The 55,719-nt window shown below is 68.6% G+C and carries 54 protein-coding genes and 1 riboswitch (2 of these 55 only partly in view); of the genes, 18 read left to right on the top strand and 36 right to left on the bottom strand.

Annotation, left to right across the window (positions count from 1 at the left end):
* Positions 1-415, top strand: partial view of a hypothetical protein gene (locus IMW82_RS12945; protein ID WP_211004742.1) — the 3' portion only. Its footprint begins 353 nt before the window's first position; only the last 415 of its 768 coding nucleotides appear in the window; its start codon lies beyond the left edge, outside the window; the stop codon is at positions 413-415.
* 9 nt (positions 416-424) lie between these two features.
* Here the strand turns inward: IMW82_RS12945 and mutM are convergent, their stop codons facing one another.
* From mutM to IMW82_RS12920, 5 genes are read right to left on the bottom strand one after another with little or no spacing between them, the layout of a single operon-like run.
* The gene (gene mutM / locus IMW82_RS12940) at positions 425-1,252 is read right to left on the bottom strand and encodes a bifunctional DNA-formamidopyrimidine glycosylase/DNA-(apurinic or apyrimidinic site) lyase (RefSeq protein ID WP_211004741.1); all 828 of its coding nucleotides are present in this window, start codon (positions 1,250-1,252) and stop codon (positions 425-427) included.
* Between the two features lie 16 nt (positions 1,253-1,268).
* Entirely contained in the window at positions 1,269-1,760 is a 492-nt protein-coding gene (locus IMW82_RS12935) for a hypothetical protein (protein WP_211004740.1), read from the bottom strand.
* Between the two features lie 3 nt (positions 1,761-1,763).
* Positions 1,764-3,119 carry a DUF4350 domain-containing protein gene (locus IMW82_RS12930; RefSeq protein ID WP_211004739.1) on the bottom strand — a complete coding sequence of 452 codons (1,356 nt, stop codon included), beginning with the start codon at positions 3,117-3,119 and terminating at the stop codon, positions 1,764-1,766.
* Positions 3,119-3,889, bottom strand: a complete 771-nt coding sequence (locus IMW82_RS12925) for an ABC transporter permease (RefSeq protein WP_211004738.1) — start codon at positions 3,887-3,889, stop codon at positions 3,119-3,121. Before IMW82_RS12925 ends, IMW82_RS12930 begins: the two co-directional genes overlap by 1 nt.
* Complete coding sequence (locus IMW82_RS12920; protein ID WP_211004737.1) at positions 3,886-4,650, bottom strand: ABC transporter ATP-binding protein; 765 nt, start codon at positions 4,648-4,650, stop codon at positions 3,886-3,888. Before IMW82_RS12920 ends, IMW82_RS12925 begins: the two co-directional genes overlap by 4 nt.
* A gap of 173 nt (positions 4,651-4,823) precedes the next feature.
* Between IMW82_RS12920 and IMW82_RS12915 the strand changes: the two genes are divergently transcribed.
* On the top strand, positions 4,824-6,017 hold the full coding sequence (locus IMW82_RS12915; RefSeq protein WP_211004736.1) for a fatty acid desaturase: 1,194 nt from the start codon (positions 4,824-4,826) through the stop codon (positions 6,015-6,017).
* Positions 6,018-6,291: 274 nt separating this feature from the next.
* Here IMW82_RS12915 and rpmG read toward each other — a convergent pair whose 3' ends face one another.
* Together rpmG and rpmB are read right to left on the bottom strand one after the other, a co-directional pair.
* Positions 6,292-6,459: a 50S ribosomal protein L33 gene (rpmG, locus tag IMW82_RS12910; protein WP_007513765.1), complete on the bottom strand. Its 168-nt coding sequence runs from the start codon at positions 6,457-6,459 to the stop codon at positions 6,292-6,294.
* Positions 6,460-6,469: 10 nt separating this feature from the next.
* The gene (gene rpmB, locus IMW82_RS12905; protein ID WP_007513766.1) at positions 6,470-6,706 is read right to left on the bottom strand and encodes a 50S ribosomal protein L28; all 237 of its coding nucleotides are present in this window, start codon (positions 6,704-6,706) and stop codon (positions 6,470-6,472) included.
* A 294-nt stretch (positions 6,707-7,000) separates the two neighbouring features.
* Between rpmB and secB the strand changes: the two genes are divergently transcribed.
* The 3 genes from secB (at position 7,001) to IMW82_RS12890 (ending at position 11,668) form a co-directional block, all read left to right on the top strand.
* Positions 7,001-7,504, top strand: coding sequence for a protein-export chaperone SecB (secB, locus tag IMW82_RS12900; RefSeq protein ID WP_108470532.1), 504 nt, complete (start codon positions 7,001-7,003; stop codon positions 7,502-7,504).
* A 9-nt stretch (positions 7,505-7,513) separates the two neighbouring features.
* The gene (locus tag IMW82_RS12895) at positions 7,514-8,539 is read left to right on the top strand and encodes an NAD(P)H-dependent glycerol-3-phosphate dehydrogenase (protein WP_211004735.1); all 1,026 of its coding nucleotides are present in this window, start codon (positions 7,514-7,516) and stop codon (positions 8,537-8,539) included.
* A gap of 111 nt (positions 8,540-8,650) precedes the next feature.
* Positions 8,651-11,668, top strand: a complete 3,018-nt coding sequence (locus IMW82_RS12890) for a DEAD/DEAH box helicase (protein WP_211004767.1) — start codon at positions 8,651-8,653, stop codon at positions 11,666-11,668.
* Between the two features lie 9 nt (positions 11,669-11,677).
* Here the strand turns inward: IMW82_RS12890 and IMW82_RS12885 are convergent, their stop codons facing one another.
* The 3 genes from IMW82_RS12885 to glk form a co-directional block, all read right to left on the bottom strand.
* Positions 11,678-11,995: a hypothetical protein gene (locus tag IMW82_RS12885; RefSeq protein WP_211004734.1), complete on the bottom strand. Its 318-nt coding sequence runs from the start codon at positions 11,993-11,995 to the stop codon at positions 11,678-11,680.
* 105 nt (positions 11,996-12,100) lie between these two features.
* Positions 12,101-12,784 (bottom strand): HAD family hydrolase, encoded by a 684-nt coding sequence (locus IMW82_RS12880; protein WP_211004733.1) that lies wholly within the window; start codon positions 12,782-12,784, stop codon positions 12,101-12,103.
* A 15-nt stretch (positions 12,785-12,799) separates the two neighbouring features.
* Complete coding sequence (gene glk, locus IMW82_RS12875) at positions 12,800-13,816, bottom strand: glucokinase (RefSeq protein WP_108470536.1); 1,017 nt, start codon at positions 13,814-13,816, stop codon at positions 12,800-12,802.
* A 116-nt stretch (positions 13,817-13,932) separates the two neighbouring features.
* Between glk and hemB the strand changes: the two genes are divergently transcribed.
* The 3 genes from hemB (at position 13,933) to pyrC (ending at position 16,678) form a co-directional block, all read left to right on the top strand.
* A complete protein-coding gene (hemB, locus tag IMW82_RS12870) occupies positions 13,933-14,925 on the top strand; it encodes a porphobilinogen synthase (RefSeq protein ID WP_211004732.1) in 993 nt (330 codons plus the stop codon).
* Between the two features lie 136 nt (positions 14,926-15,061).
* Positions 15,062-15,472, top strand: a complete 411-nt coding sequence (locus IMW82_RS12865; RefSeq protein ID WP_211004731.1) for a hypothetical protein — start codon at positions 15,062-15,064, stop codon at positions 15,470-15,472.
* A 153-nt stretch (positions 15,473-15,625) separates the two neighbouring features.
* On the top strand, positions 15,626-16,678 hold the full coding sequence (gene pyrC / locus IMW82_RS12860) for a dihydroorotase (protein WP_211004730.1): 1,053 nt from the start codon (positions 15,626-15,628) through the stop codon (positions 16,676-16,678).
* Positions 16,679-16,787: 109 nt separating this feature from the next.
* Here pyrC and IMW82_RS12855 read toward each other — a convergent pair whose 3' ends face one another.
* From IMW82_RS12855 to IMW82_RS12830, 6 genes are all read right to left on the bottom strand, one after another.
* Positions 16,788-18,155, bottom strand: coding sequence for a glutamate--cysteine ligase (locus tag IMW82_RS12855; protein WP_211004729.1), 1,368 nt, complete (start codon positions 18,153-18,155; stop codon positions 16,788-16,790).
* A 133-nt stretch (positions 18,156-18,288) separates the two neighbouring features.
* Positions 18,289-19,071 carry a hypothetical protein gene (locus IMW82_RS12850; protein ID WP_211004728.1) on the bottom strand — a complete coding sequence of 261 codons (783 nt, stop codon included), beginning with the start codon at positions 19,069-19,071 and terminating at the stop codon, positions 18,289-18,291.
* Between the two features lie 177 nt (positions 19,072-19,248).
* On the bottom strand, positions 19,249-20,307 hold the full coding sequence (locus tag IMW82_RS12845) for an acyltransferase (protein WP_211004727.1): 1,059 nt from the start codon (positions 20,305-20,307) through the stop codon (positions 19,249-19,251).
* A 91-nt stretch (positions 20,308-20,398) separates the two neighbouring features.
* Positions 20,399-22,078: a transcription termination factor Rho gene (gene rho / locus IMW82_RS12840; RefSeq protein WP_345777133.1), complete on the bottom strand. Its 1,680-nt coding sequence runs from the start codon at positions 22,076-22,078 to the stop codon at positions 20,399-20,401.
* 301 nt (positions 22,079-22,379) lie between these two features.
* Complete coding sequence (gene trxA / locus IMW82_RS12835) at positions 22,380-22,706, bottom strand: thioredoxin TrxA (RefSeq protein WP_108470542.1); 327 nt, start codon at positions 22,704-22,706, stop codon at positions 22,380-22,382.
* Between the two features lie 105 nt (positions 22,707-22,811).
* Complete coding sequence (locus tag IMW82_RS12830) at positions 22,812-23,000, bottom strand: hypothetical protein (protein WP_159082154.1); 189 nt, start codon at positions 22,998-23,000, stop codon at positions 22,812-22,814.
* Between the two features lie 96 nt (positions 23,001-23,096).
* Between IMW82_RS12830 and rhlB the strand changes: the two genes are divergently transcribed.
* From rhlB to ung, 5 genes are all read left to right on the top strand, one after another.
* Positions 23,097-24,839 (top strand): ATP-dependent RNA helicase RhlB, encoded by a 1,743-nt coding sequence (gene rhlB, locus IMW82_RS12825; RefSeq protein ID WP_211004725.1) that lies wholly within the window; start codon positions 23,097-23,099, stop codon positions 24,837-24,839.
* A 111-nt stretch (positions 24,840-24,950) separates the two neighbouring features.
* Positions 24,951-25,628, top strand: a complete 678-nt coding sequence (ftsE, locus tag IMW82_RS12820; RefSeq protein WP_211004724.1) for a cell division ATP-binding protein FtsE — start codon at positions 24,951-24,953, stop codon at positions 25,626-25,628.
* On the top strand, positions 25,625-26,605 hold the full coding sequence (ftsX, locus tag IMW82_RS12815) for a permease-like cell division protein FtsX (RefSeq protein ID WP_211004723.1): 981 nt from the start codon (positions 25,625-25,627) through the stop codon (positions 26,603-26,605). The genes ftsE and ftsX overlap by 4 nt, the downstream gene beginning before the upstream one ends.
* 140 nt (positions 26,606-26,745) lie before the next feature.
* Positions 26,746-27,588, top strand: a complete 843-nt coding sequence (locus IMW82_RS12810) for a response regulator (protein ID WP_108470547.1) — start codon at positions 26,746-26,748, stop codon at positions 27,586-27,588.
* Positions 27,585-28,295, top strand: a complete 711-nt coding sequence (gene ung, locus IMW82_RS12805) for a uracil-DNA glycosylase (protein ID WP_211004722.1) — start codon at positions 27,585-27,587, stop codon at positions 28,293-28,295. The genes IMW82_RS12810 and ung overlap by 4 nt, the downstream gene beginning before the upstream one ends.
* On the opposite strand, the gene thiD is transcribed toward ung, so the two are convergent.
* The 7 genes from thiD to thiC are packed head-to-tail and all read right to left on the bottom strand — an operon-like array spanning position 28,241 to position 34,445.
* Entirely contained in the window at positions 28,241-29,056 is an 816-nt protein-coding gene (gene thiD / locus IMW82_RS12800) for a bifunctional hydroxymethylpyrimidine kinase/phosphomethylpyrimidine kinase (RefSeq protein ID WP_211004721.1), read from the bottom strand. The genes ung and thiD overlap by 55 nt on opposite strands.
* Before the next feature lie 14 nt (positions 29,057-29,070).
* Positions 29,071-30,057 (bottom strand): HesA/MoeB/ThiF family protein, encoded by a 987-nt coding sequence (locus tag IMW82_RS12795; RefSeq protein ID WP_211004720.1) that lies wholly within the window; start codon positions 30,055-30,057, stop codon positions 29,071-29,073.
* Entirely contained in the window at positions 30,054-30,662 is a 609-nt protein-coding gene (locus IMW82_RS12790) for a thiamine phosphate synthase (protein ID WP_211004719.1), read from the bottom strand. Before IMW82_RS12790 ends, IMW82_RS12795 begins: the two co-directional genes overlap by 4 nt.
* A complete protein-coding gene (locus tag IMW82_RS12785) occupies positions 30,659-31,429 on the bottom strand; it encodes a thiazole synthase (protein WP_211004718.1) in 771 nt (256 codons plus the stop codon). The genes IMW82_RS12790 and IMW82_RS12785 overlap by 4 nt, the downstream gene beginning before the upstream one ends.
* A gap of 3 nt (positions 31,430-31,432) precedes the next feature.
* Positions 31,433-31,630, bottom strand: a complete 198-nt coding sequence (gene thiS / locus IMW82_RS12780) for a sulfur carrier protein ThiS (RefSeq protein WP_211004717.1) — start codon at positions 31,628-31,630, stop codon at positions 31,433-31,435.
* A complete protein-coding gene (locus IMW82_RS12775; protein ID WP_211004716.1) occupies positions 31,615-32,601 on the bottom strand; it encodes an FAD-dependent oxidoreductase in 987 nt (328 codons plus the stop codon). Before IMW82_RS12775 ends, thiS begins: the two co-directional genes overlap by 16 nt.
* A gap of 5 nt (positions 32,602-32,606) precedes the next feature.
* Positions 32,607-34,445, bottom strand: coding sequence for a phosphomethylpyrimidine synthase ThiC (thiC, locus tag IMW82_RS12770; RefSeq protein ID WP_211004715.1), 1,839 nt, complete (start codon positions 34,443-34,445; stop codon positions 32,607-32,609).
* 69 nt (positions 34,446-34,514) lie between these two features.
* Positions 34,515-34,615: riboswitch (TPP riboswitch) on the bottom strand.
* Between the two features lie 290 nt (positions 34,616-34,905).
* On the opposite strand from thiC, the gene rpoH reads away from it, so the two are divergent.
* Complete coding sequence (gene rpoH, locus IMW82_RS12765) at positions 34,906-35,772, top strand: RNA polymerase sigma factor RpoH (protein WP_108470555.1); 867 nt, start codon at positions 34,906-34,908, stop codon at positions 35,770-35,772.
* An 82-nt stretch (positions 35,773-35,854) separates the two neighbouring features.
* Here the strand turns inward: rpoH and IMW82_RS12760 are convergent, their stop codons facing one another.
* Both IMW82_RS12760 and IMW82_RS12755 read right to left on the bottom strand, forming a co-directional pair.
* The gene (locus IMW82_RS12760) at positions 35,855-37,258 is read right to left on the bottom strand and encodes a S41 family peptidase (protein WP_211004714.1); all 1,404 of its coding nucleotides are present in this window, start codon (positions 37,256-37,258) and stop codon (positions 35,855-35,857) included.
* A 129-nt stretch (positions 37,259-37,387) separates the two neighbouring features.
* Positions 37,388-38,608 carry a peptidoglycan DD-metalloendopeptidase family protein gene (locus IMW82_RS12755; protein WP_234411251.1) on the bottom strand — a complete coding sequence of 407 codons (1,221 nt, stop codon included), beginning with the start codon at positions 38,606-38,608 and terminating at the stop codon, positions 37,388-37,390.
* A 272-nt stretch (positions 38,609-38,880) separates the two neighbouring features.
* On the opposite strand from IMW82_RS12755, the gene IMW82_RS12750 reads away from it, so the two are divergent.
* Both IMW82_RS12750 and ligB read left to right on the top strand, forming a co-directional pair.
* Positions 38,881-39,657 carry an NRDE family protein gene (locus IMW82_RS12750; protein WP_211004713.1) on the top strand — a complete coding sequence of 259 codons (777 nt, stop codon included), beginning with the start codon at positions 38,881-38,883 and terminating at the stop codon, positions 39,655-39,657.
* Positions 39,658-39,750: 93 nt separating this feature from the next.
* Positions 39,751-41,442, top strand: a complete 1,692-nt coding sequence (gene ligB, locus IMW82_RS12745) for an NAD-dependent DNA ligase LigB (RefSeq protein WP_211004712.1) — start codon at positions 39,751-39,753, stop codon at positions 41,440-41,442.
* Between the two features lie 120 nt (positions 41,443-41,562).
* Here ligB and IMW82_RS12740 read toward each other — a convergent pair whose 3' ends face one another.
* The 6 genes from IMW82_RS12740 to dinG form a co-directional block, all read right to left on the bottom strand.
* Positions 41,563-41,964, bottom strand: a complete 402-nt coding sequence (locus IMW82_RS12740; RefSeq protein ID WP_108470559.1) for a YchJ family metal-binding protein — start codon at positions 41,962-41,964, stop codon at positions 41,563-41,565.
* Between the two features lie 55 nt (positions 41,965-42,019).
* On the bottom strand, positions 42,020-42,616 hold the full coding sequence (locus IMW82_RS12735; protein ID WP_211004711.1) for a DUF938 domain-containing protein: 597 nt from the start codon (positions 42,614-42,616) through the stop codon (positions 42,020-42,022).
* 13 nt (positions 42,617-42,629) lie between these two features.
* On the bottom strand, positions 42,630-42,827 hold the full coding sequence (locus IMW82_RS12730; RefSeq protein WP_211004710.1) for a hypothetical protein: 198 nt from the start codon (positions 42,825-42,827) through the stop codon (positions 42,630-42,632).
* A gap of 94 nt (positions 42,828-42,921) precedes the next feature.
* Entirely contained in the window at positions 42,922-43,500 is a 579-nt protein-coding gene (locus tag IMW82_RS12725; protein ID WP_108470562.1) for an NnrU family protein, read from the bottom strand.
* 70 nt (positions 43,501-43,570) lie between these two features.
* Positions 43,571-44,125 carry a HutD family protein gene (locus IMW82_RS12720; protein WP_108470563.1) on the bottom strand — a complete coding sequence of 185 codons (555 nt, stop codon included), beginning with the start codon at positions 44,123-44,125 and terminating at the stop codon, positions 43,571-43,573.
* Positions 44,122-46,239, bottom strand: coding sequence for an ATP-dependent DNA helicase DinG (gene dinG / locus IMW82_RS12715; protein ID WP_211004709.1), 2,118 nt, complete (start codon positions 46,237-46,239; stop codon positions 44,122-44,124). Before dinG ends, IMW82_RS12720 begins: the two co-directional genes overlap by 4 nt.
* Before the next feature lie 206 nt (positions 46,240-46,445).
* Between dinG and IMW82_RS12710 the strand changes: the two genes are divergently transcribed.
* Positions 46,446-49,418, top strand: coding sequence for an EAL domain-containing protein (locus tag IMW82_RS12710; protein ID WP_211004708.1), 2,973 nt, complete (start codon positions 46,446-46,448; stop codon positions 49,416-49,418).
* A 33-nt stretch (positions 49,419-49,451) separates the two neighbouring features.
* Here the strand turns inward: IMW82_RS12710 and IMW82_RS12705 are convergent, their stop codons facing one another.
* From IMW82_RS12705 to IMW82_RS12685, 5 genes are all read right to left on the bottom strand, one after another.
* The gene (locus tag IMW82_RS12705; protein ID WP_211004707.1) at positions 49,452-50,105 is read right to left on the bottom strand and encodes a DsbA family oxidoreductase; all 654 of its coding nucleotides are present in this window, start codon (positions 50,103-50,105) and stop codon (positions 49,452-49,454) included.
* 75 nt (positions 50,106-50,180) lie between these two features.
* Positions 50,181-51,845, bottom strand: coding sequence for an NAD(P)/FAD-dependent oxidoreductase (locus IMW82_RS12700; protein ID WP_211004706.1), 1,665 nt, complete (start codon positions 51,843-51,845; stop codon positions 50,181-50,183).
* Between the two features lie 168 nt (positions 51,846-52,013).
* A complete protein-coding gene (locus IMW82_RS12695) occupies positions 52,014-52,235 on the bottom strand; it encodes a hypothetical protein (protein ID WP_108470568.1) in 222 nt (73 codons plus the stop codon).
* A gap of 153 nt (positions 52,236-52,388) precedes the next feature.
* Positions 52,389-52,895, bottom strand: coding sequence for a DUF1993 domain-containing protein (locus IMW82_RS12690; protein ID WP_211004705.1), 507 nt, complete (start codon positions 52,893-52,895; stop codon positions 52,389-52,391).
* On the bottom strand, positions 52,892-54,178 hold the full coding sequence (locus tag IMW82_RS12685) for a TCR/Tet family MFS transporter (protein WP_211004704.1): 1,287 nt from the start codon (positions 54,176-54,178) through the stop codon (positions 52,892-52,894). The genes IMW82_RS12690 and IMW82_RS12685 overlap by 4 nt, the downstream gene beginning before the upstream one ends.
* 176 nt (positions 54,179-54,354) lie before the next feature.
* On the opposite strand from IMW82_RS12685, the gene IMW82_RS12680 reads away from it, so the two are divergent.
* A protein-coding gene (locus IMW82_RS12680) for a Zn-dependent hydrolase (protein ID WP_211004703.1) crosses the window boundary here: on the top strand, positions 54,355-55,719 show its 5' portion. Its footprint extends 345 nt past the window's final position; 1,365 of the gene's 1,710 nt are visible here — the first part of the coding sequence; it begins with the start codon at positions 54,355-54,357; its stop codon lies beyond the right edge, outside the window.

Below are 55,719 nucleotides of genomic sequence, written 5' to 3'. Positions count from 1 at the left end.
GGCCGGCATGCTCGACGTGGGCGGCAGCGCGATCCTCGACCCGCAGATCCTCACCCTGTTCGACGCCGAGCACTGGCGTCACCACTATCTGGTCAAGGACGGCGCGCCGCCGCGCAACCACGTGCTGATCCTGCGCAGCGACGAGGGCGGCGACCGCTCCTGGGTGCACACCCGCGGCATGCGCAAGTTCGGCCGCCCCGACCTCAGCCTGCGCCACGTACCCGAGCGCGATCTCGACCGCGCCGGCGTGCTGTGCGAGAAACTGGTGGAACTGCTCTCGCTGGGCGCGCACTTCAGCGCCGGCCAGCAACTCGACGTCGAGGGCATCCCCGGTGGCCTGGTGGCGCAGCCGGGCGGCAGCCTCGACGACCCCGAGTTCAACAACACCCACATCGAGTTCCGCTGGGCGGAGTGAGTCGCCGGTTCAGTGCTGGCAGTGCGGGCACCAGAACGTGGAGCGCTGTCCCAGTGTGACTTGCCGGATCTGCGTGCTGCAGACGTGGCACGGCTCGCCGGTGCGGCCGTAGACCATCAGCTCGCGGAAGAAGTAGCCTGGGGCGCCGTCGGGGTTGAGGAAGTCGCGCAGGGTGGTACCGCCGCGTTCGATGGCCCAGGCCAGCAAGTGCTTCACCTCGGCGGCCAGCCGTGCGTAGCGCGCCCGCGAGATGCTGCCGGCTGGCTTGCGTGGGTCGATGCCGGCGCGAAACAGCGCCTCGCTGGCGTAGATGTTGCCCACGCCGACGACGATCGCGTTGTCCATCAGGAACAGTTTCACCGCCGCCGTGCGGCCGCGCGAGCGCTGCCACAGCAGGTCGCCGTCGAAGGCGTCGGTGAGCGGCTCGGGGCCGAGCCCGGCAAGCAGTTCGTGGATAGTGCCGGGCGGCTGCCACAGCAGGCAGCCGAAGCGGCGCGGATCGGTGAAGCGCAGGATGCGTGGTGCCTGCGCGCTCGTGCGCTCCAGTGCGATGTCGACGTGGTCGTGCTTGCCCACCGGCGCGTCCGGCGGCAGCATACGCAGCACACCGGTCATGCCCAGGTGCAGCAGTGCGCTGCCGGCCTCGGTGTGCAGCAGCAGGTATTTCGCGCGGCGCTCCACCGCGTCGATGCGCTGGCCGGGCAGCAGCTCGCTGATCTCCGGCGGGATCGGCCAGCGCAGGTCGGGCCGGCGCAGGATCACGCCGGTGACGCGGCGGCCGACCACGTACGGCGCGATGCCGCGGCGGGTGGTTTCGACTTCGGGCAGTTCGGGCAAGGCGTGACCCCGCGGCTCAGTGCAGCTCGGTGGTCGCCGTCGCCGGCGAGCGCGGCACGTAGCGCGACGATACCAGCGCGATGCGCTGGCCCACGCGCACGTAATGCTGCGGGCCGGTGACCGAGGCCTCGCCGAATTCCAGCGGCTGGCCGTCCAGCGTGAGCACGGCGCGCGGCGGCGCCAGCCCGATCTTCGCCGGTTCGAAATCGCTGGCCGGGCGCCAGCTCAGTACGGGCGCGGCGGCGGTGTTGGCGAGATCGCTGAGCCGGGCGTCGATGGCGCGCGTCGGCGTGCCGTCGGTACGCCACCAGTGGCCGTCGCGTTTTTCGTAATGCAGCGTCGGCGCGCCGGGCAAGCTCAGCGCGATGCGGCCGATGCCGGCCGGGTCGAGCGCGGTGAGGTTGCCGGTCTCGCCGCGCGCATCACGCTGCCATTGCCAGGCGGCCAGCACCAGCAGGGCCGCTACGGCGAGCAACAGGAGCAGGCGCTGGCGGATAGCGCGTTTCATCGCTCAGCGCCGACGCCGACGCCAAGCGATCAGGCCGCCGACCAGCAGCAACAACAACGGCAGCACGACCAGGAAACCGATGCTCAGTACATTCAACTCGGCCTGCGAGATTTCCAGCAGCCGGTCCGGTGCACCACGCGGCGGCAGCTGGACCAGCTTGTCATCGCCCAGCAGCCAGTCGAATACGCGCTCGCCCAGCGCACGGTTGCCGCCGTTGCCGAGGAAGGTGTTGGACAGGAAGTCGCCGTCGCCGATCACCACCGCACGCTGCTCGCTCTTGTCCGGGCTGGGCGACAGCCGGCTCAGCGCGAAGCCGAAGTCCAGCGGGCCCTTCAGCTCGCCGGCATCGGCGTCGTAGTGGATGTCCGAGGGTTTGCTGTTGTCGATCGGCTGGAACTCGGTCCAGCTCTGCGCGCCGGAGCGCAGGAACGGCTTGACCGCCCAGTCACCCTGGCTCAGCTGGGCCAGCGCGGAAGCCTGCGGGAACAGCGTGGTCAGCGTGAAGCCGCGCGTGATGGCCTGCGGCGGGTAGCTGCCCAGCGCGATCAGGCGTGGGTCGCCCAGGCCCAGCGCGGCGCCGGAACCGTCGACCAGCACGCCCGGCAGCACGCGCACGCCGAGCGCGGCGGCCAGCGGCGCGAGGCCGAGGTCGTCGTTGGACGGCTCGCTCAGCCACAACAGGTTGCCGCCGTTCTGCACGTAGGCGACCAGCGCCTGCACCGCGGCCGGCGGCAGCGCCAGGCTCGGGCTGGCCAGCACCACCAGGTCGGTGTGCTCGGGCACCGCCGTCACTTGCGCGAAATTCAGCGGCACCGCGCGCATGCCGCGCGCTTCCAGCTGGGTGATGAAGGTGCCGAGGTCGGCGTTGGCCTGGCCGTCGGCGCGCCGTTCGCCGTCGCCGGTGACGAAGGCCACGATGCGGTCGCTGCCGCGCAGCAGCCGTTCCAGCGCATTGGTGAGGCTGCGTTCGGACAGCTCGTCCAGCCGCTGCTCGCGATCCTTGTAGTGCAGGATCAACGCGCCGTCGACGGTGATGCCCAGCTCGCGCATCTTCGCCGGGTCCAGCTGCGGATCGACGAAGCGCAGCGTCAGATCCGGCTTCACCGCCTGGTAGCGCTGCAGGAAGCCGGCCACGGTCTGGCGCAGATTGCCCTGCGGGTTGGCGTAGCTGACGATCTCCACCGGGCCATCGAGACGGGCCAGCACCGCGCGGCTTTCCGCCGACAGGCTGGTGCGGCCGTTGGCGGTCCAGTCGGCCTGGTGCGCGTAGCGCGTGCCGAGGTATCCGATCGCCGCAGCCGCCAGGACCAGCAGCAGCGCGAACAACCAGCCGTCCAGACGTCTGAACAGCGCGCCCATCAGTTGCGCTCCTTGTCGGTCGCCAGCCGGCGCGTGGCCAGCGCCAGCGCCAGCGCGACCAGCAGCGCGAACCAGACGAGGTCGGCGCTGGAGACCAGTCCGCGCAGCAGCGGCTGCAGGTGCGTGCTCATCGCCAGCCAGTTGATCGCACCGCCGTTGACACCGGCCATCTGCGCGCCCAGGTTCACGCTCCACAGCGCCAGCGCGATCACCAGCGCGGCGGCGGCGGCCAGCGCCGGATGCGAGGCGAAACTCGAACAGGCCACGCCGACCGCGGCCAGCGCCGCCAGCATCAGCGCCAGGCCCAGCGTAGCGGCGGCCAGCTTGCCCCAGTCGAAGTGGGTGGCGTGCATCAGCGTCAGCGGCATCGCCAGGGTCAGCACCAGCCACAGCAGCAGCCAGCCCAGCACGGCCAGGTACTTGCCCAGCACGATGCGCCAGGCCGGCACGCCCGCGGCGAACAGCAGCGGCAGGGTGCCGTTGCGGCGCTCGCCGGCGAGCGTCGACATGGTGAGCAGCGGCACCACCAGGAACGCCAGCTGGGCCAGCTGGCCCAGCAGCGGCACACCGACCAGGTCGATGAAGCCGGGACCGTCCGGCAGCGCGGCGCGCTGGATCTGCCCGGCCAGGAAACTGCCCAGCAGCAGGGTGAAGTTCCATGCCAGCCAGGCCAGGGTCAGCGCCGCCAGCACCCAGGCCAGCGGCCGCACCAGCAGCCGGCGCCATTCCAGCCGCGTCACGGCGACGGTGTTCACGAGAGCGCCGCTCATGCGGCGCGCGCCGGTGCGGTGTTGCCGTTCATCGCGATGCCGAAGAAGGTTTTCTCCAGCGCTGCGTGGTCGTCGGCGCGCACCGGACCATCGTGTCGCAGCGTGCCTTCGTGCAGGATCGCCACGCGGTCGCACACCGCGGTGACCTCGGCCAGCAGGTGGGTGGACAGGATCACCGCGGTGCCGGCTGCGGCCTGCTCGCGGATCAATGCGCGCAGCGCGGCGACCTGGACCGGATCGAGCGCGTTGGCCGGCTCGTCCAGCACCAGCAGGGCGGGACGATGCAGCAGCGCGCAGGCCAGGCCGAGGCGCTGGCGCTGGCCCTGCGACAGCACGCCGGCCAGGCGCCGGGCTAGTGGTTGCAGTTCCAGACGCTCGATGATCGCGCTGCGCGCCTGGCGCAGCGTGGCGCCGTTCAATCCGCGCAGGCGGCCGTGTGCGTCCAGATGCTCCTCGACGCTGAGCTCGGCCCACACCGGCGCGCGTTCCGGCAGCCAGCCGATCTGCGTGCGGGCCTGTTCCGGGTGTTCCAGGAAATCCTCGCCGTTCAGCTCGATGCCGCCGCTGTCGGGGCGCAGCGCGCCGGCGATCATCGACAAGGTGGTCGATTTGCCGGCGCCGTTCACGCCCAGCAGGCCCATCACCTGGCCGCCTTGCAGCTCCAGGTTGAGATCCTGCACGGCGGCGCGGCCGGCGCGGCGGCGGCTGAGCCGGTGCAGGCGCAGGACGGTACGGGATGAATCGGCAGGGGGCGAAGTCATTGCGTGATTGTCACGGCGCCCCCATCGTTAAACAACAGGCGCACGCCACGGACGTGGATAACGTCACCTTAGCGTCCGGCTCTTGACCGGCTGCTATGATTCGTGGTTCGCCGTGCTGGCGGGTATGGAAACCCCCGATCTACACTGCCTCCATCCCTCACCCGGTGCTTTCCATGCTCGACGCTGTACTCAATTTCCTGAATGACGGTCTCACCGGCGCAAGCTGGGGCCAGATGCTGGTCTACATGCTGATCGTGACCCAGCTCACCATCTTCACGGTGACGCTGTACCTGCACCGCAGCCAGACCCATCGCGGCGTGGATTTCCACCCGGTGCTGGCGCATTTCTTCCGTTTCTGGGGCTGGCTGACCACCGGCATGGTCACGCGCGAGTGGGTGGCGGTGCATCGCAAGCACCACGCCAAGGTCGAGACCGAGGAAGACCCGCACAGCCCGATGATCTACGGCATCAAGAAGGTGTTCTGGGACGGTGTCTCGCTGTACCGCGATGCCTGCGAGTCGAAGCAGGACATGGAGCAGTACGGTCGCGGCACGCCGGACGACTGGGTCGAGCACAACGTCTACGGCGCGCACCCGTACTGGGGCCCGACCCTGATGCTGCTGATCAGCATCGCGCTGTTCGGCGTGATCGGTGCCGCGCTGTGGGCGGTGCAGATGGTGTGGATTCCGTTCTGGGCCGCCGGCTTCGTCAACGGCATCGGCCACTGGGCCGGCTACCGCAATTTCGAGAGCGCCGACACTGCGCGCAACCTGATCCCGTGGGGTTTCTGGATCGGCGGTGAGGAACTGCACAACAACCACCACGCGTTCCCCAGCTCGGCCAAGTTCGCGCTGCGCAAGTGGGAGTTCGACATCGGCTGGGCGGCGATCTGTGGCCTGCGGGCGGTCGGCCTGGCCAAGGTGCTGCGCGTGGCGCCATCGCTGGATGTGCGCCCGAACGTGCGCCTGCCCGATGCGGAAACGCTGAAAGCCGTGCTGACCCATCGCTTCCAGGCGATGACCGACTATTACCGCGCGGTGATCGTGCCGACCCTTGGCGAGGAGGCGCAGCACGCCGGCGAGAGCATCAAGTCGATGCCGCGTCGCCTGCGTCGTGCGCTGGCCGACGGCGGCCGCTGGCTGGACAACGAAGGCCGCGAGCGCATGCAGGCGGTGCTGGCCAGGCGTCCGACCCTGAAGACCGTGTGCGATTTCCGCACCCGCCTGGTGGCACTGATGGAGCAGCGCGGCGCCGAGCAGGCGCTGAAGGGCCTGCAGCAGTGGATCCACGAGGCCGAGGAGAGCGGTATTCGCTCGTTGCAGGAATTCGCGCAGCGGCTCAAGGGCTACAGCGTCGCGACCGCCTGAACGTCGCAATACAAGGCTTGCACCCACAGAACCCGCCCGATGGCGGGTTTTGTTTTTGAGGGGCGCGGATGGGGCGGATGACCGGTCGGCTGACGTGGAGGAGTGGTCCCCACCCCGACCGACGGGCAAAAGAAAACCCGCCACATGGGCGGGTTTTCCTTTGAGGTGTCGCGTCGCTGCAGCAGATGCAGGTGCAAGAGCCGAAGCGATCCCTGCCTTCGCAGGGATGACGTTCTGACAGAGCCGCCGCGCGGAGCGCGGACGGGTCAGGACGTCACTTGATCTTGCCTTCCTTGTAGATCACGTGCTTGCGCACGACCGGATCGTACTTCTTGAACTCGAACTTTTCCGGCGTGTTCTTCTTGTTCTTCTGCGTGGTGTAGAAGTGGCCGGTGCCGGCCGAGGAGATCATGCGGATCTTGTCTTGCGATTTGTTAGCCATGGCTCAATCCTCAGACCTTTTCGCCGCGGGCGCGCATCTCGGCAATCACGGCCTCGATGCCATTCTTGTCGATCGTGCGCAGGGCGTTGTTGGAAACGCGCAGCTTGATCCAGCGGTTCTCGCTGGGCACCCAGAAACGACGCTCATGCAGGTTCGGCAACCAGCGGCGACGGGTACGGTTGTTGGCGTGCGAGACGTTGTTGCCGCTCTGCACACCCTTACCGGTGACTTGACATACACGGGCCATGACGACCTCCGTAATTCTTGATTGACACCCGTTGGCCAGGGTGAGATCGGCCCAGCGGCGCCATGCGCCACGCGATGCTGGAGTTGTCGCAACGCATGATCGTGAGGTCCGTACCGCGTGGCGGACCGCCCGGAAGCACCGGGTCGACAGAGGCGAGCCGCGTATTCTCGCAGAAAAACAAGGCTGTGCGCAATCTTGCGGCGTTTCGCCAGCGCCAGCCGGCGTGCGCACCGCGGGGATGTATGGAACAATCGGTCTCTTTTATACACACGACCCAGACCCGAGGAACTCCCGATGGCACAAGAGATCACCAACGACCAGGCCAACGGCCAGGCCAGTCAGCCGCAGCTGGTGATGCAGAAGATCTACGTGAAGGACGTGTCCTTCGAGGCGCCGAACGCGCCGCAGATCTTCCAGGAGATCGGCGAGAACGAGCAGCCACAAGTGCAGCTGAACCTGGGCCAGAAGGCCACCGACCTGGGCAACGACCTGTACGAAGTGGTGCTCAGCCTCACCCTGACCTGCACCATCGGCCAGCGTACCGCCTACCTGGCTGAAGTGGAGCAGGCCGGCCTGTTCGGCATCGCCGGCTTCAACGAGGTGGACCATGCCGGGATCATCGGCAGCTACTGCCCGAACCTGCTGTTCCCGTATGCGCGCCAGGTGATCTCCTCGCTGGTGCTGGAAGGCGGCTTCCCGCCGTTCCTGCTGCAGCCGATCAACTTCGACGCGCTGTTCGCCGAACAGCAGCGCCGCGCGATGGGCGGCGACGCCGCCCCGGCCATGCTCAACAGCTGAGCCGTGTCCATGCCTGAAAACCCGAAGCTGACCGTCCTCGGCGCCGGCTCCTGGGGGACGGCGCTTGCCGCACTTGCCGCGCGCAACGGCGTGTCGAGCACGCTGTGGGGGCGCGACCGCGAGGCGCTGGCGGCGATGGCGGCCAGCCGCCGCAACCAGCGCTATCTGCCGGATGTCGAGTTGCCGGCGCAGCTGAACTATGAAGCCGACCTGGCCGCCGCCGTGCGCGGCGCCGGCATCGTGCTGATCGTGGTGCCCAGCCACGCATTTGCCACGATGCTGGCCGAGCTGGCGCCGCTGCTCGATCCGGGCACCGCGATCGCCTGGGCGACCAAGGGCTTCGAGCCGGGCACCGGCCGCTTCCTGCACGAGCTGGTGGCCGAGCGGCTGCCCGGTCATCCCGCGGCGGTGGTCACCGGGCCGTCGTTCGCCAAGGAAGTGGCCGCCGGCCTGCCCAGCGCGGTCACCGTGCATTCGGACGACGCGGCGTTCGCGCAGCAACTGGCCGCCCTGCTGCATGCGCCGAACCTGCGCGCGTATTCCGGCGGCGACGTGCTCGGCGCTGAGCTCGGTGGCGCGATGAAGAACGTGCTGGCGGTGGCCACCGGCATTGCCGACGGCATGCAGCTGGGCCTGAACGCCCGTGCCGGGCTGATCACGCGCGGCATGAACGAGATGCTGCGCCTGGGCGTGGCGCTGGGCGCGCGACCGGAGACGCTGATCGGCCTGTCCGGCCTCGGCGACCTGGTACTGACCTGCACCGGTGACCTCTCGCGCAACCGCCGGCTCGGCCTGGCGCTGGGCCAGGGCGTGGCGATCGACGAGGCGGTGCGCCGGATCGGCCAGGTGGTGGAAAGCATCCTCACTGCCGACGAGGTGGCGCGGCTGGCCGACAAGCACGGCCTGGACCTGCCGATCAGCGCCGGCGTGCGCGCCGTGCTGCACGGCGAAGTCACTCCGGCCGACGGACTCAAGGCGCTGATGGCGCGCGAGCAGAAGCCGGAATATCCACAAGGCCTGTTCGGCGCCGCCTGAGCCATTCGCTGCGCGCCCGGGCGCTTTGGCCCGGGTGCGTTTGCGACCATCGCATCGTGCCCCTGCGCTGCTAAGCTCAATGTTTTGGTCGTCGCCACGGATCGCATGCGCATGCAGCAACCGGACGAAAAACAGCACGTCGCCAGCGCGCCTTCCGGTGAGGACGAAGCCCTGCCGCAGGCATGGCGGCGGCTGCTGGCCGCACCGAAGCCGGCGGTGGCCGACGAGCACGGCGTGCTCGGTTTCTTCCTGGAAGTGATGCCCGAAGAAGGCGCTGCATTCGCCCGGCTGGACGTCGCGCCGGTGCTGCTGGCGGCGGCCGAGCATGGTCGCTACGTGCGGCCGGTGCCGCTGGACAGCCGGCACCTGGCGCAGTCGCCGCTGCAACCGCACGAGCAGCGCCTGGCCGCGACCATGCTGGGTTTGCCGCAGAGCGTGCGCAAGGGCCGCAGCTATGCGCGCCTCGGCGGCCACGTCGGCGATACCCTGCTGGCCGAGATCCTGGATACCGCGCCGTGTTTCCTCGGCGGCCTGGCCGGGCTGCGGCTGTCGCGCGGCAAATCGCACCAGCTCAACTGGCACTGGCAGCTGGAAGCGGACGGCAGCCAGCGCCTGCTGCCGGTGCTGCCGCACAGCCAGCGCCTGCTGCGCATCGACGGGCTGTGGTACCTCGACGCCGAGCGCGCCACCGTGGGCCGCTTCGACGCCGCCGTCGAGGAAACCCGCTGGCTGGAGCTGCCGCCGCTGAAGCACGAGCACGGTCGCCGCCTGCGCAACCGCCTGGCCGGCAGCCGGCTGGCCACGCGGGTACCGCTGCCGCTGGTGTTCGGTGAGGTGCGCCGCTCGGCGCTGGCGCCGAAACCGGTGCTGACCCTGCATGCATTGACCCGGCACGCGCGGCTGGCCGCCGGCACGCCGCCGCTCGGTTATGCGCGGCTGGCCTTCGACTACGCCGGCGAGCGGCTGCCCGCCCGCGGCGGCGAGCCGCTGGTGCGGCGCGTGCGCAACGGCCAGCTGGTCGAGATCACCCGTCGCCGCGCCGAGGAACTCAGCGCGATGGAGCAGCTCGAGCGCGCCGGACTCACCCCCGGCGTGGATACCGAAGGCCTGCCGTGGGACGTGGCCGAGACCTTGCCCGACGACGCCTGGCTGTTTCCCGGCACCGGCTACGCCGGCGCGCTGGAGGTCAACACGCCGGCGCGCTGGCTGGCGCTGCGGCCGAAACTCGAGGCGGAGAATTTCCAGGTCGAATACGCGCCGAGCTTCCCGTTCGAAGTGCTGGAAGGCCCGGTGCACTGGTACGGCCAGGCGGTGGAAGACACCGACGATCACGCGTTCGACCTGGAGATCGGCATCGAACTGGACGGCCAGCGGCACAACCTGCTGCCCGCGGTGGCGCAGGCGCTGGCCGAGCATCAACTGAACCTCAGCCCGGCGCCGAACGAACCCGAAGACGCGGTGTGGTACGCGCCGGTCGATGCGCGCCGGCGCGTGCCGGTGCGCCTGAAGGAATTGCGCGGGCTGCTGGCGCCGCTGGCCGAATACCTGGAGAAGCCGCGCAAGAAGCTGCACCTGCCGCGGGTGCAGGCCGGTCGGCTGGAGGAGCTGGCCGCGGCGATGCCTGGCGACGGCACGCTGGAGGCCGCCGAGCCGTTGCTCGGTTTCACCGCGCGTCTGCGCGACGCCGCCGCACGCGCCAGCGACGCGGTGCCCGACGGGCTCACCGTCGAGCTGCGGCCGTACCAGCGCGAAGGCCTGCGCTGGCTGAACGCACTGGCCGAAGCCGGCGTCGGTGGCGTGCTCGCCGACGACATGGGCCTGGGCAAGACGCTGCAGCTGATCACCCACCTGATGTCCCTGAAACAGGGCGGCGTGCTGACCCAGCCGGCGCTGATCGTGGTGCCGACCAGCCTGATCCCGAACTGGCAGTCGGAGATCGCGCGCTTCGCGCCGATGCTGCACGTACTGACCCTGCACGGGCCGCAGCGTGCCGAGGAATTCGCCCAGCTGGGCGCGCAGGACATCGTGTTGACCAGCTACGCGCTGCTGCCGCGCGACGTGGTCGCGCTGCGCAAGCAGCCGTTCGCGCTGATCGTGCTGGACGAGGCGCAGCAGGTGAAGAACCCGCGCACGCAGGCACGCCGCGCGCTGCTCAGCCTGCGCACGCCGCGCTACGTCTGCCTCACCGGCACACCGCTGGAAAACCACCTGGGCGAGTTGTGGTCGCAGGTGGATCTGGCGGTGCCGGGCCTGCTCGGCGACGAGGGTGCGTTCCGCCGCTTCTACCGCATCCCGATCGAGAAGCAGCATGACGAGGAGTGCCAGCAGCGGCTGAACCTGCGCATCGCGCCGTTCATCCTGCGCCGGAGCAAGGCGCAGGTGGCGAAGGAACTGCCGCCGAAGACCGAGATCACCCGCCGCGTGGTGCTGGAAGGCCGCCAGCGCGATCTCTACGAAGGCCTGCGCCTGTCGCTGGCCGAAGAGCTGCGCGAAGTGATCGCCCAACGCGGCATCGCGCACTCCGGCATCGTGGTGCTCGACGCATTGCTGAAATTGCGGCAGGTCTGCTGCGATCCACGGCTGGTCAAATTGGAGGCGGCGCGCGGCGTGCACGAATCGGCCAAGTTCGAGCTGCTGATGGACATGCTGCCGGCGCTGCTCGACGAAGGCCGCAAGGTGCTGTTGTTCTCGCAGTTCACCGGCATGCTGAAGCTGATCGCCGCCGAGCTGGACCGCCGACGCATCCGCTACGTCACCCTCACCGGCGACACCCGCGACCGCGCCGAGCCGGTGCAGCGCTTCCAGAACGGCGAGGTGCCGCTGTTCCTGCTCTCGCTCAAGGCCGGCGGCGTGGGCCTCAACCTCACCGCCGCCGACACCGTGATCCATTACGACCCGTGGTGGAACCCCGCCGCCGAGGCGCAGGCCAGCGACCGCGCCCACCGCATCGGCCAGGACAAGCCGGTGTTCGTGTTCCGCCTGATCACCTCCGGCACGGTGGAAGAGCGCATCGAGCAGCTGAAGGAACGCAAGGCCGAACTGGCCGCCGCGGTGCTCGAAGGCGGCGGCAGCCGCGAGAAACTCAGCTTCGACGAAGGCGACCTGGACGCGCTGCTGGCGCCGGGCTGAGCCTTCGCGTCACGACGGCCGCAGCCGCGTGCGCAGCAGCGCGTCCACCGACTGCTGCCACTCCGGCGAGCCGGGTTTCGACTGCGGTGCTTCCTGATCCAGCTTGTCCTGCACCGCCCGGTTCCATGCGTCCGAGCCATGTTCCGGGCCATGGCCGTCGTCGCCGATGTGCAGGGAACGATCGACCCACGCATACCATTCGGGCGAGCCCAGTGCCACGTTCGTCGGCGTGGACTGGCTGGTGCTGCCGGATGGCGGCGGTGCCGGCGAAGGCGAGCACGCGGCGAGCAGCAGGGCAAGCGGCAGGCTGGCGACGAGGCGGTACATGGGAGGCTCCGTGGGCGACTGCCACGGAGCCTAGCGCGGGCCCATGCGCGGGTGATTAATTTTTCATGATGCGCGGCGCGCGGTTCAGCGTAGGTGGTCAGCCACTCAGTCGCGCGCGGCCACTTCGTCGATGTGCCACAACAGGTCGGCCGGGTCGCCGTACACGCGGAACGCGCCGGATTGCTGCAGTTCGGCGTGGCCGTAGCCGCCGGAGAGCAGACCCACGCCGAGCGCGCGGGCGCGCTGCGCGGCGAGCATGTCCCACACGCTGTCGCCGATCACCAGCGATTGCTGGATGTCCACGCCGAGGCGTTCGGCGGCAGCCAGGAACAGGTCCGGGTCGGGCTTGGCGTGGCGTACCTGGTCGCGCGTCACCACCGGTACCTGCGTCGGGTCGACGCCGAGCGCCGCCAGGTTGGGCGCCGCCGTTTCCATCCGGCCGCTGGTGGCGATCGCCCACGGGATCTGCTGTTCGGTGAGATAGGCCAGCAGCTCGCGTGCGCCAGGCAGCGGCCGTACGGAACCTTGCGCATGCTGCCGGTTGAACGCCTCGGCGTGCCATTGGCGCAGGCGGTCGAGGCGGTCCGCGGTGATCGCCAGCCCGGTTTCGCGCAACAGGATGTTGGCGAACAGTCCACCGCTCATGCCGATCTTGCGGTGGATGCGCCACACCGGCAGCTCCACGCCCTCCCGGTCCAGCGCTTCCTTCCACGCCAGCACGTGCTGGTAGACGCTGTCGATCAGGGTGCCGTCGAGGTCGAACAGGAAGGCGGTGTCGCGGCGGGGCATGGCGGTTCTCCCGGTTCAGTCGCGCGGCAGCAACGAGCGCCCCGACTCCAGCACTGCCAGTGCCGCCGCGCCGAGCAGGCCCGGTTCGGGGTTCATGATCGCCTGGGTCGGTACCTTCTCCATGATGTCGCGGAAGCGGCCCTTGGTCTCGAAGCGCTCGCGGAAGCGGCCGCGTTCCAGCCACGGCAGCAGGATCGGGATCAGCCCGCCGGTGAGGTAGACGCCGTTCCAGGCGCCGAGCGTGAGCACCAGGTCGCCGGCGACGCTGCCGAAGATGCCGGCGAAGGTTTCCACCGTGCGCGTGCACAGCGAGCAGCTGCCGTCCTTCGCGCGGGCGGTGATGTCCTCCGGCTTGAGCGCGTCGGGCGTCGCGCCGACCATGTGGCAGATCGCGTCGTACAGGTTCACCAAACCCTGGCCGCAGATCAGCCGCTCGTTGGAGACGCGGCCGAACTTGTGGTTGAGGTAGTCGAGGATGGCGATGTCCTCCGGCGTATGCGCGGCGAAGCCGGCGTGACCACCTTCGGTCTGCAACACGCTGCAATGGCCGCCGCGCACCAGCAGGCCGCCGACGCCCAGGCCGGTGCCGGGGCCGACGATGGCGAAGGTCTGCTCATTCGCGGCGCCCACCACCGGGCGCGGCACCGTGCCTACGTCGACCAGGTCGTCGCCCTGCAACAAGGTCACCGCCATGCTCTGCGCCGCGAAGTCGTTGACCAGGTGCACGTATTCCAGACCCAACGCGCTGGCGGTTTGTTGCGCCGAGATCGCCCACGGATTGTTGGTGACCTTGACCGTCTCGCCGTCGACGATGCGTCCGGCCGCGGCCACGATCGCGCGGCTCACCTTGAGGCCGGTGTCGGCGAGGTAGTGCTTCGCCGTCTCGACCAGCGAATCGTGGTCGGCCACGCGGTAGCGCCGGATGCTGTCGGTCAGCAGCGGCTGGTCGCGCGATGGATCGGCCACCCCGAAACGGACGTTGGTGCCGCCGAGATCGACGAGCAGGGTGGGGATGTTGCTGGACTGGCTCATGGAACTTCCTGACGGCGTGAAGCGCCAAGCCTGCCGGCGTCACGGCGGTTAGTCCAGTGTTTTGCTGGCCGCACGGCGTAAAATCCCCCCGGATACCGCCCCACGAGACCCTTGCCATGAGCTTTCCCGCCACCCGCATGCGGCGCATGCGCCGCGATGCCTTCTCCCGCGCGCTGATGCGCGAGCACACCTTGCTGGTCAGCGACCTGATCATGGTGGCGTTCGTGATCGAAGGCGAAGGCCAGCGCGAAGCGGTGCCATCGATGCCGGGGGTGGATCGCCTTTCCATCGACGAGCTGCTGGAGCTGGCCGGCGAATGCGTGCGCCTGGGCATCCCCGCGCTGGCGCTGTTTCCCTCGCCCGCCGCCGAGGCGAAGTCACTCGATGCCGCCGAAGCGTGGAACCCGGACAACCTGATGCACCGCGCCACCCGCGCGCTGAAGGCGAAGTATCCCGAGCTGGGCCTGATCGGCGACGTGGCGCTCGATCCGTACACCACCCACGGTCAGGACGGCCTGATCGACGCCGACGGCTACGTGATGAACGAGCCCACCGTCGCGGCGCTGATCAGGATGTCGCTGGCACAGGCCGACGCCGGCATGGATTTCGTGGCGCCGTCGGACATGATGGATGGCCGCATCGGCTCCATCCGCGAGGCGCTGGAAGAGGGCGGCCACATCCATACCCGCATCCTCGCCTATTCGGCGAAATACGCCTCCGCGTTCTACGGTCCGTTCCGCGACGCGGTCGGTTCGTCGGCGAACCTCGGCAAGGGCAACAAGCACACCTACCAGATGGACGTGGGCAACAGCGACGAGGCCCTGCGCGAGATCGAACTGGACCTGCTCGAAGGCGCCGACGCGGTGATGGTGAAGCCGGGCATGCCGTACCTCGACGTGCTGCGGCGGGTGAAAGACACCTTCGGAGCGCCCACCTTCGTGTACCAGGTGTCGGGCGAATACGCGATGCTGAAGGCCGCGTCGATGAATGGCTGGCTGGACGAGAAGGCGGTGGTGCTGGAGTCGCTCACTGCGTTCAAGCGCGCCGGCGCCGACGCGATTCTCACCTACTACGCCGTCGACGCGGCGCGCTGGCTGCGCGGAGAGTAGTCGAGGCGGGGAAGCAGCAGGGCAAATCGACTCCCTGGGGCCTTTTGGACGGGTGGAAATGAAAATGGTAGGCCCTCGTGGTACGGCATGCCGGGCTACCATCAGTTCGTAAGGTTTGCGGTGTTGGGGATGTCTGATGCTATTGGCCCATCTGATATTGCTGGCTCAGATAACTCACCGTGGTGTGGGTCGCGGGGGATGTGGTCTTCAGGAAAACAGGGCCATCGTCGAAAAGACCCGGGCGATGATTTTGCATGACGCACCGCTGGACTCGCTGGTTGGCGAATTTCCTACTCCGGGCGGCACCCCCGAGTGTGCAAGGGTCGTATTTTCAATTGGTGGTGATGGCCATCCGGTTGACGTGCGCGTGGTCGAGTCGTCCGGAAACGTTGCGGTCAATATGGCGGTCGTCAGGTCCGTCAAAAAGTATGTAATGAAAAAGGAATTGCCCCGTTGGTTCAGAACCTACATGCTGGTCTTCCGCGTTGATGACAACAAGATGCCACCAAACTATGTTGATGGCATGAGGCCAAACCAGCTTCCATGACGAGTCATCTAGCTAAGCTAGCTAAAGAGGAATGCCTGCCCTCCGCAGGAGGGTGAAGCGCTGCTTTTCACAATGACCGATCGGGATGCGCAAGTCCGAGGCGCTCGCGCGATACCATTGTCATCTCCGATCGCAAACCCGAGCCCGGAACGCATGACCCCCACCCGCCTCGAAATCACCCGCCCCGACGACTGGCACCTCCATCTCCGCGATGGCGACGCGCTGGCCTCGGTGGTCGGCCACACCGCGCGGCGGTTCGCCCGCGCCATCGTGATGCCGAACCTGAAGCCGCCGGTAACCACGGTGGCGCAGGCGGAGGCCTATCGTCGGCGCATTCTCGCGAGCCTGCCGGCGGGTTCGCGCTTCCAGCCGCTGATGACGCTGTACCTCACCGAGAACACGCCAGTGGAGGAAATCGCGCGCGCCAAGGCCAGCGGCAGCGTGTTCGCAGTGAAGTACTACCCGGCCGGCGCCACCACCAATTCCGATTCCGGCGTGCGCGAGCTGTCGCAGGTGTACCGCGTGATCGAGGCGATGGAGAAGCACGAGTTGCCGCTGCTGTTGCACGGCGAGGTCACCGATCCGGCCATCGACATCTTCGACCGCGAGCGGGTATTCATCGAGCGTCACCTGCTGCCGCTGCGCGAGCGCTTCCCGGCGTTGCGCATGGTGCTGGAACACATCACCACCCGCGACGCGGCCGAGTTCATCCGCGGCGCGCCGGCCAACGTGGCGGCCACCATCACCGCGCATCACCTGCTGCTCAACCGCAATGCGCTGTTCGAGGGTGGCATCCGTACGCACAACTACTGCGCGCCGATCCTCAAGCGCGAGGCGCATCGCAGCGCGCTGCTGGAAGCGGCCACCAGCGGAGACCCACACTTCTTCCTTGGCACCGACAGCGCGCCGCATCCGCGCGAAGCGAAGGAGACAAGCTGCGGCTGCGCGGGGCTCTACACCGCCCATGCGGCGCTGGAGCTGTATGCCGAGGCGTTCGAGCAGGCGGGTTGGCTGGATCGGCTCGAAGCGTTCGCCAGCTTCCACGGCCCGGATTTCTATCGCCTGCCGCGCAACACGGATCGCATCGCGCTCGAGCGCACGCCGTGGATCGTGCCGGACGAATATCCGCTGGGTGGATCCACCTGCAAGCCGATGCGCGCCGGTGAATCGATAGCGTGGTCGCTGGTAGAACAGACCACTTTTTGACGAGACGCACGAACGCGTCGAACGTGTCCAGCAAGAGCGACCCCACCCCGGCCCTCCCCTGCTTGCAGGGGAGGGGGCGAGAGCAGGGCTCACTCCTGGCTTGGGCAGCTCAGTAGGCGAACTCGCGGAACACCGGATCGACACTGCCGTGCCAGGGGCCGTGGAACAGCTCCAGCTTGCGCTCGGCCGGGGTCTGGTTGGCTTGCACGATCTCGATCATCGGCTCGAGGAAGATGCTTTCGTCGGCGCCGTGGCGGTTGAGGCGGGCGCGGCGCTTGAGGCCGTGGCTGGCGATCTTCAGCGCTTCCTCGGCGAGGTCGCGCACCATGCCGCCACGGAAGGGCAGCTTCAGCGCGTACTTCGGCACGCCGTCGCGCAGGGCATGGCGTTCCTCGCGGCTGAAGTCCTTGACCAGGTCCCACGCCGCGTTCAGCGCTTCGTCGTCGTACAGCAGACCAACCCAGAACGCGGGCAGCGCGCACAGCCGGTTCCACGGGCCGCCGTCGGCGCCGCGCATTTCCAGGTATTGCTTCAGGCGCACCTCGGGGAAGGCGGTGGTGAGGTGGTCGGCGAAGTCCTTCATGGTCGCGTGCACGCCCGGCAGGGTGGGCAGCTCGCCGGCCAGGAAGCGCTTGAAGTCCTGCCCGGCCAGGTCGATGTAGCTACCGTCCTGGTAGCTGAAGTACATCGGCACGTCGAGGATGTAGTCGACGTAGCGCTCGTAGCCGAAGCCGTCGGCGAACACGAAGTCGAGCATGCCGGTGCGGTCCGGATCGGTGTCGGTCCAGATCTGCGAGCGGTACGACAGATAGCCGTTTGGACGTCCTTCGGTGAACGGCGAATCGGCGAACAGCGCGGTGGCGATCGGTTGCAGCGCGAGGCCGACGCGGAACTTCTTGATCATGTCCGCTTCGGACGAGAAATCCAGGTTCACCTGCACCGTGCAGGTGCGCGTCATCATGTCCAGGCCGAGCGAGCCGACCTTGGGCATGTATTCGCGCATGATCTTGTAGCGGCCCTTGGGCATCCACGGCATCTCGTCGCGCCGCCACTTCGGCTGGAAGCCCATGCCGAGGAAACCCAAGCCCATGCCGTCGGCGACCGAGCGGACTTCCTCCAGGTGCGAGTTCACCTCGCAGCAAGTCTGGTGGATTGTCTCCAGCGGCGCGCCGGACAACTCCAATTGGCCGGCCGGTTCCAGCGTGATCGAGGCCTTGTCGCGCGACAGCGCCACCGGGTTCTCGCCCTCACGCGCCACCTCCCAGCCGTAGCGGGTGGCGATGTTTTCCAGCAGCAGCTTGATGCCACGCTCGCCCTCGAAGGTGGGCGGGCGCAGGTCGTCGGTGCGGAAGCCGAATTTCTCGTGCTCGGTGCCGATGCGCCACGCCTCGCGCGGCTTCTCGCCGGCGGCGAGGTAGTCGGCAAGCTGCTGGCGGCCCTGGATCGGGGTGCTCTTCACGGCACTGGGTATGGACACGGGCAAGGCCTCGCTGGGGGAGCCGACACTATGGGGGCGACGCATGTCGACGAAAAGGGGTCTCGTGGAATGCGGGGCCATTAGAGCCGCGCACGCGGGATCGCGCCCTGAGCTGGATCAACCAGGTATGCACTCAGTGCGTGGGGGCGATGGCCGGGCAGCGAAGACGGGCCACCAGGGCGACGGGAAGACGGGCACGCGTACCGATTTGCGCCAGGGTATGTACGGGTCGATCCGGATGCTTGCGGTGGGCCTGGGTGATGCGGCGATCGTCCATGCAGGGATCGGCGCCATGATCGAGCAAGGCTTGAACGATGTCGGCCTCGCCTTGCACCGTGGCCCACAGCAATACATCGGCCGTGCCGGTTGCCGGACGCGGTTTCGCATCGGCCTGGTGATGTAGCAGGACGTTCACCGTGGCGACGTCTCCGCATTCGACCGCGATGGACAGAGCCGGCCCCGACGTTCTCGATGCACCCTCGTCCACGGCTCCCGTTTTTTCGGCCATCCTGAACAGTTGCGGATCGAGCGCCTTCATCTGATCCATGGTGGCTTTGCCGAAATTGGGTATCTGCGCAACGGCGTTGGCATCTGCGCCATCGTAAAGAAGGGCATCGACCGTTCCAGACTGCCCGGCCCAGACGGCGGTGATCATGGCGGCTTGCCGCCAGCGCGAAGCATCTGCCGAAGGCATGGCGCGCAATTGCCTGCGGACTTCGTCGAGCTTGCCATCACCCGCATTCACCATGAGTCTGGCGATCTCGGGGGAGGCATTCATTGCGCCAAGTTGGTAAGCCTTCCGACCCATCGTGTTCCACTGGGAAGCACATGGCTGGGGCGGTATTGGCAGTCCGTCGGCAATGGCGCTGTTGACCAGCAACATCCCGAGCACGATGAGCGCAAAGCGGACAAACATTGAGTGGCATCCCTGTCCAAGCGTTGGCTGATTCCAGCCGAAATCGTCACAAGTCACAAGCCCGCGAGCAAGGGCCGACCCGGAGTCGGCTTTTCATGATGTCACGTGCAGCGGACTCCCAACGCCATGCGGCCGAATGTATCCTGCGGCGGATCAGCCGCACCTCGCGCCGCGTCGTCAATGAGCGGAGTCGGGGAACCAGGCACGAAGTCGCCGTTTCAGTGACAGCGCCGGAGCCTCCACCGCATGCCACGAGCACCATGCGGCCAGCAGGGTGATGACGGCGGCCACGGCTGCCGTGGCCAGGTACGAAGGCGTCGCCGGCCACAGGTGCACGCTGAGCTGCTGCACGAAGTAGGCGTACAGATACGCGCCGTAGGACAGGTCGCCGAACCGGGCTGCGGAACGCAGGCCTGGCGTGGCTTGGTGTCCGAACCACAGGGTGAACGGCACCAGCACCGCCCATTGCGCCAGTCGTGCGTGTTGCAGCAGGGCGGCAGCCAGCAGGCAGGCCGCCACGGCAACCGCTACGATCAGGCGCCGCCGGCCGATCTCGACGGCGTACTGGCGCGCGCAGACGCCGCCAAGGAAGAACACCGTGTAGAAATAGCAGAGGTTGTCGAAGCTGTTGTCACGGGAGTGCCCGGGCAGCGTCTTGGCGTACATCACCGCGACCACGAGCAGCGCGAGCAGGCTGAAGATCCTCCGGCGCAGGCCGATGGCGCCAAGCACGGCGACATAGGCATAGCATTTCGCCTCCAGGGGTATCGTCCACCAGCTGCCATTGACCGCCGACAGGATGGCGTTGGCCGGCGTCGTGACGAATACGCCCGGCAGCGTGTAGTAGGCGCGCAACTGGGCATTGAAGGTGATGAAGCGGCGGGTCTCGCGGCCCAAGTACTCGTGCAGCGGCAAGGTGGTGAGCACAGCTCCGGCAACCACGATGACCAGCGTGGCGACGATCAGTGCAGGCCAGATGCGCAGGAACCGGCGCATGGCGAAACGCATGATGTGCGGGTCGTGGTACCAGCTCTCGGTGACCAGGTAGCCACTCATGGTGAAGAACATCGCGACCGCGATCGAGCCGAGCGTCATGCCCTCGGCCAGCGTGGCTTCATGCAGGCCGAGCAGCACGAACTGGTGCGAGGCCAGCACCATCAGCGAGGCGACCAGCCGCAGCCCGTCGAAATTGTTGGCGTGTTCGCCGAATGGTGCGGAACGAGGGAGGTGGGTCACGAAGATCCTTTTCGCCGCCAAGCCGATGGCCCGGACATCGCCCGAAGTCACCGCCACAAACAAACAGGGCCGGCGAGGCCGGCCCTGCTCTTCAGCGCTTCATCGAATTGAAGAACTCGTCGTTGGACTTGGTGTTCTTCATCTTGTCGAGCATGAATTCCATCGCGGCCAGCTCGTCCATCGGGTGCAGCAGCTTGCGCAGGATCCAGATCTTGGCCAGCATGTCCGGCTCGATCAGCAGGTCTTCGCGGCGGGTGCCGGAGCGGTTGATGTCGATCGCCGGGTAGACGCGCTTCTCGGAGATGCGCCGGGACAGGTGCACTTCCATGTTGCCGGTGCCCTTGAACTCCTCGTAGATCACCTCGTCCATCTTGCTGCCGGTTTCGGTCAGCGCGGTGGCGATGATGGTCAGGCTGCCGCCTTCCTCGACGTTGCGCGCGGCGCCGAAGAAACGCTTCGGACGCTGCAGCGCGTTGGCGTCGACGCCGCCGGTGAGCACCTTGCCGGAGCTGGGGATCACGGTGTTGTAGGCGCGCGCCAGGCGAGTGATCGAGTCGAGCAGGATGATCACGTCCTTCTTGTGCTCGACCAGGCGCTTGGCCCGCTCGATCACCATCTCGGCGACCTGCACGTGACGCACCGCCGGCTCGTCGAAGGTCGAGCTGATTACCTCGGCGCGCACGGTGCGGGCGATCTCGGTCACCTCTTCCGGGCGCTCGTCGATCAGCAGCATGATCAGGTGCGCTTCGGGATGGTTGTACTGGATCGCCTGGGCGATGTTCTGCAGCATCATCGTCTTGCCGGACTTCGGCTGGGAGACGATCAGGCCGCGCTGGCCCTTGCCGATCGGCGCGATCAGGTCGAGGATGCGGCCGGTGATGTCCTCGCTCGAACCGTTGCCGCGCTCCAGCTTGAACGCCTTGCGCGGGAACAGCGGGGTGAGGTTCTCGAACAGCATCTTGTTCTTCGACGCCTCCGGCGGATCGCCGTTGATGTCGTCGACGCGCAGCATGGCGAAGTAGCGCTCGCCTTCCTTCGGGTGACGCACGCGACCGGTGATGTAGTCGCCGGTGCGCAGGTTGAAGCGGCGGATCTGGCTGGGCGACACGTAGATGTCGTCCGGACCGGCCAGGTAGGACTCGTCGGCCGAGCGCAGGAAGCCGAAGCCATCCTGCAAAATTTCCAGCACGCCTTCGGCCCAGATGCCGCCGCCGGAGCGGGCGTGCGCCTTGAGCACGTTGAAGATCACGTCCTGCTTGCGCGCGCGGGCGACGCCTTCGTACACGCCCAGCGACTCGGCGAACTCCAGCAGCTGCGGCGCGCGCATGCGCTTGAGTTCGGTGAGGTTGATCACCCGGTCGTTGCTGCCGGGATCGGCGTTGTCGTCGTCCACCGGCAGGCCGTTCGGGTTCGGACGCGGATGCTGCTGACGTCCCTGCTGCTGTGGGTTCGGGTTGCCGCCGCGCTCGTTGCGGCGGCGCCGGCCACGACCTTCGCGACCTTCACGGCCGCCATTGTTCGGGTTCTGGCCCTGGTTCGGGTTCTGCGCCTGGTTCGGGCTCTGCACCTGGCCCGGATTCGGCTGGGCTTGCGGTGAGTCCTGGTTCGGGGCGGACTGGGCAGTGAACTCGCGCGGCTCCTGTACGGGGCGCGCTGCCGCCGGCAGGCTGGCCGCTACCGGTACCTGCACTGCGGGAGCCTGCGTCGACGCCGGTGCTGGCGTGGCAGGGCTGTCGGCGGCCGTCGCCTTCCCGGCGCTCGCCGCCGCGATCGCGGCGGCCGTGCGGCGCGGCGCGCGGGGGCGCGGCTCGGGTTTGTTTTCGGCAACAGGCCTGGCGTCGGCGCCCGGGGCGTCGTTCGGGGTTCGGTTTTCGGTATCGGACACGGGCAATCCTCGCGGGGCGCCGTTGAATTACAGGAGGGAGGGTGTGCGTCGCGCGGAAGGCGCAAGGGGACAGGACTGTCCCGACGGACGCGATGAATCTAGCACCCGCCGCGTATCGGCGTAAAGCCTCGCGAGCCTGCCGGACGGGGCCGGGCAGGCGGCGGACAGCGGGTTTGCAACGGGTGGATCAGATGGCCTTGTCGATCATCTGGGTCAGCTGGCCCTTGCTGACGGCGCCGATCTGGGTCGCCTCGACCTTGCCGTTCTTGAACACCATCAGGGTCGGGATGCCGCGCACGCCATAGGCCCGCGGGGTCTGCTGGTTCTGGTCGATGTTGACCTTGACGATGCGCAGCTTGCCTTCGTACTGCTGGGCAATCTCGTCCAGCATCGGCGCGATGGCCTTGCACGGGCCGCACCATTCCGCCCAGAAATCCAGCAGCACGGGGGTTTCGGATTTGAGCACCTGCTGTTCGAAGGCGTCGTCGTTCACATGGGTAATCAGGTCGCTCACCGGGCATCTCCGTGGCTGGGGCCAGAACTGGCAGGTCGAAAACAATGGGGTGGTCGGGACGGAAAAACAAGGAGTGACGACGGGCAGGGCCGTCATCGGCTACACTCAGGCGCCCACGAAGCGCGGGTTGAGCCGGAACAGGTCTTGCCAGGGCGGCAGACATTCATTCCAGCGCAACTCCGGGCACGATTCAAGGGTGACCTTCCGGGCCATCCGTCGGACCGCCGTCAAATCCGGCGTCGCACGCCGCGGCGCGACCTTGTCGACCCCGAGATTGAACGCTTCGCTGCGCACCGCGCACCCGTCCTGCACCGTTTCGCGCCGATCTTCGGCCGCTGGAGCGGGTGCAGCGCATCACGCCGCCGTCAGGCAAGGTTACCCATTCCGCATATGTCACAAACCGTACTCACCGACACTTTCTTCGCCAACTTCGATCTTCATCCGCTGCTGCAGCAGGGCCTGGACGACAGCGGCTTCACCCGTTGCACGCCGATCCAGGAAATGACCCTGGCGCCGGCGCTGGCCGGGCGCGACGTCGCCGGCCAGGCGCAGACCGGCACCGGCAAGACCTGCGCCTTCCTGGTCGCGCTGATGAACCGCCTGCTGACCACCCCGGCGGTGGCCGAGCGCAAGGATTCGGACCCGCGCGCACTGGTGATCGCGCCCACTCGCGAACTGGCCATCCAGATCGACAAGGACGCCAAGGCGATCGGCCGCCACACCGGCCTGCGCAGCGCGCTGATCTACGGCGGTGTCGACTACGACAAGCAGCGCCAGCAGCTGAAGGACGGCTGCGACATCATCATCGCCACCCCCGGCCGCCTGCTCGACTACCACAAGCAAGGGGTGTTCAGCCTCAACAGCGTCGAGGTGATGGTGATCGACGAGGCCGACCGCATGTTCGACCTCGGCTTCATCAAGGACGTGCGCTTCATCTTCCGCAAGCTGCCGCCGCGCGAGCAGCGCCAGGTGCTGCTGTTCTCCGCCACGCTGAGCCATCGCGTGCTGGAGCTGGCCTACGAGCACATGCACGAGGCCGAAAAGCTGGTGGTGGAGAGCGACAACGTCACCGCCGACAAGGTGCGCCAGCTGGTCTACTTCCCGGCCAAGGAAGAGAAGATGCCGCTGCTGCTGAACCTTATCGACCGGCACCAGCCGTCGCGCAGCATCATCTTCGTCAACACCAAGGCCGCCGCCGAACGCATCACCGAGCGCGTCAAGCGCCACGGCTGCCGCGTCGGCGCGATTTCCGGCGACGTGCCGCAGCTGAAGCGGCAGAAGCTGCTGCAGCGTTTCCAGGACGGCCAGCTGGACATCCTGGTGGCCACCGACGTGGCCGCGCGCGGCCTGCACATCCCGGCGGTCAGCCACGTCTTCAACTACGACCTGCCGCACGAGGCCGAGGATTACGTGCACCGCATCGGCCGCACCGCGCGGCTCGGTGCCGAGGGCGACGCGATCAGCTTCGCCTGCGACCTGTACGCGATGTCGCTGCCGGACATCGAGGCCTACATCGGGCAGAGCATCCCGGTCGCGGCGATGGAGCCGGAACTGCTGGTGATGCCGAAGCCGCGCGCGATCGATGCCGAATTCGCCGCGAATGCCGCCGCTGACAGCGCCGCGTTCGGCGACGTGGTGCCGCCGCGGCCGGGCGAGAAGCCACGGCATGGCGGGGCCTCCGGTCGTGGCGGCGAGCGCGGCGGGAACAGCCGTGGCGCCGCGCGTCCACCGCGCGAACGCCGGCCGGCCGCGGTCGACGGCGCCGCCGTGACCGAGCAGCCGGTTGCCGTGACCGTGCACAAGACGGAAGCGGTCTCGACGGACGGCAGCGTTGCCGCCGAGGGCGTGCGCAAGCCGCGTCGTCGTCGCGGTGGCCGCAATCGCCGCCGCGACGGTGCGCCGACCGATGGCGTCGAGACGACGGGTCACCAGCCCGCGGTTGCCGAGGGCAATCGCGCGCCGCGGGGCGAGCGTCGCCCGCCGCGCGAGCGCAACGCGGCCGAGTCCGTGGGCACCGGCCACAACCGGCCGTCGCGACAGGTTGCGGTGACCTCGGGCAAGGCCGTCGAGCATGCCCATCCGAAAAAGCCGGGCCTGTTTCGCCGGTTGACCCGGCTGTTTACCGGGCGCTGAGCCTGCCGGTCGCCGCGATGCGAATTCGCGGCGGCCGGAAGTCCGCACCTTGATGCCGGCTTCCCTTATCCTTGCCGCTGGTACGACGACACGCAGGCTCGGGGACGCTCGGTGATCCAGTTCGATCAAGTCAGCAAGCGCTACGAAGGCGGCCATGAGGCGCTCTCGCAGCTTTCGTTCGAGGTGCCGACCGGCGAGATGGCCTTCGTCACCGGGCATTCCGGCGCCGGCAAGAGCACTCTGCTCAAGCTGCTGGGGCTGATCGAGCGGCCCTCGCACGGCATGATCAGCGTGGACGGCAGGAGCCTGGCGAAGATCCGCCACAGCGGCATCCCGAAGTGGCGCCGGCATCTCGGCATGGTGTTCCAGGACCATCGCCTGTTGCTGGATCGCAGTGTGTTCGCCAACGTCGAGCTGCCGCTGGTGATCGGCGGCATCGCCCGCGCCGAACGCGCCCGGCGCGTGCGCGCGGCGCTGGAGAAAGTCGGCCTGCTCGCCTACGAGCGGCAACTGCCGGCCACGCTGTCCACCGGCGAGCAGCAGCGCGTGGGCATCGCCCGCGCGATCGTGGCGCGTCCCAGCCTGCTGATCGCCGACGAGCCCACCGGCAACCTCGACCCGCAGCTGGCGGTGGAGATCATGGGCCTGTTCGGCGAGTTCCAGCAGGTTGGCACCACCGTGCTGATTGCCAGCCACGACCTGCCGCTGATCAAGCGCATGAAGAAGCGCGTGATCGTGCTTGACCACGGCCGCCTGGTGGCCGACCTGGCCGCGCAGGAGGTGTTGTGAACACGTCGCCGGAAACCCTGCACGTGCCCGCGGATGCGCCGCAGCGCAACGTCCACAGCCGCGGCAACCGCTTCGTCAGCTGGCAGGAGCATCACCGCTGGAGCGCGGCGTCCAGCCTGCGCCGGCTTGCTTCGCGTCCGTTCGGCAGCCTGCTCACGATCGCGGTGATGGGCCTGGCGCTGGCCTTGCCGCTGGCGTTCTACCTGCTGCTGGGCAACGTGCAGCAGCTTGGCCATGCGCTAGGCCAGAGCCAGGCGATCAGCGTGTTCCTGCAGCCGGGCCAGACCGCGTCGCAGGTACAACTGCTCGCCAAGCAACTGGGCGATCGCCCCGAAGTGGCCGCCGTGGTGGTGAAGACGCCACAGCAGGGCATGGACGAATTGGCAAAGATGCAGGGCTTCTCCGGCGCGCTGCAGACGCTGGATGACAACCCGCTGCCGTACGTGCTGCAGTTGCAGCCGCGGGCGGGGGTGAGTGCGCACGCGCTGGAGCAACTGGTGGCCGACGTGCGCACCCTGCACAGCGTCGACCTGGTGCAGGACAGCGGCAACTGGCGGCAGCGGCTGGACGCCCTGCTCGGCGTGGGCAACCGCGTGGTGCTGGTGCTGGCTTCGCTGCTGGCGCTGGCGGCGCTGCTGGTGGTCGGCAACACGATCCGGGTGGACATCGCCAGTCGCAGTGAGGAGATCGGCGTGCTGCTGGTGGTCGGCGCCAGCGGTGCGTTCGTGCGCCGGCCTTATCTGTACGCGGGGATCTGGTATGGCCTGTTCAGCGGCATCCTGGCTGCGTTGCTGGCGGTGCTGATCGAGCTGGCGCTGGCCGCACCGGTGGCGCAGTTGAGCCAGGCTTATGACGGCAGGCTGCAGGTCGGCGGCCTGCCGCCGTGGCTGCTGCTGGCGGTGCCGCTGGTGGCGGCGGCACTGGGCTGGCTGGGCGCGCGACTGGTCAGTGCGTGGCAATTGCGCAAGGCCGTGTGATGGTCTTGCGCCGCAGTGACGTGAATCGCAGCCGCCGGATCCGGATCCGGTGCACTATTCCCAGTTGCAGCGGGTGCAGGGGGTGCCCCCGCAGATTCATCGGCGAAGGACAGCCACGGGTCAGGTGGGTGAACTAGGCAATGAGTACGAATATCAGCAGCCGTCTGCTGACCGATGCGCCGCGCGTGCTGGTGGTCGACGGTTCGCGCGTGGTGCGCCAGTTGATCACCCGCGTGTTGCAGGCCGAACTGCCGGGGGTCGAGGTGGTCGGCTGCGGCAGCGGCGCCGAGGCGCAGCAGGTGCTTGGCGAGGGCGTGTTCGATTTCATCACCATCGCGCTGCGCCTGCCCGACATGGACGGGCTGGAGCTGGCGAAGTTCGTGCGCGAGTCGGCGCCACAGATCTACGTGCCGATCGTGGTGGTGTCCGGCGACGTCGAGGATCGGCTGCATCGGCGCACGCTGGGCGAGCACGTCACCGACTATTTCGACAAGGCGCTGGGCTTCCAGGCGCTGGCCGAGTTCATCCGCGGCTACGTCAGCACGCAGACGGCGGCGGAAGGCACCGTGCTGTATGTCGAGGACAGTCGCGTAGTGGCGCTGGCGACCCGCCGCATGCTGGAGAAGATCGGCCTCACCGTGCGCCACGTGGTCAGCGTGGAGGATGCGCTGGCGATGCTGGAGACGGATCGCGCGCTGGGTTGGGTCGGCGCCGACGTGGTGCTCACTGACGTCAGCCTGAAGGGTGAACTCACTGGCGGCGACCTGCTCAGGCAGATCCGCGGCGAGTTCGGCTACGGCAAGGGCCGGCTGCCGGTGCTGGTGATGACCGGCGACGAGAACCCGGCCAACCAGGCCGCGCTGATCAAGGCCGGCGCCAACGACCTGGTCGAGAAGCCGGTCGAGGAGAAACTGCTGGTGACCAAGCTGCTGTTCCAGCTGCGCGTGGCCAGGCACCTGCGCGAACACGCCGCCGAGGCATGAGCGACGCGGCGCAGATCCGGCTGGAGCCGTCGTGGAAGGCGCGCATCGGCGATTACCTCTTGCGCCCCGAGATGCAGGCGCTGGCCGCCTTCCTGCGCGCGGAGAAGCAGGCCGGCAAGCGGATCTATCCGCCCGGCCCGGAGATCTTCGCGGCGTTCGAACACACCCCGTTCGACGCGGTGCGGGTGGTGATCCTGGGCCAGGACCCGTACCACGGCCCCGGCCAGGCGCACGGCCTGTGCTTCTCGGTGCGCCCCGGCGTGCGGGTGCCGCCGTCGCTGGACAACATCTTCAAGGAAATCCAGCGCGACCTCGGCATCGCGCGTCCCGACCACGGCTGCCTCACGCCGTGGGCCGACCGCGGCGTACTGCTGCTCAACAGCGTGCTGACGGTGGAAGAGGGCCGCGCTGGTGCGCATCAGGGCAAGGGTTGGGAGGGCTTCACCGATGCGGCGATCGACGCCTTGAACCGCGAGCGCGAGGGGATCGTGTTCCTGCTGTGGGGCAGCTACGCCCAGCGCAAGGGGCAGCTGATCGACGGCCGCAAGCACTGCGTGCTGAAGAGCGTGCACCCGTCGCCGCTGTCGGCGCACCGCGGCTTCCTCGGCTGCGGGCATTTCTCCGCCGCCAACCGCTACCTGGAAAGTCGCGGTCAGTCGCCGATCGACTGGTCGTTGCCGGCGCGGGCTTCACTTCCCGCCGGTTGAGATGACGATGACCGGTGTTGGCGGCTGACCAGCACGGCTCGCACGTGGGCTTTCGCGCGACGAACGGCATCGGCCAGCGGATAGCCCTGGGCCACGCCGGCCGCGATGCCGGCCGAGAGCATGCAACCAGTACCGTGCAGACGGCGGGTGGCCACCCACGGCGCGGCGAAGCGCTGCGTGCCTTCGGCGGTAATCAGCAGGTCGACCGCTTCCACCAGCGCGGCATGGCCGCCCTTCATCAGTACCGATCGTGGTCCGAGCGCGAGCAGGGCGCGGCCTTGGGCCTCCATGTCCGGCTCGCCTTGAGCACAGGCCGTGCCGAGCAGCGCGGCCGCTTCGGCCAGGTTTGGCGCAAGGCAATCGGCCAGCGGCAGCAGGCGCGTGCGCAGCAGGTGCAGCGCGGCCTCGTCCAGTAGTCGGGTGCCCGAGCTGGCGACGAGCACCGGGTCGATGATCACGAAGGGCGGGCGGCGGCGCTCCAGCTGTTCGGCCACGGCCGCGACGATATCGGCGTTGGCCAGCATGCCCAGCTTCACGGCGCGGACGTCGATCTCGTCGAACACGGCGTCCAGTTGCGCATTTACCATCGCGGCGGACATCGCCTGCACGGCGCGGATGCCCGTGGTGTTCTGCGCGGTGACCGCGGTCACTGCGGTGGCGGCATCGACGCCGAAGGCGGCGAAGATCTTCAGGTCGGCCTGGATGCCGGCGCCGCCGCAGGAGTCGGAGCCGGCGATGGAGAGCGCGCTGACAGCCGGCATCACGCGTCTACGCATCACGAGGGCAGGCCGGCGAGCGTCACCAGTGCCAGCTGACGGTAGCCACGGGATTGCAGCTGTCGGGCGGCACGCCATGCGCGCAAACCGCTCTGGCAGCACAGCACGACACGGCCGTCGGTGGGCGGGTGTTCGGCGGCGAACGCGACCATGCGTTCGGGGGTGAAGCGCAAGGCGTTTGCCAGCGGGGAGGTCGGCGCTTCGTCAAGACTGCGCAGATCGATCACGACGTCGCAGGGCGTGACGTTATCGACTTCGATGAAGCGCAGCACCTCGCCTTCGGGTTCGCCGGCATGGTGGAAATCGAAGCCGCCGAACGCCAGCCGGCCGGCGTCGAAACTCGTCAGTCGGCCCAGCGGCGAGGGCTCGATGCCCAACAGCCACTGCAGCACGAACTGCGCCTGCAGGCTGCCGAGCAGGCCGACCAGGCTGCCCAGCACGCCGGCGCTGCTGCAGCTGGTGGCGCGTGCGGGCATCTCGGGGAACACCGCACGGTAACTAGGCGCGCCGGCGCAGAAGCCGCCGGCGTAGCCGGCCAGGCCGACCGCCGACGCGCTGATCAGCGGCGTGTGCTGCTGCGTGCAGGCGTCGCTCAGGACGTAAGTGGCGGCGAGACTGTCCGCGGCATCGACGACGATGTCGGCCGCGCCGACCAGCGCCGCTGCATTCCCCGGCGTCAGTCGCTGCGGCCGTGCTTCCACCGCGATGTCCGGGTTCAGGCGCAGCAGGGCCGCGCGTGCCGCTTCCACTTTGCGTTCGCCGATATCGGCCATCGTGTAGAGCGGTTGCCGGTGCAGGTTGCTCTCTTCGACGCGGTCGGGGTCGACGACGATCAGCCGGCCGATGCCGGCAGCAGCCAGGTAGTGCAGCACCGGACAGCCGAGGCCGCCGGCGCCGACCACCAGCACGCGGGCCGCGGCGAGTCGGGCCTGGCCGGTGGGGCCGACTTCGGGCAGGGCGATCTGGCGCGCGTAGCGATCGATCATGCGCGTGCGCCGGTGAAAGCGGTCCAGTCCGCGACGCGGGCGGCCGGGTCGGGATGCCGGGTCACGTCGCTGACCACGGCGACGCTGTCCGCGCCGGCGTCGAAACAGCCGGCGGCGCGCTCCAGCGTGATGCCGCCGATCGCCACCAGCGGTCGCCTGCCGACCCGCCGTTTCCACTCGCCGATGCGCGGCAAACCCTGCGGCGCCCACGGCATCGCCTTGAGCGTGGTCGGATAGATCGGACCCAGCGCGACGTAGTCGGGGGCGAGCGCCAGCGCCTGTTCCAGCTCGGCGTGGTCGTGCGTGCTGATGCCGAGCCTCGCGCCGCGCGCGCGGATCGCCTTCAGGTCCGCCGCGAGCAGATCCTGCTGTCCCAGGTGGATGAAGTCGGCGCCTTCGTCCAGCGCGATCTGCCAATGGTCGTTGACCACCAGTTGCACTTGCCGCGCGCGGCAGATCGCCAGCGCCGCGCGCACTTCACGACGAACCTGCGCCGGCGGACGTTCCTTGATGCGCAACTGCAGCAGCCGGACACCGAGCGGGGCGAGTCGGCCGGCCCAGTCGGCGCTGTCCACGATCGGGTAGAACGCGGGGAACGCGTTCATGCCAGCCACGCCGTGCCCGCCACCGGCGTCGAGGGCACGGCGAGATCGCGCGGCTCCATCGGTTGCGCCTCGAAGCCGGCGCGGCCCGCCGCGATCGCGTGGGCGAACGCCCCGGCCATCGCCACCGGATTGCCAGCCATGGCCACCGCGGTGTTCAGCAGCACGCCGTCGACGCCCAGCTCCATCGCCTGCACCGCGTGCGACGGGCGGCCGATGCCGGCGTCCACGATCAGCGGCACATCCGGGAAGTGCGCGCGCAGCGCACGCAGGCCGAACACATTGTTGAGCCCGCGGCCGCTGCCGATCGGTGCGCCCCACGGCATCAACACGCGACAACCGGCCTGCAACAGGCGGTCGGCCACCACCAGGTCCTCGGTGGTGTACGGAAACACCTCGAAGCCGTCGGCGGCGAGTTCGGCCGCGGCTTCGACCAGGCCGAACACGTCGGGCTGCAGCGTGTCGGCATCGCCGATCACCTCCAGCTTGATCCAGTCGGTGTGGAAGATGTCGCGCGCCATCTTCGCGGTGGTCACCGCTTCCTTCGCCGAGTGGCAGCCGGCCGTGTTCGGCAACACGTGCACGCCGAGGTCGCGGATCAGCGACCAGAAGTCCTGGCCGCTGCGCTGCGTGCCGGCTTCGCGCCGCAGCGACACGGTGACCACCTCGGTACCCGAGGCGCGCACCGCCTCGGCGAGGATCGCCGGCGAGGAGTAACGCGCGCTGCCCAGCAACAGGCGTGAGCCCAGTTCGATGCCGTAGAGATTCATCGTTCAGCCGCCCTGCATCGGTGCGAGGATTTCCAGCGCGTCGCCCTCGGCCAACGCGGTCGTGTCGCGCTGACTGGCCGCCACGAAGCGGCCGTTCAACGCGGTGGCGACGATGGCCTGGTGGTAATCGAGTTCGTCCAGCGCCTGCGCCAGGGTGGTGGCGCGCACTGCGTTGGCGACGCCGTTCACGGTGATGTGCATGGAGCGGTTTCCGGGAGGGTGGGGAGGATCATCTGCGCAGCCTGCCGGGCGAACGCCGGTGCCAGCAGGAAGCCGTGGCGGTAAAGCCCGTTGAGGTACACGGTGCGGCCGCGCCTGAGCACGCGCGGCAGGTTGTCGGGGAAGGCCGGGCGCACGCCCACGCCCAGTTCCAGGATCTCGGCCTCGGCGAACGCCGGGTGCAGCGCATACGCGGCGTTGAGCATGTCCATCGCCGAACGCACGGTGACCGGGCCGCGGCGGCTGCTTTCCAGCAGCGTGCCGCCGAGCATGAAGACGCCGTCGCCGCGCGGCACCGCGTACAGCCCGAAGCGCGGATGCAGCAGGCGCACCGGGCGCGAGAGCCGGAGGTCGGGCGAGCGCACGACGATCATTTCGCCGCGTACGCCGCGCAGGGCTTCCAGCGTGTCGCGCGCGGCAAGGCCGCGGCAGTCGAGTACCTGGTCCGCAGCGATGCATTCGGCATCGGCATCCACGCCGTGGCGGATCGTCACGCCCATCGCCGCCAGTTGCGTGGCCAGCGCGGGCAGCGCGCGGCGCGGATCGAGGTGGGCTTCGTCGGGGAAGAACAGGCCCTGGCGGAAACGGCCGGCCAGATCGGGTTCCAGCGCGCCGATGCGCTTAGCGTCGATCGGCTCGAAGCGATCGGTGCGCCGGCCGAACAAGGCCAGCTCGCCGGCGTCGCGGCTGGCCGCGACCACCAGCGTGCCGCGCTGCACGGTTCCGACGAAATGGCGCTGCCACCACGCGATGGCGGGCGCACCCAGCACGGCCACCTGCGGCTCGGCGGTGGCCTGCTCGCACCACGGCGCCAGCATGCCGCCGGCGACCCACGCGCAGGCCTGCGCATGGTCTGGCGCGCGCTCGATGATCTCCACCCGGGCGCCACGCTCGGCCAGCTCCATCGCCGTGACCAGGCCGGCGACGCCCGCGCCGAGGATGCCGATGCGCATGGCGGCTACTCCGCGGTCGGCACGTAGAGCGTGGCGCCGCATTCGACGAACTCGCGCGACTTGCCGTCCAGACCGGCCTGCAACGCGGCCTCCTCCATCTCGCGTACCTCGCGGCGCAGGTCCTGGGTGATCTGCATCGAGCAGAACTTCGGCCCGCACATCGAGCAGAAATGCGCGACCTTGTGCGCCTCCTTCGGCAGCGTGGCGTCGTGGTAGGCGCGTGCCGTGTCGGGGTCGAGCGACAGGTTGAACTGGTCCTCCCAGCGGAATTCGAAACGCGCGCGCGACAGCGCGTCGTCGCGACGCTGTGCCGCCGGATGGCCCTTGGCGAGGTCGGCGGCGTGCGCGGCGATCTTGTAGGTGATCACGCCGGTCTTGACGTCGTCGCGATTCGGCAGGCCGAGGTGTTCCTTCGGCGTGACGTAGCAGAGCATCGCGGTGCCGAACCAGCCGATCATCGCCGCGCCGATGCCCGAGGTGATGTGGTCGTAACCCGGCGCGATGTCGGTGGTCAGCGGGCCGAGTGTGTAGAACGGCGCCTCGGCGCAGTGCTGCAGCTGCTTGTCCATGTTGAGCTTGATCTTGTGCATCGGCACGTGGCCGGGCCCTTCGATCATCACCTGGCAGCCGTGTTCCCACGCGATCTGCGTCAGCTCGCCCAGGGTTTCCAGCTCGGCGAACTGGGCCGCGTCGTTGGCGTCGGCGATCGAGCCGGGGCGCAGGCCGTCGCCCAGCGAGAAGGCGACGTCGTAGCGGCGCATGATCTGGCAGATCTCGGCGAAGTGTTCGTACAGGAAACTCTCGCGGTGGTGGCTCAGACACCAGCGCGCCATGATCGAGCCGCCGCGCGAGACGATGCCGGTGACCCGCTGCGCGGTCAGCGGCACGTGCTGCAGGCGCACGCCGGCATGGATGGTGAAGTAGTCCACGCCCTGCTCGGCCTGCTCGATCAGGGTGTCGCGGAAGACCTCCCAGTTCAGCCGGGCCGGGTCGCCGCCGACCTTCTCCAGCGCCTGGTAGATCGGCACGGTGCCGATCGGCACCGGCGAGTTGCGGATGATCCACGAGCGGATGTTGTGGATGTTGCGGCCGGTGGACAGGTCCATGATCGTGTCGGCACCCCAGCGGATCGCCCACACCAGTTTCTCGACCTCCTCGGCGACGCCGGAGGACACCGCCGAGTTGCCGATGTTGGCGTTGACCTTCACCAGGAAGTTGCGCCCGATCACCATCGGCTCCAGCTCGCCGTGGTTGATGTTGGCGGGGAGGATCGCGCGGCCCAGAGCGATCTCGCTGCGCACGAACTCCGGCGTGACGAAGGCGGGCAGGGCCGCGCCGAAGGCCTCGCCATCGGCCAGCCGGGCGACGGCATCTTCATGCACCTGCGTGCGCGCCAGATTCTCGCGCTGGGCCGCGTAGACCATTTCCTCGGTGATGATGCCGGCGCGGGCGAACTCCAGCTGGGTCACCGGCTGGCCCGGCCCGCCCATGCGCAAGGTGCGCTGCGCGGGACACGGCGCCACCAGCCGTTCCGCGCCGACCCCGCCGTTGTCTTCCGGGCGGGCGGCGCGGCCCTCGATGATCGCGAAGCCGCGCGCCCCGATCCACGCGTCACGCAGCGGCGGCAGGCCGGCGGCGAGATCGATCCGGGCGTCGTCGTCGGTGTACGGCCCGGACGGATCGTAGACCTGCAGTGACGGCGTCAGCGGATCCTTCAGCGTGATCTCGCGCATCGGCACGCGCAGCGACGGATGCTCGGGCGGCGTCACGTAGACCTTGCGCGAGCCGCGGATTGGCCCGGTGGTGACGGTCGAGGGTGTGGTGGCAGCGGCGGGATGGTTCATGGATCTCCTCCTTGGATGGAGATCCGGGGCGTGACGCTGCAACGGCGCACGGACGCGCCGACTGCGGCCGCCCATGGTGATTCCCGTTCCTACGCCGGCATGACCCGGATCAGGTTCAAGGGTCAGCTCGCGCTATCTCAGCCCCTTGCGGGGCACCCCTCGGAATGCGCCGCAGGATGGCGGCGGGGTCGAGGGCTGTCAAGCCGGATCGCACGACCTTCGGCACTCGCGGCGACGGAGAAGCCGCGTTCTGATGCGAACGCGGGAAGCGCATCGGGCCGATCGTGACGCGTCGTGAACGTAACCCCGGCCAAGCTGGGGGCGAAGGGAAGAAGAGGCTGGACAGGGTTGGTAAATATCTGTACCATTCGGTTCATTAAAAGCCCGGAACCAAATGCCGGGCTTAGCACTCCAACCACCCGAGTGCTAAACTTTGACGTTATTGCAGGAGGTTCCATCCATGTCTCAAGCCTTGGTGACCGCCAACTTCCCGCTGCCGAGCGTTGTCGGCAGCCTGGATGCATACATTTCCGCGGTCCATCGGATTCCGGTGCTGAGCTCGGAAGAAGAGCAGGCGCTGTCGCGCGACTATCTCGAGGAAGCCAACCTGGCGGCCGCGAAGAAGCTGGTGATGTCACACCTGCGTTTCGTGGTGCACGTGGCGCGCGGCTATTCCGGTTACGGCCTGCAGCTGGCTGACCTGATCCAGGAAGGCAACATCGGCCTGATGAAGGCGGTCAAGCGCTTCGATCCCGACCAGGGCGTGCGCCTGGTCAGCTTCGCGGTTCACTGGATCCGCGCCGAGATGCACGAGTTCATCCTGAAGAACTGGCGCATCGTGAAGGTCGCTACCACCAAGGCGCAGCGCAAGCTGTTCTTCAACCTGCGCAAGAGCAAGAAGCGCCTGGGCTGGATGAATGCGGCCGAGGTGAGCACCGTGGCGAAGGATCTGGGCGTACCCGAGGCGACCGTGCGCGAGATGGAATCGCGCCTGTCCGGCCGCGACATCGGCTTCGAGGCGCCGGTCGATGCCGACGACGACGCCAAGCCGGCACCGGCGGCGTTCCTGATCGACGATGGCGCCGACCCGTACGAGAACGTGTCCGACGAGGATTACGCCGACAACCAGATGGAAACGCTGAGCGATGCGCTGGGCCAGCTGGACCCGCGCTCGCGCGACATCATCCAGCGCCGCTGGCTGGACGACAGCAACAAGGCCACGCTGCAGGACCTGGCCGACGAGTACGGCGTGTCCGCCGAACGCATCCGCCAAATCGAGGCGAACGCGATGAAGAAGATGCGCGGCCTGTTCGCCACGGCGGCCTGAGCCGGCGCGTCGAGGCACGGTCCCGAACGAAAACGGCCCCGCGAGGGGCCGTTTTCATTTCCGCCTCTTTGACGTGTGCCGCTCAGCGCCGCACGGCGGCGGGCTGACGCAGCGCCATGCCCTTGAGCACGTTCAGCGCCTGCGACAGCGCGTAGTCGCTGGTGGCCAGCTTGGCGTCGGCGGCGCTGCCGTCGTCGTTGATGTCGGTGCCGGCCTGGGCCTTCTCGTTGGCCAGGTGGTTCGGCAGGTCGGCCTCCGAACTGATCAGCGCTGGCGCGTGGTCGGACGGGTTCACGGTGAGGTCGGCCAGCGCGATGTCGGGCTTGATGCCCTCGGCCTGGATCGAGGTGCCGTTCGGCGTGTAGTAGCGCGCGGTGGTGATCTTCACCGCGTGGTCGGCGTCCAGCGGCAGCACGGTCTGCACTACGCCCTTGCCGAACGTGCGCTGGCCCATGATCAGCGCGCGGTGGTTGTCCTTCAGCGCGCCGGAGACGATCTCCGCGGCCGAGGCGGTGCCGTTGTTGGTCAGCACGATCATCGGCGCGCCGGCGAGCTGGTCACCGGGATGCGCAGTAAAGCTCATGTTCGCGTCCTGCAGCCGGCCGCGGGTGGTGACGATGGTGCCGGCGTCGAGGAAGTCGTCGCTGACGCCCACCGCCGCGGTGAGCAGGCCGCCGGGGTTGTTGCGCAGGTCCAGCACGGCGCCCTTCGGTGCTCCGTGCTTCGCGATCAGCTGTCCCAGCTTCTTCTCCAGGTCGGCGGCGGTGTCGTCCTGGAACTGGCTGATCCGCACGTAGGCGTAGCCGGGTTCCAGTTCGCGCACCTTGACGCTGCTGATCGCGATGTTCTCGCGTACCAGGTGCAGGTCGATCAGCTTGTCGCTGTTCGGGTGCACGATGGTCAGGTCGATCTTGCTGCCCGGCTTGCCGCGCAGCTGCCTGAACATCTCGTCCACGTTCTGCGCGTCGACCACGCTGCCGTTGACCTTGACGATGCTGTCGCCCGGCTTGATGCCGGCGCGCGCCGCCGGGGTGTCGTCGATCGGCGAGACGATGCGCAGGCCGCCGTCGACCTGCAGCACCTCGATGCCGAGGCCGCTGTACTCGCCGGTGGTGTCCTCATTGAGCTGGGCCAGGCCGTCCTTGTCCAGGTATTCGCTGTGCGGGTCGAGGCCGCTGAGCATGCCGGTGATGGCGGCTTTCATCAGGGTCTTGTCGTCGACCTTCTCCACATAGGCCTGGCGCACCACTTCGTAGACGCGGCTGAAGTTGCGGATGTCTTCCAGGCTCACCTGGTTGGTGGAACTGGCGGTGGCCGGCGCGTCGGCGCGGCTGTTGGCGGCCGGCAGGTCAACCGGCGGCGCCGCCACGCTGGCGGCCGCGGCCGGCGCGCTTTGCGCGCGCAGGTTCGGCGCGGCCAGCAGGAACGGGGCGGCGAACAGCAGGGCCGCCATGCCGATCGCCGGGCTGGAAGGGGATGGACGCATCGTGTGACTCCGTACGGCAGGCAACGCCGCGCCGGGGCGCGACGAAAGTGTGGTCAGGCATGAGACAACCGGATGCCGGGGTAATTCAGCGTGAACGTGTGGCTAGCCTGCGATGCGGCGGCGATCGCGTCAACGGTGCTGGCTCAGCCAGCTGCGCGGGTCGACCGGCTTGCCAGCCTTGCGCAGTTCGAAATAGACGCCGGTATTGGCGCCGGTGGGCGGGCTGGCGGTGCCGATCGCCTGGCCGGCCTCGACCTGGTCGCCGACGTCGTGCAGCAGGGTTTCGTTGTTGCCGTACATGCTCATCCAGCCGTTGCCGTGGTTGAGGATCAGCAGCATGCCGTAGCCGCGCAGGAAGCCGGCGTAGATCACCCGGCCGCGTGCCACTGCATGGATCTCGCTGCCGCCGCTGGCCTTGATCAGCACGCCGCTGCCGTAGCTGTTGACCACGCCGCTGGCCGGCCACGGCAGGTTGCCGCGGATGTTGGCGCCGGCGCCGCCGACTTCGAGCGGCGGTGGCGGCTTGCGCCCGGGGTGCTTCCTGATCGCCGCGGCGCGTTCGGCGGTGGCGCGGGCGGCGGCTTCGTCGATCGCCTTCTGCAGCTTGTCGAGCAGGTTGTTGAGTGATTGTGCGTTCTGCTTCAGCGCGGCCAGCCGCTGCGCCTGGTCCTTGTAGCGGGCGTCGGTTTCGGCGGCCAGCTTCTGCTGCGCGGCACGCTGCTTGGCCAGCGTGGCCGCCTGCTGTTCGCGCTGGGTCCGGGTTGCCTGCAGCGCCTGCTGTTCGGCGGTGATCGCATCTTCCAGTTCCTGCAGCTTGGCCAGGTCGGCCATCAGTTGCTGCACGCGCTGCACGCGGTCCTGCTGGAAGTATTTCGAGTACACCAGCGCACGGGCGATGCGTGCAACGTCCTCGTCGCCCAGCAACAGGCGCAGGTCCGAGCCGTGGCCGAGCGCGTAGGTGGCGCGCAGCAGGTCGGCGATCGCGGCGCGCTGGCTGTCCAGTGTCTGTTTCAGAGTGGTGCGCTGCTGCTGCAGCTGATCCAGCTGTTGCTGCTTGGCCGCCAGCTCGGTATCGGTCTGGTGCACCGCGCGCGCCGCGCCGGCCAGCGCGTTGGCCTGTTGGGCCAGTTCGGCGTTGACGCTGTCGCGGCGGGCGGCGGTGTCGGCCTGCTCTTTGGCCAGCGCCTCCATCTGGTGGTGCAGCTCGGCCAGTTTCTGCTTCGCCTCGACCTGTTCGCTGCGGCTCTTGCCGTCCTGGCGCGCCTGCAAGGCGGCTGTCGTGAACGTGGTGGCAAGACCGATGGCAACGGTGAGCAGGACGTGCTGGAGCGGGCGGACGGGCTTGGGCATGGCCGGATTATCACCGAGCCCGCTGATCCAGGCGAGACGCCGCCGCCAGGGACTGTCCCCGGGTCGTGCGTGGTGGCGACCGGAAACCGCAAGCGCATGGCCGCCGCCGGATGATTTCCACGGGCAGCCTCGCCGTACTGGTCGACGAATGGCGGCGGGCGGCATGAAGTCCGGCCATGGCAGAGTCGGCGATCTTCCTGCTTTCGTCGATCGCGTGGGTGCCCGGCGAACTTTCCCTGGCCGCGATGGCCGGTGTGGCGTAAGTTTCGCGCATGTGCCTGATCGCATTTGCCTGGGATACGCATCCACGCTGGCGCTTGCTGCTGGTGGGCAACCGCGACGAGTTCCATGCGCGGCCCAGTGCGGCGCTGGCGCGCTGGGACGATGCGCCGATCGTCGGCGGTCGCGACCTGGAGGCTGGCGGCACCTGGCTGGGTGTCACCGATGGCGGGCGCTGCTGCGTGGTGACCAACGTGCGCGACCCGCGCGACCCGCAACTGGGCACCTCGCGCGGCCTGCTCGCCACCGACTACCTGCGCGGCGCCGCCGATGCCGTCATGCACGCGCAGCAACTGCTGCGCACCGCCGCCGATTATCGACCATTCAACCTGCTCACCTTCGATGCGCGCGCGGCGTTCTACCTCGGCAACCGCCCCGAGCCGCGCGCGCAGGCGGTGACGCCTGGCGTGCACGGCCTGTCGAACGCCGACTTCAACACGCCATGGCCGAAGACCCGCCTGCTGATGCAACGGCTGCAGCAGTGGATCGAGGCTGGCGGCGACGCGGATTTCGCGCCGCTGTTCGAGGCGCTTGCCGACGAACAACAGGCTCCGGATGCGCAACTGCCGGACACCGGGGTGGGTCTGGAGCGCGAGCGCCTGCTGTCGCCGGCGTTCATCCGCGGCGAGCAGTACGGCACCCGCGCCAGCACCGTGGTGGCAATCGGCCACGATGGCCGCGGCGCGATCGCGGAGCGTCGCTTCGGGCCGAACGGCCGCTTCCACGGCGAGACGATGCTGCGCTTCGGCGAGCTCGTGCTGCGTCACTAGCCCGACGCCTACGCCGGCGATCGGCATCGTCGGCTGCCGGTACGTGCGGCCGGCGGCTAGCCTGTCGCCAGGTCCACGGAACGGAACGGGCACATGCGCATGAAATGGTTTTCGCTGGGCACCGGCATCGTGTTGTCCATTGCCGGCGTGGCGCACGCGACCGCGTGCCCGGACTGGTCGCCGGCACGGGCGCAGCAGGAGCTCGCCGCGCTGCATGACCGGCTGGACGGCTGGAACCACGCGTACCGCGTCGAAGGCCAGTCGCCGGTGAGCGACGCGGTCTACGACCAGGCCATGCAGCGCCTCGCCGCATGGCAGCGCTGCTTTCCCGCGCAGGCACCGGCGCCATTGGCGCCTCTCGCCGACGCCAGCGGCCGGATACGTTCGCCGGTGGCGCAGACCGGGCTGGCCAAGCTGCCCGACGTGGCGGCGGTCGAGGCATGGATGCACGCGCACGGCGACCACGACCTGTGGGTGCAGCCGAAGGCTGATGGCGTGGCGGTCACCCTGCTGTACGTGGACGGCCAGTTGCGCCAGGCGAGCAGCCGCGGCGACGGCCTGCATGGCTCGGACTGGACGCGGCTGGCGCAGGCGATCGAGGCGATTCCCAAACGGCTGCCCCATGCGCCGGCACGCGTGGTATTGCAGGGCGAGTTGTACTGGCGCCTGCCCGGCCACGTGCAGGCCGACGACGGCGGTGCCAACGCCCGTTCGACGGTGGCCGGCGCACTGGCGCGCGATGCGCTGGATGCCGACAGCGCGGCGCAGATCGGCCTGTTCGTATGGGACTGGCCCAGCGGCCCGGCCGACATGCCGGCGTGGCTGGCCGGATTGGCGGCGATGGGTCTGGCCGACAGCGTGGCGTATACGCAGCCGGTAACGACGCTGGACGAGGTGAAGCGCTGGCGCGAACAGTGGTATCGCCACGCGATGCCGTTCGCCGCCGATGGCACGGTGCTGCGCCAGGGCCATCGGCCGCCGGCGTCGAGCTGGCCGGCGGCGCCACCGGACTGGGCGGTGGCGTGGAAGTACCCGGCCGCGTCGGCGCTGGCCGAAGTGCGTGCGGTGGATTTCACCGTGGGTCGCAGCGGCCGCATCACGCCGGTGCTGGAGCTGGAGCCGGTGCAACTGGACGATCACCGCGTGCAGCGGGTCAGCGTGGGGTCGCTCAGGCGCTGGCGCGAACTCGACATCCGCCCCGGCGACCAGGTCGAGGTGGTGCTGGCCGGATTGACCATTCCGCGCCTGCAGTCGGTGGCGTGGCGTACGCAGCAGCGCGCGGTGGTGACGCCGCCGGATCCGGCGCCGCATGACGCGCTCAGCTGCTGGTCGCCGACGCCGGGTTGCGAGCAGCAGTTCCGTGCGCGGCTGGTGTGGCTGGGCGGCCGGCAGGGCCTGCAACTGGACGGCCTCGGTGCGGATACCTGGCAGGCACTGATCGATGCCGGCCAGGTCCGCCACCTGCTGGACTGGATGGATCTCACGCCGGAGCAACTGGCGAGCGTGCCCGGCCTGGGCGCCAGTCGCGCGGCGACATTGGCGCGCAGTTTCGCCGGTGCGCGCGATCGTCCGTTCGCGCGCTGGCTGCAGGCGTTGGGGGTGCCGTCAAGCGTGACGGCCGGACTGCCCGACTGGGCCACCCTGAGCGCGCGCGGGGCGAGCGACTGGCAGGCGCTGGAGGGTATCGGTGCCGGTCGCGCGAACCAGCTGGTGGCGTTCTTCGGCTGCCGCGAGGTGCGCGCACAGGCGGCGCGCCTGCACGCCGCCGGCGTGTCGGGCTTCTGAAGGCGGGTCCGGTGGTTCCGGCGGGACGGGCACGGCCCGCCGGCGCTGGCGTCGCGTGCGGCAACGGCGGCCGGCGGCACACCCGCTGCAAGCGTGGGCGCATGATCGCCAGTGGCCGCTTCAGCCCTTCAGTTCGCCATCGTGGTAATACCAGCGGCCGCCTTCCTGCACGAAGTGACTGGTCTCGTGCTGGCGTTGCGCACGGCCGCCGCCGAGGCGGTAGCGGGCGACGAATTCGACCGTGGCGTGGTGGTCGTCGATGGTGTGCAGGCGGCGCACTTCCAGTCCCAGCCAGGTCGGCGGCGGCTGCTGCGCGGACAGCCGCAGCGAGGCCGGGCGAGTGTCGGCATGCCAGCTGGCGAGCAGGTAGTCCTCGCGCTTGAGCACGTAGGCGCTGTAGCGCGAGCGCATCAGTTGTTCGGCCGTGGCGGCGATGGCGCCGTCATGCAGCGGCCCGCAGCATTGGCTGTAACCGGCCGGGTTGCCGCAGGGGCAGGGGGTCAGCGTGTCGATCGACTTCATGCCGCCTTTGTACCCGGTTCGGCGCGATCATGCAGGTCTGGTGTGTGGGCGATGCTCAGCCGTGGACGCGTTGCCACACGCGGCAGCGGTTGTTGGCCGGCATCGCGACGTCGGCGCGCAGGCGGAAACCGGCGGCGTCGGCCAGTGCGTCGACGGCTTCGGCGTCGCGGATCGCCATGTGCGCGCCGCGTGTCTTCAGCCAGGTGTCGAACGCCGCATTGCTGTCGCTGCTGTAGCGGCCCTGCTCATTGAACGGCCCGTAGATTGCCAGCATGGCATCGCCGGTGGTAATCGCGGGCAACCGTGCGAACAGCCGCTGCACTTCGGGCCAGGCCATGATGTGCAGGGTGTTGGCGCTGAACACCGCGTCGAACGGGCCGTTCGGCCAGGCGCCGCCGACGTCGAGTTCCAGTGGCGGCGGCGTGTTCGGCAGCGCCGCCTCGTCCAGCCAGGCGCGGATGCCGGGCAGGTTTTCCGCGCGGTCGGAGCTCTGCCAGCCCAGCTGCGGCAGCGCCGCGGCGAAATGCACTGCGTGCTGGCCGGTGCCGCTGCCGATTTCCAGCACATGTCGGCGGTCGGCGAAATGTTCGCGCAACACGCTGAGGATCGGTTCGCGGTTGCGCTCGCACGAAGGCGAGTGCGGCTTCTCCACGCGCAGGCGCGCGTCAGACCGGATGGCCGCGCAGTACGCGGGCGGGCAGCATCAGCAGTGCGCCGAGGAAGGCGAACACGGCGCTCACGGTGATGCCGACCAGCCGCAGCGGCAGCAACAGCAGCCACACGATCGGGTACAGCACCAGTGCCAGCAGCGCGAGCGGCCAGCAGAACACCAGCAGCAACAGCCAGAGCAGGAAACCAGCCATGCGGTGATCCTCGTGGAGGGGTGGGGTCGATGCCGACTTTAACGCAGGTCGACGCGGGCGCGCAGGTGACTCTCGACACCCCCGCGCGAAAGGCTCATGCCATCGGGTTCACGCCGATCAGCGCCAGGTGCAGCCACAGCGTGAACACGGCCCAGCCGGCGATACCGACCACCACGGCCAGCAGGTCACCGACCAAGGTGCCGGCCGGATAGACCGTGCCGGCGGCGCGATCGCGTCGGCGCGACACGATGAACAGCAGCACGGCCCACAGCAGGAACGCGCCGAACAGCAGCACGTCGTGCAGCATGCCGGTGGCCAGCAGGTGACCGACCGCCCAGGTCTTCACGCCCAGCAGCATCGGATGGCCGAACTTCGCCTTGAGGTGGTTGCGCGGGATGTACGCGGCCGCCACCAGCACGAAGGCGAACAGGGTGAATAGCGCGTTGAGGTGACGCAGCCACAGCGGCGGCACGTACAGCGGCACGGGATGCTGTCTTGCCAGGCCGAAGCCATACACGATCAGCACCAGGCCGATAATCGAGACCACCGAGTAGAGGCCTTTCCAGCCCAGCTCGCCAAACCGCGTCCGCTGCTGGTTGCGCCAGCTGTCGGCGAAGATGCGCAGCGAGTGGATACCGAGAAAGATCAGCAGGCCGAGGATCAGCACGGGCATGGCGGGATTCCGGTGGTGACGGCAAGCGCCGACTATAGATGGCTGCCACGTCGCGCCATAGTGACAATCGTCAGGAGACGGCTTCGACCCGCACGACCAGCGCCAGCGCGCCCGGCTGCACGGTCAGCGTCGGGGCAGCGGACGACGGCCGCCAGGCGTCACCCGCGCGCAGCATGCCATCGGCGCTGTCGATCGCACCGCGGGCGCAATACACCAGCGTGGTGGTGGCGTCGGTCAGGTGCGGCCCTGCATCGCGCCATACGTCGATCGCGCCGCGCACGCGTCCGCGGCGCAGCATCAGGTTGAAGTCGCGAGTGGGGCCGCCGACCAGCGCCACATCAACCCTCGCCTCGCCGGGAAACGCGAACGGCGCGAACGGCGTGGTTAGCGCGTGCGTCCGCCCGCCATCCACCGTCATCGTGAAGCCGGCGCCGTCGAGCAGCACGATCTCCCGGTCGATGCCGGGAAACACGGAGAACGGCGCGGCGCTGTCGACCTCGGCCACGCTCACCCGCCACAGGAAATCATCCATGCCGGCAGTGGACGGCTGGACGGCTATTTCGCGAGTGCGGCCCAGGCCGTTCTTCCACGGCTGCAACGGACGGTCGGCCAGGCGGATGATCATGCGGTCCTCTCGATTACGCGCTGGAATGGTGGCAGCGCCTTCAGCATGCCGCTGCCGTAGCGCTTGGTGACCACGCGTCGGTCCAGCAGCACGATGCGGCCGTGGTCGCTCTCGTTGCGGATCAGGCGGCCGCAGTACTGGGTGAGCAGGCGGGTGGCCTCGGGGATGCTGACCTCGATGAACGGGTTGCGTCCGCGCGATTCCAGCCACTCGGCATAGGTGGCGCCGACCGGGTCGGTGGGCACCGCGAACGGCAGCTGGGTGATCACCACCGTCTCGCACAGCTTGCCGGGCAGGTCCAGGCCTTCGCCGAACGAGGCCAGCCCGAACAGCGTGCTGCCCTTGCCGGCCTCGATGTCGGCGCAGTGCTCGGCGACCAGTTGCGACTTGCCCAGCGAGCCCTGCGCGCGCACCTTGCGCACCTGCGCGATCGGCAACTTCTGCAATACGCGGTCGAGCTTCTGGCGCGAGGTGAACAGCACCAGGTTGCCGGCGTCCCAGTCGAGGTTATCGGCCAGCCACTCGCTGATTTCCTCCGCGTGCGCCTCGCGTGCGTCGGGCAGCGTGCGCATCGCCGGCACTTCCAGCCGCGCCTGCGCTTCGAGGTTGAACGGCGAGGGCAGGCTCAGCGTTGCCGCGTCGTCGGGCAGGCCCACCGCGTCGGCGTAACCGCGGAAATTGCCGCCGGCGCTCAACGTGGCCGAGGTCAGCAGCACACCGCTGGCGTTGCCCCACAGCACGCTGCGCAGCAGGCCGGCGGCGGACACCGCCGAGGCGTGGCAGACCAGTTGCTGGTCGGCGCCCAGGGTGACCCAGCGCGCCAGCGGCGGCGCGTCGTCGGGATCGTCGCCGGACCAGGCGCGCCAGCAAGCGGCCTGCCTGCCGATGCGTTCCAGCGCGATGCCCAGCTCGCGCGCCAGCGCTTCCTGGGTCGGGCCGCCGTCGGTCATCTCGACCACCGCGCGGCGCACCGCGCCGAGCCAGCGCTGCACTTCGCCGGTGAACATTCCGAGCAGGCGCGCATGTTCCACCCATGGTTCGGGCAGCTGGCCCAGCGAGCCGCGGTACATCGGTTCAGCCTCGGCCGGATCGGGCAGCCAGCCGAGGCGGATCTCCTTTTCCAGTTCCTCCAGCGCGTCGCTGAGTTCCTGCAGCTTCGCGTCGCCGGCGTCCAGCGAAAGCTTGCCCAGGGTTTCCTTGTCGGTCAGTGAATACGCCGCGTGCACCTGCCGGCCGAGCCGGCTCAGCTGGCGCACGCTGGCCGTCATGTAGACCTCGGCCGCGCCGCGGTCGATCGCCTTGCCCGGCAGGTGGTGGGCTTCGTCGAACACGTACAGCGTCTCGTCCGGCCGCGGCAGGATCACCCCGCCCCAGGCCGGATCGTCACCGCCGTCGCCCTCGCCCGGCATGGTCAGGTCGGCCAGCACCAGGTCCTGGTTCGCCACGATGATCTCGGCGTCGTCCACCGCGCGGCGCGCGGCGAAGAACGGGCAGACCATGAAATGGCCGCACTTGCGGTTGGTGCAGCCGCCGGCGCTGGTGGTGATCATTGGCCGCAGCAGGTCGCTGACCGGCTCCGGCGCGCTGTCCATGTCGCCGTTCCATTCGCCGCGGTCGAACGCGTCGCGTAGCTTCGCCAGCGCCTGCTTGTCGCGCGGCTGCGGCGGCTTGCTCCACAGCATCAGGTCCGCCTCGAAACCGGCCAGGCCCAGCTGCGCGTCATGGACGCTGTTCGCCGCCATCAGCAGGTTGCGCGGGCACAGGTAGCGGCCGCGGCCCTTGGCCAGTGCCACCTTCGCCTCGATGCCGTTGAGTTGCAGGTACAGCGGGATGTCGCGTTGCACCAGTTGTTCCTGCAGCGCCACGGTGGCGGTGGCGATCAGCAGCTTCTTCTTCTGGAAGCGGGCCACGTCGACGCCGGCGATCAGGTAGGCCATCGACTTGCCGGTGCCGGTGGGCGCCTCGACCGCCGCCACGCCGCCGGCGCGAGCGAACGCCTTGGCCGTCTCGGCGATCATCCGCCCCTGTGAGGCACGTGCGCGGAAACCCGGCAGGCCGTCCTTGAGGCGTGCGTAGGCGGCGCGGATGGCGTCCTTGGTGGTATCGGCGAGCATGGGCGGATCGGGAACCTGCGGTGCGGATCACATGGAAACAGGGCGCTGGCCAACGGATGGCGTGGCCGGCCGGATGCCATGGGGCAGTTTATCGGTATTGCGCGTCGGCCCACATGAGGGCAGGCTCAGCAAAGCCCGACGCCAACGTTGCCGCATGGTTTCGATGGGTGTACTGGTCGAGCCCGGGCTTGGGGGGAGCTCCATCGATGAAGTGTGCCGATACCGTGCATTCGACGTCGCATGACGGATCGTTGCAGCTGAGCTGGCTGGCCCGGCTGATCGACGCGCACGCGCCGGAAGAAGTGGCCGAGGCGATCGCCGCACTGGTGCAGGCCCGGCCGGGCTGCATTGCGGCCGGCGTGTTGTGGGGGGTGGACGAGGTGGTCGCCGCGCCCGGCATGCCGCCGACCCTGTTCACGGCGGCGCCGTTCGCAGCGGCCGATGGGCCGTGGCTGGGCGCGGCCCGCCACGCGGATGGCCCGCACTGGCACCCGGACCGGCAGCGCGTGGCGATCCGCCTGTGTTCGCAACCCGAGCCGGCGGTGTTGCTGCTGCAACTCCAGCCCGCGCATGCCGACGCCGGGTTTTTCGCGGAACTGGAGGCACCGCTGCAACTGGCGGGCCAGCATCTGCGGCGGGCGCTGGAGTGGGCCGAGCTGCAGGATTCGCACGAGCAGCTCGAACGTTCCGAAAACCTGCAGCGCGCGCTGTTCGCGATCTCCGACCTGGCCGGCTCCGAGCGCGACATGCCGGCAATGCTGCGCGGCATCCACGCAATCGTCAGCACGCTGATGTACGCGGAAAACATTTTCATCGTGATGCACAACGCCGAGCAGGACACGATCCGTTTCCTGTACTACGTCGATGTCGAGGACCCTCGCGTACCCGGCGACGGGCTCGACATGCCGCTGAGCGCGATCGAGTACACCCTGACCTGGTACGTCATCTGCGACGGCAAGGCGCGCATGGGCAACGCCGACGAGCTGCGCAGCCAGGCCGCCGGGCCGGTGGCGCAGATCGGCCCCGACAGCACGGACTGGCTCGGCGTGCCGATGCTGCGTGACGGCCAGCTCGGCGGTGCGCTGGTGGTGCAGAGCTACCGGCCCGACATCGGCTTCAGCGACGAGGACCTCACCCTGCTGGAGTTCGTCGGCAGCCACATCCTCACCGCACTGGAGCGCAAGCAGGGCAAGGAGGACCTGGAGCAACGCGTGCAGCTGCGCACCCGTCAGCTGGCCGAGGCGAACCGTGGCCTGCAGCTGGAGATCGTCGAACGGCAGCGCGCCGAACACCTGCAGGCGGCGCTGTTCCAGGTTGCCGAACTGGCCACCGCGGACATCGGCCAGGACGCGTTCTACCGGCGCGTGCACGCGGTGGTGGGCGAGCTGCTGAACGCGGAGAACTTCTTCATCGGGCTGCTCTCCGACGAGCGCCAGCGGCTCACCTTCCCCTACTCGGTGGACGCGGTGCTGACGCCACCGGCCGAACGCGCGCTGGGGCGTGGCCTGAGCGAGTACGTGCTCAGGCTGGGACGGACGCTGTGCGTCGACAACGCGGACATCGAGGAACTTGAACGACGCGGCGAGATCGCGCCGGGACGCATGAATTCCCCCGCGATGTACTGGCTGGGCGTGCCGCTGATCGTGGGTGACGAGGTGATCGGCCTGGTCGCCGTGCAGAGCTACCGGCCTGACGTGGTGTACGGCGTGGCCGATCAGGAACTGCTCGGCTTCGTTGCCTCGCAGATCGCCAACAGCCTCACCCGGCGCCGCTCCGCCGAGTCGCTGAAGCGCGCCTACGAGCAGCTCGAACACCGGGTGGAGGAGCGCACGCTGGCCTTGCGCAAGGAAATCAGCGAGCGCGAGCGCATGCAGGATCAGCTGCGCCACCAGGTCATGCACGACTCGCTCACCGGGCTGCCGAACCGCGGCTACCTGCGTGACCGCATCGACCGCGTGCTGGCTTCGATGCAGCGCGGGTCGCAACAGCGCTGCGCGCTGCTGTATCTGGACGTGGATCGTTTCAAGATCATCAACGACAGCCTCGGCCACCTGGCCGGCGACGAGGTGCTGAAGGAGGTGGCGCGGCGGCTGGCAGGCTGCGTGCGCCATCCGGATCTGGTGGCGCGGCTGTCCGGCGACGAGTTCGCGATCCTGCTGGAGCAGGATGACCTGCCGGCTGCGGCGATCGCCGTGGCGCAGCGCGTGCTGGATGCGCTGCGCGCGCCCATGCCGGTCGCCGGCAAGGAGCTGCAGGTGACCGCCAGCGTGGGCATCGCCATCGGCGACGATCACTACGCGACGGCTGACGAGGTGCTGCGCGACGCCGACATTGCGCTGTACCGGGCCAAGGAACTGGGCCGCAAGCGCTACGAGCTGTTCGACGAGACGCTGGCGAAGAACGTGGTCGACGTGCTGACGCTGGAGGGCGAGTTGCGTCAGGCATTGCAGCATGACCAGTTCGAGCCGTACTTCCAGCCGATCTGCGCGCTCGACGGCAGCGACCGCGTGGTCGGCTTCGAGGCATTGATCCGCTGGAATCACCCGCGCCGCGGCGTGCTGCGGCCTGGCGATTTCCTGAAGATCGCCGAGGACAGCGGGCTGGTCGAGGCCATCGACTGGCGCATGTTCGAGCTCAGCTGCCGACGGCTGCAGCAGCTCGGCCGCAGCGATATCTTCATGACGGTGAACGTCTCGGCGCTGCACCTGCGCCATGCGGATTTCGACCGGCACCTGGTGCAGTTGCTGGAACGCACCGGCCTGGCGCCGTCGCGACTGGTGATGGAGGTCACCGAGGGCGCGCTGCTGGACAACCCCGAGCGCGTGCGCGCCACGCTGGAGCGCCTGCGCGCGATCGGCATCGGTGCGGCGCTCGACGATTTCGGCACCGGCTATTCCTCGCTCAGCTACCTGCACTCGCTGCCGCTGCGCATCCTGAAGATCGACCGCGCGTTCGTGCAGGAGCTGGACAAGGGCGCCAACACCTCGAGCACCACGGTGGTGGCGGCGATCCTGGCGCTGGCCCGCGCGCTGAACATCCAGGTGATCGCCGAAGGTATCGAGACGCCGACCCAGCGCGATGCGCTGATGGCGATGGGCTGCGAGATGGGCCAGGGCTACCTGCTCGGCCGCCCGGCGCCGATCGCGCAGTGGCGGGAGCCGCGCACGGTCGACGCGTGAGCCGGGCCGCAGCTGCGGCGCGGCCGAACCCGCTCAGCCGGCGGCGGCGATCTGCCGCAATGCCTGCTCGAATGCTTCCGGCGGCTGCCCGCCGGAGATCAGGTGCTGGCCGTTGACGATGGTCGCCGGCACCGAGTGGATGCCACGGCTCTGGAAGAACTGCTCCTGCGCGCGCACTTCGTCGGCGAACTCGTCGCTGGCGAGAACTTCCCGCGCATGTTCCGCGTCCAGACCGGCTTCAACAGCCAGCCGCAGCAGCGTGTCGTGTGCGCTGACGTCTTCGCCGTCGGTGAAATAGGCGCGCAGCAACGCCTGCTTCAGCGCGAGGTGATGGCCTTCCAGCTCGGCCCAGTGCAGCAGCCGGTGCGCGTCGAAGGTGTTGTAGACGCGACGGCGCCGATCCATGTCGAAGGTGAATCCCAGCGCAGCACCGCGGGCGCGGATCATCTCCTGGTTCGCCATGATCTGCGCGGCCGAACTGCCGTATTTGTGCACCAGGTGCTCGACCGCATCCTCGCCCTCCGCCGCCATCTGCGGATTCAGCTCGAACGGCTGGAAATGGATCTCGGCCGTCACCTCGCCATCCAGCTTCGCCAGCGCCTGCTGCAGCGAAGCCAAACCAATCGCGCACCACGGGCAGGAAACGTCGGAGACGAAGTCGATACGGAGCGGGGCGGGCGTGGACATCGGGATACCTTCATCGTGAGACAGGCAGTGCGGATACTGCCGATCCGATCAAGATGCGGCCACGATGCGGCGCAATCAACCGCCGGTCGGAACCCGGCTTCCGGCGATGCCCAGCGCCACCGCCTCGGCCACCTTGATGCCGTCTACCGCCGCCGAAAGGATGCCGCCGGCATAGCCAGCGCCTTCGCCGGCGGGGTAGAGGCCGCGGGTATTGAGGCTTTGCAGGCTGTCGTCGCGCGTGATGCGGACAGGCGAGGAAGTGCGCGTCTCCACGCCGGTGAGGATCGCGTCGTGCATCGCGTAGCCGCGGATCTGCCGCTCGAAGGCGGGCAGCGCCTCGCGGATCGCGGCGATCGCGTAGTCGGGCAGCGCGCTGTCGAGGTTGCCCAGGGTCACGCCGGGTTGGTACGACGGCTGCACGTCACCGAATTCGCGCGAGGCGCGACCGGCCAGGAAATCGCCGACGAGTTGCGCCGGGGCGCTGTAGTTTTCGCCGCCGAGCACGTAGGCGTGGCTTTCCAGTGCGCGTTGCAGCGCGATGCCGGCGAGCGGGCTGCCGCTGCTGTCATACGGCACGAAGTCGGACGGCTCGATGCCGACCACCACCGCCGCGTTTGCGTTGCGTTCGTTGCGCGAGTACTGGCTCATGCCGTTGGTGACCACCCGGCCGGGTTCGCTGGCGGCGGCGACCACGGTGCCGCCGGGGCACATGCAGAAGCTGTAGACCGAACGTCCGCGTCCGCCCTGATTTCCCTTGCCGTGATGCACCAGCTTGTAGTCGGCCGCGCCGAGGATCGGGTGGCCGGCCTGCGGACCGAAGCGGGCGCGGTCGATCACCGATTGCGGGTGTTCGATGCGGAAGCCGATCGAAAAGGGCTTGGCCTCCAGGTAGACGTTGCGTGCATGCAGCATCTCGAAGCTGTCGCGCGCGCTGTGGCCGAGCGCCAGCACCACGTGGTCGGCACGCAGCTGCTCGCCGCTGGCCAGGGTGACGCCGCGCACGCGACGCTCGCCGGCGGCGTCGGTCTCGATCAGCAGATCGTCCACGCGCTGGCTGAAACGGATCTCGCCGCCCAGCGACTGGATCGTCTCGCGCATGTTCTCCACCATCGAGACCAGGCGGAAGGTGCCGATGTGCGGCTTGCTGACGTAGAGGATCTCCTCCGGCGCGCCGGCCTTGACGAACTCGGTGAGCACCTTGCGGCCGTGATGCTGCGGGTCGCGGATCTGGCTGTGCAGCTTGCCGTCGGAAAACGTGCCGGCGCCGCCCTCGCCGAACTGCACGTTCGATTCGGGGTGCAGCTGGCGCTTGCGCCACAGGTCCCAGGTGTCTTTCGTGCGCTCGCGCACTTCCTTGCCGCGGTCGAGGATGATCGGGCGGAAACCCATCTGCGCCAGGATCAGGCCGGCGAACAGGCCGCAGGGGCCGAAGCCGATCACCAGCGGGCGATGCTCCAGCCGCGGCGGCGCCTTGGCCACGAAGTGGTAGCTGCTGTCCGGCGTGGGCTGCACGTGCGCGTCGTCGACAAAACGCTTGAGCAGTTCGGCTTCGCGCGGGGTGTCGATGTCCAGCGCGTAGATCAGCATGATCGCGCCGCGCTTGCGCGCATCGTAGCCGCGGCGGGCGATGGTGTAGCCGGTGAGTGCGGCGGCGTCGATGTCCAGCCGGCGGAGGATCGCGGCGGTGAGCGCGGCCTCGCCGTGGTCGAGCGGCAGCTTGAGGTCGGTCAATCGCAGCATGGGAGGCCCGGAACGGTCGGTCGGCTGGAGTGGGCGTGGGCCCGGCCGACTATTGTCGATGCGACGGTGCGCAGCCGACAAGCGCGCCTGACCTGCGACATCGTGTCCGGTTTCCGGCGGGCGCCGGCGCCGGCGCGGCGGGGCCCCGGGGTGACACGATGCGTCAGTTCAGGCCGCCAGCATGGTCAGGATCTGTTCGCCGGTGGCATGCGGGTGCAGCAGCAGGTAGTGCGGGCGCATGCTGTGGTCGTGCCGGCGGGCGGCGGCGATGCACGGCTTGCCATCGGCGGCAATGACGCACAGCCGGGCCGGGCGGCGCTGGTCCCACGGGCGGCGGAGCACCAGGCCATGCTGCGGGCCGCCGACGATGATGCATTTGATTTGTTCCATGACGCTTGCTCGTAATGAGGGAGTGGACAGTGGAGGTGTCACTTCCCAGCAAGCAGAAGGCAGGCCACGGAGCGGCGGTCGAATGTGGTGTGCATCACACTTTGGTAATTCCGGCACGATGGCGACCCCCACGGGCCGCCATCGTGCCGCTTGTCAGGCGTTGCCGATGAAGTCGGTTTTGCCGATGTCGGTACCGGCCTGGCGCAGGATGTCGTAGGCGGTGGTGCAGTGGAAGAACAGGTTCGGCAGGGTGAAGTGCAGCAGATAGGCCTGGCCTTCGAAGTGCATCTCGCCGTTGCGCATCTTCAGGTGGATCGCGCGGGTTTCGCTGCCGTCGATCTGTTCCGGCGTGAAGCTCTTGATGTACGCGATCGAGCGCTCGATGCGGCTGTAGGCCTGCTCCAGCGTGGTCTCGTTGTCCTCGAAGTTTTGCGGCTCCACGCCGGCCAGGCGGGCCACGCCGCGGGTCGCCATGTCGCAGGCGATCTGGATCTGCTTGATCAGCGGCAGCATGTCCGGGATCAGCCGGGTCTGCAGCAGCACCTCGTCGCTGACGTTCTTCGACTTCGCGTGCTGCTCGCCCTTCTTCAGCACGTGGGCGAGATTGCCCAGTGCGCGGACGCAGACGGGAACGGCGACCTGGTACATCGAAATGCTCATGGATGATCTTCCTGTGGTGGGTGAGTGGGTTCGGCGGGCGGGGCGGCGGCCGGCCGCCGTCGCGTCACCCGGGCCGCGATCAGCATGCCGGCCAGCATCAGCGCGGCGGAAAGCACGAAGGCTACACCGGGCAGGTGCACCGACGAAGACGGCGCGATCGACAACGCGAACACCTGGGCGAACAGATACGGCCCGAAAATGCCGGCAAAACTGCCCAGGCTGCTGATCGCGCCCTGCAGCCGGCCCTGCTCGGAAGGATCGACCTGCTGGGTCATGATCGACTGGATCGGCGGCATCGCCAGGCCCCACAGTGCCAGCAGCGGCACGCCGAGCAGGAACGCCCAGCCCACGTCGGCCACGCCCATCACCAGGAACGCGCCCACGCCGAACAGCATGCCGGCCAGCAGCACGCGGCGTTCGCCGAAGCGCGGCGCGAGCTTGCCGGTGAGCACCGCCTGCACGAAGCCGTCGCAGGCGCCGACCAGCATCAGCACGTAGCCGACCGCCTGCGGACCCCAGTGGTAGCGGTAGTCCGCATACAGCACGAACACCGTCTGCAGCACGTAGTGCGCCAGGTAGACCAGGAACAGCACCACCGCCAGGCCGAGCACCTGCGGGTGGCGGCGCAGCAGCTTCAGCGAACCGAACGGGTGCGCGCTGTGCAGTTCGAGCCGGGTCGTGCGGCGCTCCTTCGGCAGCGACTCGGGCAGGATGAAGCAGCCGTACAGGAAGTTGCACAGCGCCAGGCCGGCGGCTACCCAGAACGGCAGCCGCAGCGCGATGCCGCCGAGGAAGCCGCCCACGCCGGGGCCGATGATGAAGCCCAGCCCGAACGCGCTGCCGAGGATGCCGAATGCGGCGGCGCGCTTTTCCTTCGGGATCACATCGGCGACGTAGGCATTGGCGGTGCTGAAGCTGGCCGCGGTCATGCCGAGCAGGATGCGCGCGGCAAACAGCAGCCACAGCGTGGGCGCCAGCGCCAGCACCACGAAGTCCAGCGCCAGGCCCAGGTTGGAGATCAGGATCACCGGCCGCCGGCCATAGCGGTCCGACAGCGCGCCCTGCACCGGCGCGAACACGAACTGCACGATCGCGAACACCGTACTGAAGATGCCCACCCACCACGCCGCCTTCGCGATCCCGCCGCCGGCCAGCTGCTCGATCAGGTGCGGCAACACCGGGATGATGATGCCGAACGCCAGCATGTCCAGCAGCACGGTGACGTAGATGAAGGCCAGCGCGGCCCGGTGGCGCGGTGCGGCGGGAGTCGGCGACGGGTCCATGGGCATGGCGGGGCGATGGGAGGGGCACGATAGCCGAACGGCGGCGGCGCGGCATGTGCATCGGGGCGGCAGGGCCCGCCGCCGCCATCGCGATGAGGTTCACACGATCCGCGGCGCGGGCGCCGCCTGGTGGCATGGCGCGATACCATGGGCGACCCCTTCGCCGAGGAATCGCCATGCTCCGACGTCTGCTTCCCGTGTGCCTGCTGCTGGCGCTGGCCGCCTGTTCCTCCAACCAGGGGAGCACCGCCACGGCGCCGGTGTCGAAGGAGGAGCTGGCCCCGGCACCGGCTGCCACCGCGGCGCCGGCCGACGCCGGCACCAGCGCTGCCGTGCGGCAGCATCTGGCCGACTACGCCACGGTGAAACTCAGTGCCGACCTGTCGAAGTTCGACGCGCGGCAGAAGAAGATGATCGCGTTGCTGGTCGAGGCGGCCGACAGCATGAACGCGCTGTACTGGAAGCAGGCGTGGGGCGACAAGGATGCCTTGCTGGCGAAGATCGCCGACCCCGCCACGCGCGAATTCGCCGAGATCAACTACGGCCCGTGGGACCGGCTGGACAACGACAAGCCGTTCGTCGACGGCGTCGGCGCGCGCCCGCCCGGCGCGCAGTTCTACCCGGCCGACATGAGCAAGGCCGAGTTCGAAAAGTCGCCGCTGAAGGACAAGACCGCGCTGTACACCTTGCTGCGCCGCGACGCGCAGGGCCAGCTGATCAGCGTGCCCTACCACGAGGCATACAAGGCCGAGCTGGAAAAGACCGCCGGCCTGCTGCGCCAGGCCGCGAAGCTGGCGAAGGATGCGGGTTTCAAAAAATACCTGACGCTGCGCGCCGGCGCCCTGCTCAGTGACGACTACCAGCCCAGCGACTTCGCCTGGATGGACATGAAGCACAACCCGGTCGACCTCGTGATCGGCCCGATCGAGACCTACGAGGACCAGCTGTACGGCTACAAGGCCAGCTACGAATCCTACGTGCTGATCAAGGACCAGGCCTGGAGCGCGAAACTGGCGCGCTTCGCCAAGTACCTGCCCGAACTGCAGCGCGGCTTGCCGGTGGCCGACAAGTACAAGGCGGAAAAGCCCGGCTCCGACGCCGACCTCAACGCCTACTTCGCGATCTACTACGGCGGCGACGCCAACGTCGGCGCCAAGACCATCGCGATCAACCTGCCCAACGACGAACAGGTGCAGCTGAAGAAGGGTACTCGGCGCCTGCAGCTGGAAAACGTGATGCAGGCGAAGTTCGACAAGATCATGCTGCCGATCGCGAAGGAGCTGATCGCCGACGACCAGCAGCACAACCTCACCTTCGACGCGTTCTTCCAGAACACCATGTTCCATGAAGTGGCGCATGGCCTGGGCATCAAGAACACGCTGGACGGCAAGGGCACCGTGCGCAAGGCGCTGAAGGACCAGGCCTCCAGCTTCGAGGAAGGCAAGGCGGACATTCTCGGCCTGTACATGGTGACCCGGCTGGCCGACAAGGGCGAGCTGGACAAGTCGAAGCTGATGGACAACTACGTCACCTTCCTCGCC

Origin of the sequence: Rhodanobacter sp. B2A1Ga4, from assembly GCF_018101315.1 — a bacterium.
GTDB lineage: Bacteria > Pseudomonadota > Gammaproteobacteria > Xanthomonadales > Rhodanobacteraceae > Rhodanobacter > Rhodanobacter thiooxydans_A.
The sequence above is the reverse complement of the archived record's forward strand: the minus strand, read 5'-3'. Positions and strand labels throughout refer to the sequence as shown.

Bases quoted from the DNA above. Each gene is read 5' to 3' on its own strand.
- secB (WP_108470532.1), top strand. From the start codon at position 7,001: ATGGCACAAGAGATCACCAACGACCAGGCCAACGGCCAGGCCAGTCAG.
- IMW82_RS12725 (WP_108470562.1), bottom strand. From the start codon at position 43,500: ATGCCCGTGCTGATCCTCGGCCTGCTGATCTTTCTCGGTATCCACTCG.
- rpoH (WP_108470555.1), top strand. From the start codon at position 34,906: ATGTCTCAAGCCTTGGTGACCGCCAACTTCCCGCTGCCGAGCGTTGTC.
- IMW82_RS12890 (WP_211004767.1), top strand. From the start codon at position 8,651: ATGCAGCAACCGGACGAAAAACAGCACGTCGCCAGCGCGCCTTCCGGT.
- IMW82_RS12850 (WP_211004728.1), bottom strand. From the start codon at position 19,071: ATGTTTGTCCGCTTTGCGCTCATCGTGCTCGGGATGTTGCTGGTCAAC.
- rpmG (WP_007513765.1), bottom strand. From the start codon at position 6,459: ATGGCTAACAAATCGCAAGACAAGATCCGCATGATCTCCTCGGCCGGC.
- rpmB (WP_007513766.1), bottom strand. From the start codon at position 6,706: ATGGCCCGTGTATGTCAAGTCACCGGTAAGGGTGTGCAGAGCGGCAAC.
- ligB (WP_211004712.1), top strand. From the start codon at position 39,751: ATGCGCATGAAATGGTTTTCGCTGGGCACCGGCATCGTGTTGTCCATT.
- rhlB (WP_211004725.1), top strand. From the start codon at position 23,097: ATGTCACAAACCGTACTCACCGACACTTTCTTCGCCAACTTCGATCTT.
- IMW82_RS12810 (WP_108470547.1), top strand. From the start codon at position 26,746: ATGAGTACGAATATCAGCAGCCGTCTGCTGACCGATGCGCCGCGCGTG.
- IMW82_RS12730 (WP_211004710.1), bottom strand. From the start codon at position 42,827: ATGGCTGGTTTCCTGCTCTGGCTGTTGCTGCTGGTGTTCTGCTGGCCG.
- pyrC (WP_211004730.1), top strand. From the start codon at position 15,626: ATGACCCCCACCCGCCTCGAAATCACCCGCCCCGACGACTGGCACCTC.
- IMW82_RS12690 (WP_211004705.1), bottom strand. From the start codon at position 52,895: ATGAGCATTTCGATGTACCAGGTCGCCGTTCCCGTCTGCGTCCGCGCA.
- IMW82_RS12710 (WP_211004708.1), top strand. From the start codon at position 46,446: ATGAAGTGTGCCGATACCGTGCATTCGACGTCGCATGACGGATCGTTG.
- IMW82_RS12785 (WP_211004718.1), bottom strand. From the start codon at position 31,429: ATGAATCTCTACGGCATCGAACTGGGCTCACGCCTGTTGCTGGGCAGC.
- IMW82_RS12865 (WP_211004731.1), top strand. From the start codon at position 15,062: ATGCTATTGGCCCATCTGATATTGCTGGCTCAGATAACTCACCGTGGT.
- IMW82_RS12755 (WP_234411251.1), bottom strand. From the start codon at position 38,608: ATGCCCAAGCCCGTCCGCCCGCTCCAGCACGTCCTGCTCACCGTTGCC.
- dinG (WP_211004709.1), bottom strand. From the start codon at position 46,239: ATGCTCGCCGATACCACCAAGGACGCCATCCGCGCCGCCTACGCACGC.
- IMW82_RS12885 (WP_211004734.1), bottom strand. From the start codon at position 11,995: ATGTACCGCCTCGTCGCCAGCCTGCCGCTTGCCCTGCTGCTCGCCGCG.
- IMW82_RS12750 (WP_211004713.1), top strand. From the start codon at position 38,881: ATGTGCCTGATCGCATTTGCCTGGGATACGCATCCACGCTGGCGCTTG.
- IMW82_RS12880 (WP_211004733.1), bottom strand. From the start codon at position 12,784: ATGCCCCGCCGCGACACCGCCTTCCTGTTCGACCTCGACGGCACCCTG.
- IMW82_RS12720 (WP_108470563.1), bottom strand. From the start codon at position 44,125: ATGATCATCCGCCTGGCCGACCGTCCGTTGCAGCCGTGGAAGAACGGC.
- ung (WP_211004722.1), top strand. From the start codon at position 27,585: ATGAGCGACGCGGCGCAGATCCGGCTGGAGCCGTCGTGGAAGGCGCGC.
- IMW82_RS12895 (WP_211004735.1), top strand. From the start codon at position 7,514: ATGCCTGAAAACCCGAAGCTGACCGTCCTCGGCGCCGGCTCCTGGGGG.
- thiS (WP_211004717.1), bottom strand. From the start codon at position 31,630: ATGCACATCACCGTGAACGGCGTCGCCAACGCAGTGCGCGCCACCACC.
- IMW82_RS12760 (WP_211004714.1), bottom strand. From the start codon at position 37,258: ATGCGTCCATCCCCTTCCAGCCCGGCGATCGGCATGGCGGCCCTGCTG.
- IMW82_RS12795 (WP_211004720.1), bottom strand. From the start codon at position 30,057: ATGATCGATCGCTACGCGCGCCAGATCGCCCTGCCCGAAGTCGGCCCC.
- thiC (WP_211004715.1), bottom strand. From the start codon at position 34,445: ATGAACCATCCCGCCGCTGCCACCACACCCTCGACCGTCACCACCGGG.
- IMW82_RS12790 (WP_211004719.1), bottom strand. From the start codon at position 30,662: ATGAACGCGTTCCCCGCGTTCTACCCGATCGTGGACAGCGCCGACTGG.
- IMW82_RS12775 (WP_211004716.1), bottom strand. From the start codon at position 32,601: ATGCGCATCGGCATCCTCGGCGCGGGCGTCGCCGGCCTGGTCACGGCG.
- IMW82_RS12915 (WP_211004736.1), top strand. From the start codon at position 4,824: ATGCTCGACGCTGTACTCAATTTCCTGAATGACGGTCTCACCGGCGCA.
- glk (WP_108470536.1), bottom strand. From the start codon at position 13,816: ATGAGCCAGTCCAGCAACATCCCCACCCTGCTCGTCGATCTCGGCGGC.
- IMW82_RS12705 (WP_211004707.1), bottom strand. From the start codon at position 50,105: ATGTCCACGCCCGCCCCGCTCCGTATCGACTTCGTCTCCGACGTTTCC.
- IMW82_RS12925 (WP_211004738.1), bottom strand. From the start codon at position 3,889: ATGAGCGGCGCTCTCGTGAACACCGTCGCCGTGACGCGGCTGGAATGG.
- thiD (WP_211004721.1), bottom strand. From the start codon at position 29,056: ATGCCGGCTGTCAGCGCGCTCTCCATCGCCGGCTCCGACTCCTGCGGC.
- IMW82_RS12930 (WP_211004739.1), bottom strand. From the start codon at position 3,119: ATGGGCGCGCTGTTCAGACGTCTGGACGGCTGGTTGTTCGCGCTGCTG.
- IMW82_RS12920 (WP_211004737.1), bottom strand. From the start codon at position 4,650: ATGACTTCGCCCCCTGCCGATTCATCCCGTACCGTCCTGCGCCTGCAC.
- IMW82_RS12740 (WP_108470559.1), bottom strand. From the start codon at position 41,964: ATGAAGTCGATCGACACGCTGACCCCCTGCCCCTGCGGCAACCCGGCC.
- IMW82_RS12700 (WP_211004706.1), bottom strand. From the start codon at position 51,845: ATGCTGCGATTGACCGACCTCAAGCTGCCGCTCGACCACGGCGAGGCC.
- IMW82_RS12695 (WP_108470568.1), bottom strand. From the start codon at position 52,235: ATGGAACAAATCAAATGCATCATCGTCGGCGGCCCGCAGCATGGCCTG.
- IMW82_RS12685 (WP_211004704.1), bottom strand. From the start codon at position 54,178: ATGGACCCGTCGCCGACTCCCGCCGCACCGCGCCACCGGGCCGCGCTG.
- hemB (WP_211004732.1), top strand. From the start codon at position 13,933: ATGAGCTTTCCCGCCACCCGCATGCGGCGCATGCGCCGCGATGCCTTC.
- IMW82_RS12935 (WP_211004740.1), bottom strand. From the start codon at position 1,760: ATGAAACGCGCTATCCGCCAGCGCCTGCTCCTGTTGCTCGCCGTAGCG.